The following is a 55609-nucleotide window of genomic DNA, read 5'->3' as shown; positions in this document are numbered from 1 at the left end:
GCTCGACCTCGCCGACGCCGACGTGGTCACCGTGGTGCGCCCCGACGGCGAGCGGCTGCGCATCGAAGTCGCCGTCGGCCTGGGAGCCGAGGACCTGGCCGGAACGGTGCTCGAGCCCGCCGGCACGATGTCGGGGCAGGTCTTCACCACCGGGGCCCCGCTGCTGGGGTCGTGGCTCGACCGGCAGGCCCGGTCCGACGCGGCCGTCCCGCTGCGCGCCGACCTCGACGCGGTGCTGGTGGTTCCGCTGACCGGGGGCGGTGAGGTGAACGGGGTGCTCACGGCGGCCCGGAAGATCGGCAGGCCGGGGTTCACCAGCGACGACCTCGAGATGGCGGCCGGGTTCGCGAGCCAGGCGTCGGTCGCGATCGAGCTGGCCGACGCCCGCGCCGAACAGCAGCGCAACGAGCTCTACGACGAGCGCGACCGGATCGCGGCGGAGCTGCACAGCGACGTGGTCCAGCGGCTGTACGCGATCGGCCTTTCGCTGCAGACGACGGCGGGAGCGGCCCGCTCGGAGGTGGTCGCCCGCCGGGTGCGCACGGCGATCGCGGACCTCGACGCGGTGATCACCCGGATCCGCGACACGGTCTTCGAGCTGGACGACGTGCTGCCCCGCGGCACGGCCAGCGTCCACGACCGGGTGCTGGAGGTGCTGTCGGAGGCGGGCGCGGAATACGGCCTCACGGCGTCGACGGAGTTCTCCGGCAAGCTGGACGCGATCGCCTCGGAGGGCTTGGCCGACGAGCTGGTCACGGCGTTGCGGGAGGGGCTGGCGCTGGTGGCCCGCCACGCGGGCGCGGGATCGGTCCGGGTGGCGGTCCGCTCCGGCGAGGAGCGGCTGAGCGTGGTCCTGGTCCACGACGGCACCCCGCTCGGCGCGACACCGGAGGAGGAGCTGGCCCACCTCGCCGCCTTGGCCCGCCGGCGCGGCGGGGTGTCGGAGGTGCGCGAGCGCGAGCTGTCCTGGTGGGTGCCGATTTCGTAGGGCTGGTCTCGTGGCCGCCGGTCTCGTCGCGCGCCTGGCCCGCGCCGGCCTCCCTTTCGGCGCCCGCCCGGGCACCGATCCACCGCCCCCCCGCGCGGCGGCTCCGCCGGCCCACGGTGCTGGACCGGCGGAGCCTCGGTCCCCGCCTCCTGCGCGCCGAAGGCGGAACCTGAAGAACCGGCTACCCACGTTCGCGGACTTTCACGCCATCCGGCGGCCGCCGATCCGCCGGACGGCGCAATGGGGCCGGTGGTGGCGCGCGCATCCCGGCGGCCGGACCGGGCCACCCGACCCGGGACCGGCGGGCGCCGGTGCCTGGGCTTCGCTTGGGCGCGCCGGTGCTTGTGGTTCGCGCCTGCCCAGCCGGAGGGGTCTCGGCGCACCGGCGCCCGGGGTTCGCGGGCCCGCCCGACCGGAGGGGGCTCGGCCGGTGCCGGCGACCGGTCCGGGCCGGTGGGCTCGGCCCACCGGCGCCCGGGGGCCCACTCCGCCGGAGCGGAGGACTTCGGCCACGGCCGTGAGGACTTTCGTCCCTAAACGCGGCGACGGCGTTCACGATCCACTGTGCCCGGCTCACCCACCGGAGACAGGAGCGTTCGTGGCGGCGACCGTACCGAAGCCGATCGTCCTCAGCGAGTTCCCGGCGCGCCGCCGGCGCAAAGGCGCGTGGCTGCTGCACGTTTTCCACACCACCGACCACAAGCAGATCGGCGTGATGTACCTGGTCGCCACCTTCGGGTTCTTCCTGATCGGCGGCGCGATGGCCATGCTGATCCGCTCCGAGCTCGCCCGGCCCGGCCTGCAGTTCCTGTCCCAGGAGCAGTACAACCAGCTGTTCACCATGCACGGCACGGTCATGCTCCTGCTCTACGCCACCCCCAGCGTCTTCGGCTTCGCCAACTTCGTCCTGCCGCTGCAGATCGGCTCGCCGGACGTGGCGTTCCCGCGGCTGAACGCGTTCTCCTTCTGGCTGTTCCTCTTCGGCGGGCTGCTCATGCTGTCCGGGTTCCTCGTCCCCGGCGGCGCCGCCGACTTCGGCTGGTTCGCCTACACCCCGCTGTCGAACGCCATCCACTCACCCGGCGTCGGGGCCAACCTCTGGATCGTCGGCGTCGCCGTCGGCGGCCTGGGCACCATCCTGGGCGCGGTCAACATGGTCACGACCGTGGTCTGCCTGCGCGCGCCCGGCATGACGATGTGGCGGATGCCGATCTTCACCTGGAACATCCTGGTCACCAGCATCCTGGTGCTGATCGTCTTCCCGATCCTCACCGCGGCCGGGTTCGGCCTGCTCGCCGACCGGCTCATCGGCGCGCACGTCTTCGACCCGGCCAACGGTGGAACCGTGCTGTGGCAGCACCTGTTCTGGTTCTTCGGCCACCCCGAGGTCTACATCCTCGCCCTGCCCTTCTTCGGCGTCGTCTCCGAAATCCTGCCGGTGTTCAGCCGGAAACCCCTCTTCGGCTACCGGAGCCTGGTGTGGGCGACGCTGTCCATCGCCGCGCTGTCGGTCGCGGTGTGGGCGCACCACATGTACGCCACCGGCGCCGTGCTGCTGCCGTTCTTCTCCTTCATGACCTTCCTGGTCGCCGTGCCCACCGGGGTGAAGTTCTTCAACTGGATCGGCACGATGTGGAAAGGACAGCTGAGCTTCGAGTCCCCGATGCTGTTCTCCGCCGGGTTCCTGGTCACCTTCCTCTTCGGCGGTCTCTCCGGGGTGCTGCTGGCCGCGCCGGTGATCGACTTCCACGTGTCCGACACCTACTTCGTCGTCGCGCACTTCCACTACGTGCTCTACGGCACGATCGTGTTCGCCACCTTCGCCGGCATCTACTTCTGGTTCCCGAAGATCACCGGCCGGATGCTCGACGAACGCCTGGCCCGCTGGCACTTCTGGACCACGTTCCTCGGCTTCCACACCACGTTCCTCGTCCAGCACTGGCTGGGCAACGAGGGTATGCCGCGCCGCTACGCGGACTACCTGACCAGCGACGGCTTCACCACGCTGAACACGATCTCCACGGTCGGCGCGTACATCCTCGGCGCCTCGGTCCTGCCGTTCCTGTGGAACGTCGTGAAGAGCTACCGGTACGGCGAGATCGTCACGGTGGACGACCCGTGGGGCTATGGCAATTCCCTCGAGTGGGCGACGTCCTGCCCGCCGCCGCGGCACAACTTCACCGAGCTGCCCCGCATCCGCTCCGAGCGGCCCGCGTTCGAGCTGCACTACCCGCACATGGTCGAACGCCTGCGCGCGGAAGGCGACATCACCTTCACCGGCAAGCCGAAGCCACGTGCTGGCTCCGGCTCGCGGGAGGGGTGAACGCGCTCAGTGGATCCGGTACGGCTGGACGACCTCGGTCCGCCAAGCGCCGGGGTCCGGCTGCGCTTCCGGAGACGTCAGGTAGACCTCCCACGCCGCACCGGCGAGCTCGCCGTCGTGCTCGTGCACCCAGCACGCGAGAGCGCCGTAGGCGGGCTCGATGACGTCGTACGAGCCGGCGTGGACCGTCTCGACGACGGGGCCGCCGGGGAGCGTCGACGGGTGGACGCCGCGGGCGGGGGCGATCGCGGTGGCGACCGGGAACCCCGCTTCGACGCGGAAGCGGCCTTCGGACTCGTGGTGGTACCGCGCGAACGGCGGGCCGGCCGGCGCCGAGCCCTGGGCGGCCAGGACTTCGGCGACCGCGCCGTACTGCCGGCCGAGCCAGGGACCGATCTCCGAGACGTCCAGGGACGCCTCGGCCACCGCGGTCGGCTGCTCGTTCCGGTTCCGGAGCTGGATTTCGTAGGTCCTCATACCGGCAGCTTCCCGGCGGGCGCGAAGGGCGGTCCAGAGTCCTCCGGCCCGGCTCGGCGGGCCGATGGTCACCGGCGCGGATGCCCGCCGCCGGCGCCGGGCAGCTCGTCCACGTCGGCTACCGAGCCGTGCTGGTGTCGGTCAGGGCCAGCACCGGGAGCCCGGCGAACTCCGCCGGCCGGTGGGTGACCACCAGCGCCGACCGGCCTTCGGTCGCCGACAGGACGTCCGTGGCCAGCGCCGCCGCCGTGGGGGCGTCCAAGTGGGCCGTCGGCTCGTCCAGGAGCAGGATCGGCCGCTCCGACAACACCGCCCTGGCCACCCCGATGCGCTGGCGTTCGCCGCCCGACACCGGGGTTCCGTGGGCGCCCAGCCGCGTGTCGAGGCCGTCCGGCAGCCCGGACAGCCACGGCCCCAGCTGGGCCAGCTCCAGCGCCGCCCGCAGGCCGGCGTCGTCCGCCGACGGCCGCGCCAGGCGGAGGTTCTCCCGCAGCGTGCTGTCGAACAGGTGGGTCTCCGGGCCGCACCAGGCGATCTGCTCCCGCACCGAATCCCCGTCGTAGCCGAGGGTGTCGGTGTCGTCGAGCCGGACCCGGCCCGCCGACGGGTCCAGGTAGCGCATCAGCGCCGCGAGCACCGTGCTCTTGCCCGCCCCCGAGCGGCCCGTCAGCGCGATCCGGCGCCCGTAGCCGATGCCGAGGTCCACCTCCCGGACCGCGTCGGCCGGGGCACCCGGCCAGCGGACCGCCAGGTGCTCGGCCGCCAGTTCGGTCGCGGCGGGCGCGAGCGCGGTGGCGGGGCTGTGCGGTGCGGGCAGGGCGTCCAGCTCGGCGAGCCGGCGCGCCGAACCCGACGCGCCGAGCAGCCGCTGGGCCGCCTCCGGCAGCCCGGCCACCAGCTCGGCCGTCGCCAGCGGGGTCAGCGCGAGCACGGCCAGCGCGGGACCGGGGACCGCCGCCAGGATGCCCAGCACCAGGCACGTGACCGACGTCAGCCCGACGCCCAGCGTGGCGAGCCCGCCACCCAGGCCGCGCCAGGCCGCCGACCGGCGCTGGAGGGCGGTCAGGGCGGAGTCGAGTTCGCGCAGCCCGCCGTGCCGGCGGGTGGCGGCGTCGTGGGTGATCAGGTCCGCCGACGCCTGCAGCAGCTCGACCGTCCCCGCGGTCAGGCCCGCGCGCAGCCGGGCCGTTTCGCGCTGCGCCCGGCGAGCCGCCACGGCGGCGGTGACCGGTGCCACGACGCCGGCCACGGCCAGCCCGAGCGCCGCGGCGAGACCGGCGGCGGGCAGGACGATGCCGAGGGTGACGGCGGTCGCCGACAGGACCAGGAACGTCGAAACCCCCGGGACCAGGCCGCGGACCAGGACGTCCTGCTGGCTGTCCACATCGGACACCAGCCGGTGCAGGAGGTCGCCGCGGCGCAGCCGCGCGGTACCCGCCGGGCCGATCCGGACCAGCTGCGCCCACACCCGCACCCGCAGCCCGGCCAGCGCGCGCAGGGCGGCGTCGTGGGACAGCAGCCGCTCGACGTAGCGGAAGATCCCCTTGGCCAGGCCGAACGTCCGCACCGCGACGATCGCCACCATCAGGCTCAGCACCGGCGGGTGCAGGGCCGCGCTCGCGATCAGCCACGACGACGTCGCCGTGAGGGCGACCCCGCAGCCCAGCGCGGCCGTCGCGGCCAGGCAGGCCAGCGCCAGCCGGAACCGGTGGGGCCGGACCGCCTCGCGCAGCGGCCGCCATCTCGGGACGTCCACAGTGGACCCAGTGGACACAGTGGACACAGTGGACCCGGTGGGCTCGGTGACGGCCGGCGCGACCGGCCGGGAGATCGGCCGTGGGGGCACCGTGGCGGCCGGCGTGGGACCGGCGACCGGCTCGCCCAGGGAGATCACGCGGTCGCAGCGGGCCAGCACCGCCGGGTGGTGGCTGACGATGACCGCGGTCCGTCCGGCGAGCACCTTCGGCAGCCGCTCGAGGATGGCGGCCTCGGTTTCCGCGTCGACGCCCTCGGTCGGTTCGTCCAGCAGGATCAGGGGCCGGTCCAGCAGCACCGCCCTGGCCAGCGCGACGCGGCGGCGCTGCCCGGTCGACAGCCCGGCGCCCAGCTCACCGACCACAGTGGACAGTCCGACGTCGAGGGCCGCGGTGTCGGCGGCGGCGAGCACGGCGTCGTCGGTGGCGTCGGGCAGGCCCAGCCGGATGTTCTCGGCCACGGTCCCGGCGACCAGGTGGGGCTGTTGCGGCACCCAGGCCACGTGCCGGTGCCAGGTGGCCCGGCCGATGCCGGCGAGGTCCGTGCCGCCGACGAGGATCCGGCCGCGGTCGGGCCGGCGCCAGCCGAGCAGGAGGTCGAGCAGCGTCGACTTGCCCGCCCCGCTGGGCCCGGTGACCCCGACGACCTCGCCCGGCGGCAGGCGCAGGCCGAACCCGTCGAGGACGGGCCCGGACCGGCCCTCGACCGTGACGTCTTCGCAGCGCAGCGCGGTGCGCGTCAGGTCGGGCACCACGCCGGTGCCGTGGTCGCCGGACGGCGTCTCGGCGAGCGCGATGATCTCTTCGGCGGCGGCGAGGCCTTCGGCGCTGTCGTGGAACCGGGCGCCGACCGCGCGCAGCGGCAGGTAGACCTCGGGGGCGAGGATCAGCACGACCAGCGCGGTCCGCAGGTCGAGCCCGCCGGCGAGCAGCCGCAGCCCGATCGACACCGCGACGAGCGCGACCGACAGGGTGGCCAGCAGTTCCAGTGCGAGCGCGGACAGGAACGCGACGCGCAGGGTCCGCATGGTGTGCGTGCGGTACGCGCCGGTGATCTCCCGCAGCGACCGGATCTGCGCCCGCGCGCGGCCGAACGCCGTCAGCTCGGCCAGCCCGGCGACGAGGTCGAGGAAGTGGTCGCCCAGCAGCGAAAGCGTCTTCCACTGACGCCGGACGTCGCGCTCGGTGTAGCGCCCGATGAGAATCATGAAGACCGGGATGAGCGGCACCGTCACGCCGATGGTGACCGCGGCGACCCAGTCGGCGAGCAGGATCCGCGCGCCCACGACGAGCGGGACCACCGCCGCGATCAGCAGCTGCGGCAGGTACCGCGAGAAGTAGCCCTCCAGCCGGTCGACGCCGTGGGTGGCCAGGGCGGCGACCTCGGCGGGGGACCGTTCCGCGCGGCGCGGCCCGATCCGCAGCGCGGCCGCGACGACGGTCTCCCGCAGCTGGGAAAGGGCCCGGGCGGCGGCGCGGTGCGCGGTCGTCTCCGCGAGCCAGCTCAGGCCGGCCCGGGCGAGCACGACCAGCAGGAGCATCCCCAGCGGCACCAGCAGGTTCCGGACGCCGAGACCGTCGAGGAACGCCCAGGTGATCGTCTTCGCCAGCAGTTCCGCCTGGGCGAGCACCAGCATCGCGGTGAGCACGCCCAGCGCGGCGCAGGCCAGGACGAACGGCCGGACCGCGCTCGCGTGGCGCAGCAGCCGCGGGTCGAGGGGCTTCACCGGCGGCCCGCGGGCAGGCCGCCGCCGGCGGGGATCGAGGCGCGGCTGATCCGCTTGCGGAACACCCAGTACGTCCAGGCCTGGTAGGCCAGCACGATCGGGGTGAACGCGACCGCGACCCACGTCATGATCCGCAGCGTGTACGGCGTCGACGACGCGTTCGTCGTGGTCAGGCTGAACGCGGCGTCGGTCGTCGAAGGCAGCACGTCCGGGTACAGCGACCAGAACAGCGTGACGGTGACCGCGATGATCGCGCCGGCCGTGCTCGCGAAGGCCAGGCCGTCCCGCTCGCCCGCGGCGAACAGCACGCCCGCGGCCAGCAGCAGCGCCGCGACCAGCGAGGTCGGCCAGGCCCAGCCGCCGTGCTCGATCGCGGTGTAGGCGAGGAACGCCCCGCCGAACACGATCGCGGCGCCGCCGAGCGCGCGGCTCAGCGTCCGGGCGCGGTCGCGCAGCGCGTCGGTCGTCCGCAGGGTGAGGAACACCGCGCCGTGGAAGGTGAACAGGCTGAGCGTGGCCAGCCCGCCGAGGAGCGCGTATGGGTTGAGCAGCGTGAAGAACGTGCCGGTGAAGTGGTGCTGGGCGTCGAGGGGGACGCCGTGGACGATGTTGCCGAACGCGACGCCCCACAGCAGCGCGGGCGCGGCGGAGGCGAAGACGATGATCCAGTCCCAGGTCTCGCGCCAGCGCCGGCTGTCGATCTTGCCCCGGAACTCGAACGCGACCCCGCGCAGGATCAGCGCGACGAGCACGAGCAGCAGCGCCAGGTAGAAGCCGGAGAACAGGCTCGAGTACCAGAGCGGGAACGCCGCGAAGGTGGCGCCGCCGGCGACGAGCAGCCAGACCTCGTTGCCGTCCCAGACCGGGCCGATGGTGTTGATCAGCACGCGGCGGTCGGTGTCGTCGTGGCCGAGGACGCGCAGCAGCGTGCCGACGCCGAAGTCGAAGCCTTCGAGGACGAAGTAGCCGGTCCAGAGGACCGCGATGAGCAGGAACCAGATGTCGGTGAGGGCCATGGCGGTGCTCCGGCGTCAGTAGGCGAAGGCCGCGGGGCGCGGCTCGTCGGAATCGGTGTCTTCGGAGGGCGCCTCGGGTGGCGGGGGACCGGCCTTGGCGTAGCGGACCATCAGGACACCGTCGACGACCGCGAGGACGCCGTAGAGGACGGTGAACACGATCAGCGAGGTCAGCACGTTCCCGGCCGACACCGTGGGCGACACCGAGTCGGCGGTCTTGAGGACACCGAACACCGACCAGGGCTGGCGGCCCAGCTCGGTGAAGATCCAGCCGACGCTGTTGGCCAGGAAGGGCAGGGCGATCCCGAGGGTGGCGGCGGGGAAGAACCAGGGGGCGCGTGGGGTGCGGCCGCGGCGGAACAGCCAGAGCCCGGCCAGGGAGATCAGCAGGCACAGGAAGCCGAAACCGATCATCAGGCGGAAGGTCCAGTAGGCGACCGGGATGTCGGGCCGGTACTCGCCGGGTCCGTACTGCCGTTGTTCGGCGGCCTGGAGGTCGTTGACGCCCTCGACCCGGCCGTCGAAGCTGCCGGTGGCCATGAAGGAGAGCACGCCGGGCACGCGGATGCTGAACTTCTCCTGCGAGCCGTCGAGCGAGCCGATGGTGAACAGCGAGAACGACGCGGGGGCGACGGTGTCGTAGAGCGCTTCGGCGGCGGCCATCTTCATCGGCTGCTGCTCGGTCATCAGCCGCGCCTGCAGGTCACCGGTGACGATGACGCCGAGGCTGGCGATCAGCACGGTGACCAGGGCGAGCTTCATCGACGGCCGGAAGACGTCGACCGAGCGCTGCCGCTTGATCTGCCAGGCGCTGATCCCGACGACGACCATGCCGGCGGTGAGGAAGCAGGCGGTGATGGTGTGCGCGAAGGCGCCGACGGCGGTCGAGTTGGTCAGCACGGCGCCGAAGTCCTTCAGCTCCGCGCGGCCGGTCGCGGGGTTGACCGCGGAGCCGACCGGGTGCTGCATCCAGGAGTTGGCGGCGAGGATGAAGTACGCCGAAAGCAGGGTGCCGATCGAGGCGAGCCAGATGGTGGCCAGGTGCAGCTTCTTCGGCAGCTTGTCCCAGCCGAAGATCCACAGGCCGAGGAACGTCGACTCGAGGAAGAACGCCAGCAGGCCCTCGATGGCCAGCGGCGCGCCGAAGATGTCGCCGACGAAGGTGCTGTAGTCCGACCAGTTCATCCCGAACTGGAACTCCTGCACGATGCCGGTCGCCACGCCCATGGCGAAGTTGATGAGGAACAGCTTCCCCCAGAACTTCGTCATCCGGCGGTACTTGTCGTTCCCGGTCCGCACCCACGCGGTCTGCATCCCGGCGACCAGGAAGGACAGCCCGATGGTCAGGGGGACGAAGAGGAAGTGGTAGACGGTGGTGATCCCGAACTGCCATCGGGCGAGGTCCAGGGCGTTCATCCGGTTCTCCTGCTCGCGCGGACGCTGGTGACCGGTGCAGCATCGGGTCCGGGGGCCTCCCGGCGAGAGGGTCCTTGGTCACTTCCCGGACGGTCTCGGGTCCCTGCCCCCGCGGGCCCTGTGGTCGTACCCTGATCTCCGTCGAACCGTTCCCGGGAGGTTGTCCATGCTTCGCGTGTTCCTGGTCGACGACCACGAGGTAGTGCGTCGTGGCGTCGCCGATCTGCTGGACGAAGACGAGAACCTGACGGTGGTCGGGCAGGCGGGCAGCGTGTCGCAGGCGCTGGCGCGGATCCCGGCGCTGAACCCCGACGTGGCGGTGCTGGACGTGCGGCTGCCGGACGGCAACGGCATCGAGCTGGCCCGGGAACTGCGGTCCAAGCTGCCCGAGCTGAAGTGCCTCATGCTGACCTCGTTCACCGACGAGCAGGCGATGCTGGACGCGGTGATGGCCGGGGCGAGCGGGTTCGTGATCAAGGACATCAAGGGCATGGACCTGGTCTCGGCGGTGCACGAGGTCGGCGCGGGCAAGTCCCTGCTGGACGCGCACGCGGCCGCCGCCCTGATGGCGAAGCTGCGCGACAGCCAGGTGAAGAAGGGCCCGCTGGCCGACCTGTCGGAGCAGGAGCGGAAGCTGCTGGAGCTGATCGGCGAAGGGCTGACCAACCGGCAGATCTCCGAGCGGATGTTCCTGGCCGAGAAGACGGTGAAGAACTACGTTTCGCGGTTGCTGACGAAGCTGGGGATGGAGCGGCGCACGCAGGCCGCCGTGCTCGCCACCGAGCTGCGCAACCAGGGGCAGTGAGGCCCGGCCGGGGCACGCGGCCCGGGGCTCAGGCCGTCTGCTCGGCGGGTTCCAGCATGACGTCGTCCAGCGAGCGCCGCGGGGTCCACGGCACCGGGGTTCCCTTGCCCAGCCGGAGCACGATCTGGGGCCACAGGCCGCCGCCCAGCAGCTGACGCAGCTCCGCGCGCACCGGGGCCACCTCGACCGGCTGCGAGATGAACGACGCGTCGAACCCGGCCGCGGTCGCCGTCAGCAGCACCCGCTGCATCGCCTGGCCCGAGCGGATCCGGTCGAGGGGACCGTCGTCGAACGAGCCGATGACCACGACCAGCGGCTCGGAGTGGTCGGTCCGGCCGCGCGGCCGCGAGCCGAAGTCGCGCAGGATCCAGCCGCCGTTGTTCGACGGCATCGCGCCGGCCGCGTATTCGGGGACGCCGTCGCGGCTGCCCGGGGTCCGCGCCGTCCAGTGCTGCCACTCCGCGAGGAAGGCCGGGTTGCCGAGCTGGACGTGGTGGGCCTTGTGCACCAGCTCCCGCAGCCGTTCGAGCTGGTCCGTGCCGAGCCGGGGCAGCCACGCCTGCTCGATCTCGGCGGCGTGGCGCAGGTCGGCGAGCACGGCGGCCGGGACCGCCGCCGCTTCGAACGGCGTGCGGTTGGTGTGGCGCCGGGGGATCGCGTCGGCCAGCCGGCCCACCCGCGGATCCGCACGGCGGGCCGCGAACGGGCGGACCACGGCCAGCAACGTCGGATCGTCGCGGCGGGGCAGCAGCGTCGTGGCCGGGTGGGCGCCGAGCGCCTGGATCGCCGTGCGCAGGTTGAACAGCGCGGCACCGCACGACAGGAGCAGTTCGCGCCGGTCGGCGTCGGCGACCGGCAGGGCGCGGTCCGGATCGGCGTGCAGCTCCAGGCCCGCGGACGTGCAGCGGAACCGCCAGGGCTGCGTGTTGTGCGTGGACGGAGCCAGCACCGCCGCCCCGATCACGGACTTCACCTGATCGGAGTCCAGCAGGCCGATCGACGTGATCGGTAGTGTCATGGATTCCCCTTGGTGCCGTCGGGCGGCACACTGTCGTTCCGGAAGCTTCCAGAGACGGTCTCGCGCGCCGCCGTGCCGCGGAAAGGGGACAAAGTCACCGATGATGCGGAGGTCGTGGTGAGCGGAGCGGAGCAGGAACCGCGGCGGATGGCCGGGACGCTGTCCGGGCTGCGGTTGCGCGAGCTGCTGCGGGATCTGCAGGACCGGATCGAGCTGCTGATCGGCACCCGGGACAAGATGGACGGTCTGCTCGACGCCGTGCTGGCCGTCGCGTCCGGACTGGAACTGGACACGACCCTGCGGCGGATCGTGCAGGCGGCGATGGAACTGGGCGAGGCCAGGTACGGGGCACTGGGCGTGCTGGCCGAGGACGGGACGCTCGCGGAGTTCGTCTACCTCGGCATCGACGACGAGTCCCGGCGGCTGATCGGCGACCTGCCGGAGGGCCACGGGGTGCTGGGCGTCGTCATCGACGAGGCGAAACCCCTGCGGCTGGAGGAGATCTCCGAGCATCCGGCGTCGGTGGGCTTCCCGGCGCACCACCCCCCGATGCACTCCTTCCTCGGCGTGCCGGTGCGCGTGCGCGACGAGGTGTTCGGGCGGCTGTACCTGACCGAGAAGAAGAACGGTGAGCCGTTCACCGACGACGACGAGGTCGTGGTGCAGGCGCTGGCCGCGGCGGCCGGGATCGCGATCGAGAACGCGCACTTGTACGAGCAGGCGCGGGTGCGGCAGCAGTGGCTGGCCGCCACGAGCGAGGTGACCACCGAGCTGCTGGCCGGCGAAGACCCGGCCGAGGCGCTGACGCTGATCGCCAGCCGGGCGCTGGAGCTGACCGGTTCGGAGGTCACGATGCTCGCGTTGCCGAACTCCGGGCGCCTGGACGTGGACGAGGACTGGGGCGAGGACGTCGGCGACCTGACGGTCACGGTGTGCGCGGGCGTGCGGGCGGCGGAGCTGTCGGGCACGCACGTCGACCTGGAGGAGAGCGTGCCGGGCGCGGTGTACCGGGACCGGACGCCGCGCAGCGTGCCGGAACTGGCCCTGCGGGAGCACCGGTTCGGGCCGGCGCTGGTGGTGCCGCTGCGGGCCGGGGACCGGACGACGGGGGTACTGATCGCCGCCCGGGAGTCCGGGGCCGCGGGGTTCGAGTCGGCGCAGTTGTCGGTGGTGGCGTCGTTCGCCGACCAGGCGGCGCTGGCGTTGCAGCTGGCGGCGCAGCAGCGGGCGGCGCGGGAGCTGGACGTGCTGGGCGACCGGGACCGGATCGCCCGCGATCTGCACGACCACGTGATCCAGCGGTTGTTCGCGGTCGGGTTGTCGATGCAGAGCACGCAGCGGCGGACGAAGTCCCCGGAGCTGCAGAAGCGGCTGGGGGACAGCATCGAGCAGATGCACGAGATCGTGCAGGAGATCCGCACGGCGATCTTCGACCTGCACGGCGGCGCGGCGGGCGAGACCGGGGTGCGGTTGCGGCACCGGTTGCACGACGCGATCGCGGAGCTGACCGACGACGCGCCGGTGCAGCCGACGGTGAGCATGTCGGGTCCGATCGACACGGTGCCGACGCAGCTGGCCGAACACGTCGAGGCGGTGGTGCGCGAGGCGGTCAGCAACGCCGTGCGGCACGCGCAGGCCACGTCGGTGACGGTGTCGGTCGCGGTGAAGGACGAGGCGATCCGCGTCGTGGTGGCCGACGACGGCAAGGGGCTGCCGGCGGGGGTCACGCCGAGCGGGCTGGGCAACCTCCGGGACCGGGCCGAAGCCACGGGCGGCTCGTTCACCCTCGAAAGCGGCCCCGAGGGCGGCGTCCGGCTGGAGTGGACCGCACCGGTCGGCTGACGTTCCCCGCCTCCGATCGGCGGCACGGGTGACGGTCGGATAACGTCTGTCACGCGGGCCGGTGCGCTACCTCCCCCCTCGGCTCGCCGGCCCGCACCTCTCGCCGGTCACGGGCTCCAGGCCTGCCTCGCTTCGGCTTCGAGCTCGGCGCTCGCCGCCTCCACCAGCTCCTCCGTCAGGTCGGACATCGCCCGGCCCAGCGCCAGGTAGCCGGACACGTGGTCCGGGCCGTCGGCCAGCGCCACGCCGACACCGGAGAACTCGTGCCCGTCCGGGGTCCGCAGGACGATCTGGGCCCGGGTCCGCCGCGGCCCGGGGTGCACGGCGACGTCGAGCCGCCAGCTGCCGCTTCCGTCGGTCATGGTCGCTCCCTTCCGCCCCCGGGAGGTCGAGGCTGGCACCGGCGCCGAGGGGGAGCACAGGGCCATTGGTCCCCGGCGGGAGACCGGTGACGAAGGTCCTCCCGGTTCGGGTAGTCCGGCCGCGTCGCCGGAGCCCGCGGCCGAGGTCTGCTTGTCCTGCGACGCTCCGTCGTCGCGGAGAGGAGAGAACGGATGACTGCCTTGGTGCCGGGCTCACGCCTGGCGTTGCCGAGCATCGCGGCGTGGCTGGAGAACCCCTGGCCGTTCGCCGAGCACAACCCGGTCCGGATCGAGGAGTCCACTGAGGACGGCAAGTACCTCGTGCGGGCCGAACTGCCCGGCTTCGACCCGGAGAAGCACATCTCCGTCACCACGCACAACGGGCTGCTGACCATCTCCGCCGAGCGTGAGGCGAAGGAAGTCGCCGAAGGCGGCCGTAGCGAGTTCTACTACGGCACCTTCAGCCGCACGGTCAGCCTGCCGGCCGGGGCCGACCCGGCGAAGGTCAAGGCGACGTACGCCGACGGCATCCTCGAGATCTCGATGCCGGTTTCGGAGCACCCGCGCGACAAGCACGTCAAGATCCAGGTCACGAAGGACTAGTGGCCCTTCCGCGGTGGGCGCGGTCCCTTGGTCGGCCGCGCCCATCCTTGTGCCGTAAGGAGAAGCGATGACCCGCGCCCTGCTCGCCGGTGGCGACGTGGTGCTCGTGCGCCCGCTGCACCCGGCCGACACCGACGAGGTGCTGGCCCTGCACACCCGGCTGACCCAGCAGGACACCTACTTCCGCTTCTTCGGCGCCCCCTCGGGGCTGGCCAAGCTGGCGGCGGAGATCGCCGCCGAGCCGGGCCCCGGCCACTACGCCGTGGGCTGCTACCGGCGCGGCGAGCTGCTCGGGGTCGCGAACTACGAGGTCCTGGACGGCTCGGCCGACGCCGAGGTCGCCCTCGTCGTCGACGCGGCCGTGCGCACCCAGGGCGTCGCGACCCTGCTGATGGAGCACCTCGTCTCCCACGCCCGCAAGACCGGCCTGCGCCGCTTCCTCGCCGAAGTGCTCGCCGAGAACGCCAAGGTGATCCGGGTCTTCAGCGACCTGGGCCTCAGCTTCGAGGCCAGTGTCGGCGGCCCCGAGCGCGACGTCGTGATGAACCTCGACGACGACCCCGCCTACCTGGACGCCGTCCTGAAGCGCGACTCGGTCGCCGACGCGGCCAGCCTGGCGCACCTGTTCCGGCCGTCGTCGATCGCCGTGATCGGCGCGGGACGGCGCCCGGGGTCGGTGGGCCACGCGGTGCTGGCCAATCTGGTGGGGTCCGGGTACCGCGGCCCCGTCGAGGTGGTGAACCCGCACGCGAAGGTGATCCTCGGGGTGCCGAGCGTCCCTTCCGTCTCGGAGCTGACCCGGACGCCCGAGCTGGCGGTGGTCTGCCTGCCCGCGCCCGCCGCGGCCGAAGCGGTCGAAGCGTGCGGCAAGCGCGGGGTCCGGGCGGTCGTGATCATCTCCTCCGGGCTCACCGGCACCGGGTTCGGCGACCGCGTGCGCGCGGCCGCCCGCGAGTACGGCATGCGGCTGGTCGGGCCGAACTGCCTCGGCGTCGTCTCGACCGACCCGGCGTGCCCCTTCGACCTGACCTTCCTCGCCACCCCGGTCCGCCAGGGCAACATCGGCGTCGTCACCCAGTCCGGCGGCGTCGGCATCGCCCTCGCCGAATCCCTCGGCGACCTCGGCCTCGGCGTGTCGACGCTGGTCTCCACCGGCGACAAGTACGACGTCAGCGGCAACGACCTGCTGATGTGGTGGACCGCCGACCTCCGCACCGAGCTGGCCGTGCTCTACCTCGAGTCGTTCGGCAACCCCCGCAAGTTCGGCCGCCTCGCCCGGCAGCTCGCCCGGACGCGGCCGGTGCTCGCCGTCCGGTCCGGCAGCGGCGACACCGCCCAGCGCGCGGCGGCTTCGCACACCGCGGCGGCCGCGACCCCCGCCGTCACCCGCGACGCGCTCTTCGAGCAGGCCGGGGTGATCGCCGTGGACACGGTCGCGGAGCTGGTCGACGTCATCGCCGGGCTGTCCTGGCAGCTGCTGCCGGGTGGGCCCCGCGTGGCCGTCGTCAGCAACGCCGGCGGCGCCGGCGTGCTGGCCGCCGACGCCTGCGAGCGCGAAGGCCTGGTGATGGCCGGCCTGGCGGAGGAGACCCGGGCCCGGCTCGCGAAGCTCCTCCCGGCCGAGGCCGCGGTGCGGAACCCGGTCGACACGACCGCGGCGGTCGCGCCCGAGGTGTTCGCCGACGCGCTGCGCGTGGTCCTCGACGACGACGGCGTCGACGCGGTCATCGCGGCGACCGTCCCCACCGCGGTCGGCGACCCCGGCACGTCGCTCGCCGGCGTGCTCCCGCCCGAGTACAAGACCGTCTTCGCCGTGCGGCCCGGGCAGCGCGCCCGCGTCGAGCCCCTGGTCCCCGGCCGCGGTGTCACCGCCTGCTACGACGATCCGGCCGCGGCCGCCGCCGTGCTGGCCCGGCTCGTCCGGTACGAACAGTGGCTGAACCGGCCCGAGACCGACAACCCCTTGACCGCGCTGGCGAACCCGGACGCCCTGCGTACCTTCGCCGCCGAGCGCGAAGGCTGGCTCCCGCCCGCCGACGCCGTCGAACTGCTGCGCCTGGCCGAGATCCCGATGGTGGAGACCCGTTACGTCGAAGCGGGCGACTCGATGGCCGCCGCGGCCGCCGACCTCGGCTCACCGGTCGTGCTGAAGGCCGACGCCGACGGCCTGCTGCACAAGACCGCGGGCGGCGGCGTGCTGCTGAACGTGCACGGCGCCGACCGGATCCTGGAGGCGTTCCGCACCCTGCGGTCCCGCTTCGGCCCGGCCCTGCGCGGCGTGACCGTCCAGCCGATGGCCGAACCCGGCCGCGAACTGCTGGTCGGCGTGCGCTCGGACCCGGTGTTCGGGCCGCTGGTCGTGTTCGGCCTCGGCGGCGTCGACACCGACCTCATCGCCGACCGCGCCGCCCGGCTGGCGCCGCTCACCACCGCCGACGCCGACCTGCTGCTCGACGGGCTGCGGTCGTCGAAGGCGCTCTGGGCGTCCGGACTGGACCGGGCGGCGATGCGGGAGCTGCTGCTGAAAGTCAGCAGGCTGGCCGAGCTGGTGCCGGAGCTGGCCGAACTGGACCTCAACCCGGTGCGCGTACGGGTGGACGGCTGCGTCGCGCTCGACGTCCGCGCCCGGCTGGAGCCACCCGCGGCCGCCGACCCGTTCCTGCGCGGACTGCGCGACTGAAATCCCCTGAAGGAGCGATCGTGCGTGTGCTGACCCTCAACCCCGGCTCGTCGAGTGTGAAGGTGTCGCTGGTCGACGACGGCACGGGCGTCGGCTGGGCCGCGTGGGACCTGACCGACCCCACGGCGGTGGGCCACGCGATCCGGCGGTGGTCCGATGTGGACGCGGTCGCCGTCCGGTTCGTCCACGGCGGATCGCAGAAAGCCCCGGCGCGCGTCGACGACGCGCTGCTCGCCAACCTCGAACGGCTGACCTCACTGGCGCCGAACCACCAGCCGCTCTCGCTCGAGGTCACCCGCGAAGTCCGCCGCCTGCTGCCGGACGTCCCCGTGGTCGCCTGCTTCGACACGGCGTTCCACGCCCGGATGCCCGAAGCCGCGGCCCGGTACCCGCTCCCGCGGTCGTGGACCGCGCAGAACCGGTTGCGCCGCTACGGTTTCCACGGTCTGTCGTGCCAGTACGCGCTGCACCGCACCGGTGAGCTGCTGGGCCGGGCACCGGCCGGGCTGCAGATCGTGTGCGCGCACGTCGGCGCCGGGGTGTCGGTGACCGCGATCCGCGACGGCCACGGCGTCGACACCAGCATGGGCTTCACGCCACTCGAAGGCGCCATGATGGCGACGCGGTCGGGCTCGGTCGACCCGGGCCTGCTGCTGCACGTCATGCAGACCGCGCCGATGAGCGCCGCGGAGATGGCCGACGCGCTGTTCCACCGCTCGGGCCTGGCCGGGATGACCGGCACCAACGGCGACCTGCGGCGGGTACTGGCCGCGGCCGCGCGCGGCGAGGGGGACGCGTCGGTCGCCCTCGACGTCTACCGGCACCGCCTCCGCCGGGAGGTCGGCGCGGCCGCGACGAGCCTGTCCCGGCTGGACGCCGTGGTGTTCACCGGCGGCGTCGCCGAGCACCAGCCGGAGCTGATCACGTCCGTCGTCGACGGGCTGGGCGTGCTCGGCCTGCGCGCCGGGAAGGTGCCCCACACCGACGTCGACCGGGTCGTGACCCGTGCGGATTCCCCGGTGCCCGCGCTGATCGTCCTGCCCCGCGAAGACCTGGAACTGGCCCGCGGCGCCGAGGAGGCGCTCGCCCGAGAGTCCGTGAGGTGACCCCGTGCACGTCCTGCTGACCGAAGCGTCCTTCGGCGACGCCGACTTCCTCGTCCAGCCCCTGCGGGACGCCGGCTGCCTGGTCAGCCGCTGCCACAGCCGCGCGGGCCTGTGCCGCGCGATCGCGGTGGGCGGGCGCTGCCCGCTGGACGAGCCGTTCGCCCAGCCCGACCTGGTCGTCGACGTCCGCGGCCGGGAGGCCGAGCTGACCGCGCGGGAGTTCGGCGTCGTCTGCGCGGTCCGCGACCACGTGCCCGTCGCGCTGGTCTCCCCGGACCCGGACGTCCGCGCGGAAGTGCCGCCGGGCCTGGAGAACCGGGTCACGGTGATCGACGTCGACGGCCTGCTGGCCACCTGCCGGGCCGCCGCCAGACACCTCGGCGTGCCCGTCGCGGGCGGATGACCCGGCCCGGGTTCCGCTGGGACTCCTCGGCCCGGGCGGTCCTCGGCGACGCCCTGGAGCGGCTGGGCCCGAACCGGTGCGTCGCCGAGGTGCGGCCGGACGAGGTCGTGCTGACCGAGCCGCTGTCCCGGCGCGAACGGGCGGGCAACGCGGCCCTGCTCGAATGCGGAGCCGCGTTGTCGACCGTCTGGACCGTCGTGCGGGTGCTGGGCCGCGACCCGGTCGTCACCTTCCCGGCGGACCCGGACCGGCCCGACGTCACCGCCGTCGTCCGCGCCGGCGGCCCGCACGCCCCGACGAGCGGGGAGTGGGCGCGGTACACCGCGCTGCGCGAACTGGACGACCCGGGCCACGGGACGGTCCTCCGCCCGGTCAGCCTCGCCGTGCTCGGCGCGCTGGCCGCCGACGACTTCTGGCCGGACACCGAAGTCCGGATCGTCCGGCCCGGCTGGGTCCCGGCGCTCGAGCGGCTCGGCGCCGACCTCGCCGGCCGGTCCTCGCTGCTGGTGCTCACACCGGCGGACAGCCGCCGCCACCACGTCCTCGCCGGCGCCGCGCTCCACGCCACCCGGCTCGCCGCGGCGGTGCGCGGGCTCGCGTCCGAACACGGCCGGCTGCCCCACCCGGCGCACGCGGAACAGGCGCGCCACGCCGGGGTACTGCCCGGCATCCCGCAGGGGCTGCTGCTCGTCGGCCTCGCCACCCCGAAGCGAAGGAAGGCATGATGACCACCCACCTGAGGACGAAACCGGCCGCCGCCGAGGAGCCGCCGGTCGACGCCCGCGAGCCGGTCGCCCGGCTGCTGCGGGACCTGCGCACCGCCCGGACCGGCCTGACGGCCCGGGAAGCCGCCCGCCGGCTGCAGGTGAGCGGCCCGAACGCGCTGCCTTCGCACGGCGGTCACCGCTGGCCGCTCGCCCTGCTGCGGCAGCTGATCCACCCCCTCGCGCTGCTGCTGTGGGTCGCGGGCGGGCTGGCCTGGATCGCCGGGACGACGAACCTGGCGATCGCCATCGCCGGCGTCATCGTGCTCAACGGGCTGCTGGCGTTCGTCCAGGAACAGCAGGCCGAGAAGGCCGTCGAGGCACTGGGCAGGTACCTGCCCGACCGGGCGCCGGTGCTGCGTGACGGCCAGGTGTGGCACGTGCCGGCGACCGAGCTGGTCCCCGGCGACGTGCTCGTGCTCGAGGAAGGCAACCGGGTCCCGGCCGACGCCCGCCTGATCGACGGCACCGTCGACGTCGACGCGTCGATGCTGACGGGGGAGTCGGTGCCGGTGACGCGGATGGCCGACGCGCACGACGACGCGACGCGCGCGCTCGACTCGCCGGTGCTCGTGTTCAGCGGCACGGTGTGCGTCGCCGGCGCCGCGCACGCCGTCGTCCACGCCACCGGCCGGCACACCGAGATCGGCCGGATCGCCTCCCTTTCCTCGCGGGTCGGGCGCGAGGAAAGCCCGCTCGAACGGCAGGTGCGGCGGGTCGCGTGGCTGATCGCGCTGGTCGCCGTGGTCGTCGGGATCGGGTTCCTGCCCCTGGGCTGGCTGGCCGGGCTGTCGTGGTCGGCGGCGTTCGTGTTCGCGATCGGCCTGCTGGTGGCGAACGTCCCCGAAGGTCTCCTGCCGACGATCACGCTGGCCCTCGCGGCGGGCGTGCGGTCGATGGCGAAGGCGGGCGCGCTGGTCAAGCGCCTCTCGGCGGTCGAGACGCTGGGCTCGACGACGGTGATCTGCACCGACAAGACCGGGACGCTGACGCGCAACGAGATGCGCGTCGAGGAAGTTCTGCCGCTGGGGGAGCCGGAGCCGCTGGTCGGGGCGCTGGCCCGGTGCAGCACCGCGGACGTCGGCGGCGCGAGCGGCGACCCGACCGAGCTGGCCCTGGTGCGGTACGCGCAGGCCCACGGCGCGGATCTGTCCACCCGGGACGCGCACCGGAAGGCGTTGTACCCGTTCGACCCCCGGTTGAAGCGGATGTCCACTGTGGACCTGGTCGGGGACGGACTGCGGGTCTCGGCCAAGGGCGCCCCGGAGCAGATCCTGCCGCGCTGCGTGCTGCCCGCCGAAGAGCGGACCCGCCTCCTCGGGCTCGTCGACGAGATGGCGGGCCGGGCGCTGCGGGTGCTGGCGATCGCGGGCCGTCCGCTGGCGTCGATGCCGGCGGACCGGGCGGAAGCGGAGACCGACCTGCGCCTGCTGGGGCTGGTGGGACTGGTCGACCCGCCGCGGCCGGAGGTCGCCGCGGCGGTGGCGGACTGCCACTCGGCCGGGATCAAGGTCCACGTGGTGACCGGCGACAACGGCCTGACCGCCGCGGAGATCGCGCGCCGCGTCGGCATCGGCGCCGACCGGGTGATCAGCGGCGAGGACCTGGCCGGCCTGCCGGAACCGGCCCTCGACGAGGCGCTGACCGCCGACGGCGAAGTGGTCTTCTCCCGGGCCGCGCCCGAAGACAAGCTACGCATCGCCGACGCGCTGCGCGACTGCGGCGAGGTGGTCGCGATGACGGGCGACGGCGTCAACGACGCACCCGCGCTGCGCCGGGCCGACATCGGGGTGGCGATGGGCGTGGGCGGCACGGACGTCGCGAAGGAAGCGGCGACGGTGGTGCTGACGGACGACAACTTCGCGACGATCGTCGCCGGGGTGCGCGAGGGGCGCCGGGTCTTCGACAACGTCCGGAAGTTCGTGCTCTACATCTTCGCGCACGCGGTGCCGGAGGTCCTGCCGTTCCTGCTGTTCGCGGTGTCGGGCGGGATGATCCCGCTGCCGCTGACGGTGCTGCAGATCCTGGCCATCGACCTGGGGACGGAAACGTTGCCGGCGTTGGCACTCGGCCGCGAACCCGCCGAGCCGGGGCTGATGTCCCGGCGCCCGCGCCGCCGGTCGGAGGGCGTGGTGACGGGCCGGATGCTGCTGCGCGCGTGGGGGATCATGGGCCTGGTGTCGGGGGCGCTGGTGCTGGGAGCGTTCTTCGCGGTGCTGTCCGCGGCGGGCTGGCACCCGGGCGCGGACGTCTCGACGGGCAGTCTGCACGAGGCGTACCTGCAGGCGACGACGGCGAGCTTCGCGGCGATCGTGTTCTGCCAGGTGGGAACGGCGTTCGCGGCCCGCACGGAAAGGGTGTCGCTGCGCTCGGTGGGCTTGACGACGAACCGGCTGCTGCTCGGCGGGATCGCGTTCGAGCTGGTGTTCGCGGCGGCGTTGATCTACCTGCCGCCCCTGCAGTCGCTGTTCGGAACGGCGGCGCTGCCGGCCTGGGTGGTGGCGATGCTGCTGCCGATGCCGGTGCTGGTGTGGGGCGCGGACGAGCTGTTCCGCTGGGCCACCCGGCGGCGCTGAGCGGCCGGCCCCGGAAACCGGGCTGCCCCCTCGCCGGCGTCAGTCGCCGGAAGGGGGCAGCCGGGACCCCGGCTTTTCACGCCGGGGTGAGGCGGTGTGCGGCCTCCGGGGTGATGACCACGACGGGGCACCGCGAAAAGCGCACGCACTCCCGCCCCACGCTGCCCAGGACCAGATCCGCCATCGCGCCGCCGCGGTGGGTGCCCAGTACCAGCAGGTCCGCGTCCGCCGATGCCGTCACCAGTTCCGTCGCCGGGTCGCCGTGGACCGTCCGGGTCTCGAGCGTCGCCTCCGTGGCGATGTCCAGGCTCGCGATGTGCGACTCCAGCGAGAAGCCCACCTCGGGGACCCGGCCGTGCGGCTGGATGGTGAACGACGCTCCCGGCAGCAGCGAGTCGCGGGGGCGGACCAGCATCGCGCGGACCGTGTCGCCCGCGTGCGCGCCGATCTCCAGCGCCCAGCGCAGTGCCGCGTCGCCGCGGGGCGAACCGTCCGTTCCGACGACGATCACGCGTCCGATGCTCATGGCGTCCTTCTTTCTCTCCGGCGTTGCCCCGATCGTGCGGTCGGGCGCGGACGGCCGGTAGGGGACGAATTCCGCCGGACCGAGGGACTTTGTGCTCCGGTGCCCGCCGGGCGGCCGCGGCGACCATGACGGTCGGCGGAGCGTCCGGTCTCCGCGCGAGGGAGCGAGGAGGAGTGAGCGCGATGACCGCCGCCGCACCGGCCGCACTGACCTCCGACCAGATCGGGGTCCTCGCCCGGGCCGTGAGCCGGGCGCCGTCGGTGCACAACAGCCAGCCCTGGCAGCTGCTCGTCCGCGGCACCGAGGTCGACCTGCTGGAGCGGCGGGAGGTCCGGCTGCGCCGGCACGACCCGTTCGGCCGGGACCGGCTGCTGTCCTGCGGTGCCGCGGTGACCAACCTCGAGCTGGCCGTCCGGGCGCTCGGCCGGGACTGCCACGTCGACCTGCGCGACCGCGGTGACGTGGTGGCGACGGCGACGATCGGCCGCCCGCGCGCGGCTTCCGCCCGCGCCTACGCGCTGTACCAGGCGATCGGCCGCCGGCGCAGTCACCGGCACCGGTTCTTCCACGGCCGTGTCTCGGCCGAGGTGCGCGCCGCGGTGGCCGCCGCGGGCGAGACGGCCGGCGTGCACGTCGTCGTCCCGGGACACCTGGACAAACTGGCCGAACTCCTCGGCTTCGCCACGCGCGTGCTTCGCGCGGACCTCGGCTACCAGCGCGAACTCCGGTTGTGGATCGCCCACACGCACGGCTGGGACGCCATCGGCGACGGCATCGCGGAGGAGGCGCTCAGCGCCGAGGCCCTGCCGGTGGCCGGGCTCGTCCGCGAGGACACACCGGTCCCGGACGACGCCGTCCTCGCCGACCGGCTCGCCGCGGAGAACCTGCTGGTCTTCTGCACCGACGACGACAGCAGGCTGGACCGGCTGGCCGCCGGCGCGGCCCTGGAGCGCAGCTGGCTCACCGCGGCGTCCAAGGCGCTCGCCGGCTCGGTGCTCACGCAACCGTTGCAGCTCACCGGCTTCCGGGCGCGGCTCGTCTCGGAACTGGCGTTGCCCGGGCTGCCGCAGGCGATCTTCCGCTTCGGCTACCCGGCCGTCCCGGCGGCACCCTCACCCCGGCTGCCGCTCGGCGAGCTGTTCCCACCCCCAGGAGGACCCCGATGACCTACGTACGCGACCTGTCCGAGATCCGGCTCGCCGACGACGAGACCGTCGGCGGCAAGGGCGCCAACCTCGGCGAGCTCATCGCGGCCGGCTTCCCCGTACCGGGCGGTTTCGTCGTGTCCCGGGACGGCTACTGGGCGGCGCTGGAAAAGGCCGGCGTCCGTGCCGAGGTGGCCGACCTGCACGCCAAGGCACTGGCCAATGTGGACGACGCCGAGTTCCTGGCCGAGCAGTGCGATCGCATCCGCGACCTCGTCCGCCTCGCCGGCCTCACGGGCGAACTGCGGGAGGAGATCGCCCGTGGCTACCGCGCGCTCGGCGCGTCGACGCCGGTCGCGATCCGGTCCTCGGCCACCGGGGAGGACGGCGCCGAAGCCTCCTTCGCCGGGATGAACGCCACCTACACCAACATCTGGGGCGACCACGCGGTCGCCGAGCACGTCATCGACTGCTGGACCTCGCTGTTCAGCCCGCGCGTCGTCAGCTACCGGGCCAGCCGGGGCTTCACCGGCGAGCCGGCGATCGCCGTCGTCGTGCAGCGCATGATCCACTCCGAGCGCTCCGGGGTGATCTTCACCGCCGACCCGCGCAGCGGCGACCGGGAGCGCCTGGTCGTCGAAGCCGTGTTCGGCCAGGGGGAAGCGATCGTCAGCGGGGCGGTCGAGCCCGACACCTACGTCGTCGGCAAACGGGACCTGCTGATCCTGTCCGTCCGCATCGGCAAGCAGACGCACAAGATCATCGCGGACGAAGCCGGCGGTGACGTCACCATCAGGCTGCCGGAGCCCGCGGGCGGGCGCCGGGTGCTGAGCGACACCGCCGTGCTCGAACTGGCCCGGATGGCCGGCCGGGTGGAGGAGCACTACGGCGTCCCGCAGGACATCGAGTTCGCGATCGCCGACCACGAGATCTTCCTGGTGCAGTCACGGCCGATCACGACGCTGCCGCCGGCCGCCCCGGCGAATTCCACGGCGCTGGTGACCGGGCTCGGGGCGTCGCCGGGCGAAGGCAGCGGCGCGGTGCGCGTCCTGCACGACCCGGTCGAGGCGAGGCACCTGCGCGACGGCGAGATCCTGGTCGCGCCGATGACCAACCCCGACTGGGTGCCCGCGATCCGCCGGGCGGCCGCGGTGGTCACCGACGGCGGCGGGATGACCTGCCACGCGGCCGTCGTCGCCCGCGAACTCGGGGTGCCCGCGGTCGTCGGCACCGGCGACGCGACCCGCGTCCTGGCCGACCGCAGCCTGGTCACCGTCGACGGCACCCAGGGCGAGGTCCGCCCCGGGGCGGCCGGGCACGAGGCCGCCCGCACCGCCCCGGTCGTGGCTCCGGTGACGCCCGAAGCGATCGGCACCAGGCTGTACGTCAACCTCGCCCTGCCCGAGCACGCCGAAGAGGTCGCCGCGCAGGCGGTCGACGGTGTCGGCCTGCTGCGCGCGGAGTTCCTCCTGACCGAAGCCCTCGGCGGCCGGCACCCGCGGGACCTGCTCGCCAAGGGCGAAGAACGGTCCTTCGTGGACAAAATGGCCGAGTCGCTGCTGAAGATCACCAAGCCCTTCGGCACGCGCCCGGTCGTCTACCGGGCGACCGACCTGCGCACCAACGAGTTCCGCGGCCTGGCGGGCGGCGAAGCGTTCGAGCCGGTCGAAAACAACCCGATGATCGGCTACCGCGGCTGCTACCGGTACGTGCGGGAACGCGACTTGTTCGCCCTGGAGCTGGAAACCCTGGCGCGGGTGCGCGAGCAGTCGCCGAACCTGCACCTGATGATCCCGTTCGTGCGGACCAAGTGGGAGCTCGAGCGGTGCCTGGAGCTGGTCGACGCGAGCCCGCTGGGCCGGCAGCGCGGCCTGCACCGCTGGGTGATGGCCGAGGTGCCGTCGGTCGTGCACTGGCTGCCCGAATACGCGGGCATGGGCATCGACGGCGTCTCCATCGGCAGCAACGACCTCACCCAGCTGATGCTGGGCGTCGACCGCGACTCCGGCGAGTGCGCGGAACTGTTCGACGAGGCCGACCCGGCGGTGCTCGACGCCATCGAGCGGATCGTCCGCGTCGCGCGGCACCGCGGGATCACCTCGTCCCTGTGCGGCCAGGCGCCGTCGACCAAGCCCGGCTTCGCCGAGCACCTGGTGCGCTTCGGGATCACGTCGATCTCGGTCAACCCCGACGTCATCGGGACCGCCCGCGCGGCGATCGCTTCGGCCGAGCGCCGCATCCTGCTGGAGGCGACGCGATGAGCGCGGCGATCGAGATCCGGGGGCTGCGGAAGTCCTTCGGCCGCACCCGCGCGCTCGACGGGCTCGACCTCACCGTCGAAACCGGCGAAGTGCACGGCTTCCTCGGGCCGAACGGCGCCGGCAAGACGACCACCCTGCGGCTGCTGCTGGGGCTGCTGCGCGCCGACGCCGGCGAGATGCGGCTGCTCGGCGGCGACCCCTGGCGCGACGCCGTCGCGCTGCACCGGCGGCTCGCGTACGTGCCGGGGGAGGTCTCGCTGTGGCCGAACCTCACCGGCGGGGAGGTCATCGACCTGCTCGGCCGGCTGCGCGGCGGCCTGGATCCCGTGCGCCGCAAGCGGTACCTGGACCGCTTCGAGCTCGACCCGCGGATCAAGGGCCGCGCCTACTCGAAGGGCAACCGGCAGAAGGTCGCCGTCGTCGCGGCCCTCGCCTCGGACGTCGAGCTGCTGCTGCTCGACGAGCCGACCGCGGGCCTCGACCCGCTGATGGAGGAGGTCTTCCGCGAGTGCGTCCGGGAGGAACGCGAGCGGGGCCGCACGATCCTGCTGTCCAGCCACATCCTCTCCGAAGCCGAAGCGCTGTGCGACCGGGTCGGCATCATCCGCGGCGGCAGGCTGGTGGACTCGGGCAGCCTCGACGACCTGCGCCACCTGACCCGCACCACCATCACCGCCCGGCTCGCGGGCGCACCGGACGGCCTCGCGAAGCTGCCCGGGGTGCACGACTTCGCCCTGGACGGCGCCGACGTCCGGCTGACCGTCGACACCGCCGCGTTGTCGCCGGTGCTCGCCGCGCTCGGCAAGTGCGGCGTGCACAGCCTGGTCAGCCGGCCGCCGACCCTCGAAGAGCTCTTCCTGCGGCACTACCGCGCCGAACCGGCCACGGAGGCGGTGCCGGTATGAGCGGCGCCTTCACCGGCACCGGCGCGCTGGTCCGGCTGGCGCTGCGGCGGGACCGCGTCCGCTTGCCGGTGTGGATCGCCGTGTTCGCGGCGACGGCGGCCTCCTCCGCCGCCGCGACGATGGCGGTCTACCCGACCGACGCCGACCTGCGGGCGGCGGCCGCGAGCATCAACGGCGTGCCGTCGCTGCGGGCGCTCTACGGTCCGGTGCACGAGGCGACCCTCGGGGCGACCTCGGTGTTCAAGCTGACCGCGTTCGGAGCCGCGCTGGCCGGGCTGCTGATGATCTTCACCGCGGTCCGGCACACCCGGGCCGAGGAGGAAGCCGGGCGCCGTGAGCTGCTCGGGGCCACGGTCGTGGGCCGGTACGCCGGCCTCGCCGCCGGGCTGGCCGTGACGGCGGGGGCGAGCGTCTCGCTCGGCGTGGTCACCGCTGCGGCCCTCGCCGCGACCGGGCTGCCCGTGTCCGGCTCGCTGGCCTTCGGGCTCTGCTGGACGGCCGCGGGCCTGGTCTTCGGCGCCGCCGCGGCGGTGACCGCCCAGCTGACCAGAAGCGCCCGGTCCGCCTCGGGCCTGGCCGTGCTCGCCCTGGTCGTGGCGTACTTACTGCGCGCGGTGGGCGACTCGTCGGGACCCGGCCGGCTGACGTGGACCTCGCCGATCGGGTGGAGCGAAGAGGTCCGCCCGTACGCCGGCGACGTCTGGTGGGTGCTCGTGCTCCCGGCCGGCACGGCCGCGCTGCTCGGCGGGCTGGCGATCGCCCTCGCCCGGCTCCGCGATCTCGGCGCGGGCCTGCTGCCCGACCACCCCGGTCCGGCCGGAGCGGGGAAGTCGCTGCGCAGCCCGTGGGCGCTGGCGTGGCGGCTCAACCGCGGCACCCTCGCCGTCTGGGCGAGCGCATACGTGCTGCTCGGGATGGTGTGCGGCAGCCTGGCCGGCACCGTCGGCTCGATGCTGACGAACGCGCAGGCGCAGGCGATGATCACCGCGCTGGGCGGCGAGAAAGGCATCTCCGACGCGTTCCTCGCGGCGGAACTGGCGATGGCCGGCGTGATCACGTCCACCTACGTGATCGCCGTGCTGGCCCGGCTGCACGCCGAGGAGCGGGCCCTGCGGGTGGAACCGCTGCTGGCGGCCGCGGTGGACCGGCGCCGGCTCCTGGGCGGCTACCTCGTGTTCGCGGCGGTGGCGCCGGCGGTCCTGCTGGCCGCGCTCGGCCTGGCGGCCGGGCTGACCAACGGCGCGCACACCGGGCGGGTCGGGCCCGAGGTGGCCCGGCTGACCGGCGCGGCGCTGGGGCAGCTGCCGGCGGTCTGGGTGCTGACCGGGATCGCGACGGTCGTGGCCGGCCTGTTCGGTCGCGCGCTGACCGCGGCGTGGATCGCGCTGGTGGCGTTCCTGCTGCTCGGCGAGTTCGGCGCGCTGCTGAAGCTCGACCAGTGGGTGCTCGACCTGTCGCCGTTCACGCATTCGCCGAAGCTGCCGGGCTCGGTGCTGCACGCGGCGCCGTTGCTCTGGCTCACCGCGCTCGGGGCCGCGCTGGTCGCGGCCGGCGTGGCGGGGTTCCGCCGGCGGGACATCGCCGGCTGAGCACAGAAAGGGGACGAAGCGATGTCCGAGGGTTCCCGCGCCGCCGCGCTCAGCGCCGCCCGGCGGGCGTCCGCCCGCTACCGCACCAGCCCGTGGCCGGGCGGGCTCCACGTGACCGGTCACCACACGGCGTCCCACCCCGACCCCGTGCTGACCTTCCTGGGCGGGATCGGCTGCGCCCGCTACCTCCTCGAGACCCCGGACACGAAGCTCGTGGTCGGGTGCGGGCTGTTCGCCGGGCCGGGCGCAATGTGGCGCCGCAACTTTTCGCCGTGCCCGGACGAGCTGCACGCGGCCGACGCGGTCATCCTGCCGGGCGCCGGCCTCGGGCACGCCGGGTTCCTGCCGCAGCTGGTCGCCGAAGGCTGGCACGGCCCGGTGTTCGCGACCCCCGGGACGGCCGCGCTGCTGCCGGTGGCGCTGTCCGATGCCGCGAAGCAGTTCGCGGAGGACGAGCACCCGTTCGGCGTCACGCTGCCGCCGTTCCGGCCGGAAGACGTCACCCGGGCCGTCGCGCTCGTGCGGCCGGTCGAGTTCGGCTCGCTCCGGCGGCTCGAAGGCGCCGAATTCGAGTTCGGCCGCGCGGGCGGCCGGCTCGGGGCGGCCTGGGTGCGGATCCGCGCCGGCGGCCGGTCGGTCGTGTTCGCGGGCCCGCTCGGCGCCGCCGGCCACCCGCTGCTGCGCCCGCCGGACCCGCGGCCGCGCTCGGACGTCCTCGTGCTCGCCGCCGCGCAGCCGCCGGGGGACGGGCACCTGGCGGGCCGGTTCGCCGCGGCCGTGCACCGCGCGGTGCGCCGGGGCGGCAGCGTCGTGGTCCCGGCGTCCGCGGTCGGTGGCACCGAGGTGCTGCTGACGATGGTGCGGGACCTCCTGGACGCAGGGGAGATCCCGCGGCTGCCGGTCGTCCTGGACGGTGGCGCCGGGCTCGACGTCCACCGACGGGCGATCGCCGGGCGCTGGCACGAGCTGCGCCGTGACGGCCGGTTCGAGCTGCCCGAGCTGCTCCCGGAGGTGCCGGACCGGCCGTCGATCATCGTGGCCGGGCTGGAGACGGCGGATTCGGGCCGGGTGCTGCGGCACCTGGCGGCCCTGGTGCCGGACGCGCGCAACGGCGTCGTGCTGCTGGGGCACCCCGCGCCGGGCACGCGGGCCGCGCGGCTCGCGGAGGGCGCGCGCCAGCTGAAGATCCACGGGCGGTACGTACCGGTCCGGGCCGAGGTGACGGCGCTGGGCGGCACGGGCGAGTTCGCCGGCCCGGCCGAGGTACTGGAGTGGGCGAGGGCGACCCCGGCCCCGGAGACGGCGTTCGTCGTCGAAGGGGAGGAGCGGCCGTCGCACGCGCTGGCGAAGGCGCTGCACGCCGAGGCGGGCTGGTGCGCGGTGGTGCCCGGGGACGGCGAACGGGTCCTGTGCTGAGTCACGCGTGCTGCGCGCGCAGCACGTCCTGGAAGGTGATCATGCCGATCACCCGCCTGCCTTCGACGACCGGCGCCGAGCGGACCCCGGCGTCGGTCATCCGCCGCGCCAGCTCGCGCACGTCGGTGTCGGCCGGCACGGCCAGGCCGGAGGTGCGCATGACCGACGCCGCGGTGCGGCCGCGATTGTCGAGCATCACCCCGGTTTCCGGGTCGCCGGCGGGTTCGGGCACCCGGAGGATGTCCACTTCGGACACCAGGCCGAGCAGCCGCCCGTCGGCGTCGACCACCGGCATCGTGGTGAACCCGTGGCCGGTCATCGTCGCGGCGGCCTCGTCGAGCGTCGCCGACGGGCTCAAGGCGAACGTCGGGGAGGTCATGATGTCGCGTGCGCGCATGGTCGGAGCTCCGTTCCGGTCGGCTGGTCCGACCATCCCCGGCGCTCGCCCGGCACGCACAGGGTCCTAAGTCCCCAGGCAGGCTGCCGACGGGCTCCGGGCCGGGGTCCAAGGCCTCTTCGGACGGGCCGGGAAACCGGCGATGCTGGACGCGGAAAGGACCACCGGCACCGAAAGGGCGGATACCATGAGCACGTCGTCGAGCCCGCTCGCGCGGATGTGGCACACCGTCGCGCCCCGGCGCGGTTCGGTGGCGCGCGTGTCGGACCGGATCCAGGCCGGGATCGCGATCCTGGTGGCGCTGCTGGCTTTCGTCGCGCTGCCGGTCGCCGCCAGCTTCGGCTCGGAAACCTATGTGCGGCAACAGGAGCAGTCCACCCAGCAGCTGGGGGAGCGCACGCGGACGACCGCGACCCTGCTCGCCGACGGGCCGGCCATCACGGTCAGCTCCCGCGCCGGTGTCGTCGGCAGCGGGGAACCCACCGACGCGACCTGGACGCTTCCGGACGGCACCCGCCGCGTCGGCAAGGTCGTCGCCGACCAGGGCACGCTCAAGGGGGACACGCTGACCGTCTGGGTGGACCGGGACGGCACCGTGGTGGACCCGCCGCTCAGCGGCGCCGGGGTGGTCATCGACGCCGTCGGGGTCGGGCTGGGCCTGTGGGTCGCGACGCTCCTGCTGCTGGTGGCCTGCTACCGGGTCGTCGTGTTCTCCCTCGACCGCGTCCGCTACGCCCGCTGGCAGCAGGAGTGGTTCGCCGACCAGGACCGCAAGACCCATTCTTGAGAACGAGGAGAAGGTGAAACCGATATGACCACGGCAAACCAGGGCGACATCGTCGTCGGTGTCGACCATTCGGCGGTCAGCGTGGCCGCCCTGCGCTGGGCGGCGGCGGAAGCCGCGCAAAGCGGCCGCGAGGTCGTGGCCCTGCGGGCGTGGACGTTCGAACCGGTCTACGACCTCGGCGCGGCCGTCGCCGGGACGCCGCAGACGGTCGCGGAGCGGGAGCGGCAGCAGCTCGACGACGTCGTCGGCGAGGTGCGCGCCGAGCACCCGGGCGTGGCCATCCGGGCCGAGCTGGCCGAGCACTCGGCCACGGTGGCGCTGGAGGAGGCGTCGAAGACCGCGGCGATGCTCGTGCTCGGCAGCCACGGGCGCGGCCGGCTGCTGAAGCTGCTCGTCGGCTCGGTCGCCGAGCACTGCCTGCGCGAGGCGAGCTGCCCGGTCGTGGTCATCCCGGCGCGGACCGTCCCGGAGCCGGAGAAGAGCACGGTGCCGGACGCGGAACCCGCGGCCACGTACTACCCCGGGCCGCTGCTGTGAAGGAGATCGAGATGCCCAGTCGTCGCAAGGTGGGCTCGGTCATGACGACCGACGTCGCCACCGTCGGCCCGGACACGCCGTTCAAGGCGGTCGCCGTCCTGCTGGCCTCGTGGAACATCAGCGGCGCTCCGGTGGTGGACGACGACGGGCTCGTGCTCGGCGTCGTTTCGCAGGGCGACCTGCTCGAGCGCGAAGCTCCGCACGGGCTGCTCCAGCCCGGCGCACGGCAGGCGAAGCGGAAGGCGGGGGCGGCGTTCGTCGCCGACCTGATGACGAGCCCGGCGATCACCGTGCGGGCCGAGGACGACGTCACGGTGGCCGCGAAACTGCTGGAGCAGCACCACTTCCACCGCCTGCCGGTGGTCGACGGGGAAGGGAAGCTCGCCGGGGTGGTGTCCCGTTCGGACCTGCTGCGGGTGTTCCTGCGCACGGACCGGGAGATCCGCGACGAGGTCCGGGACGAGGTGCTGCTGCGTGACATGGCCCTGGATCCCTCGGCGCTGTACGTCGCGGTGCACAACGGGATCGTGACGCTGAACGGCACGGTCGAACGGGAGAGCATGGTCCCGGTGATCACCGCGCTGGTCCGCCGGGTCGACGGCGTCGTGGAGGTGCGGCAGAACCTGAAGGGGCACTTCGACGACCGCGGCGTGTCGCCGCTGCCGCCGGGCCCGGTCGGCGTGCTCAGCCCGCACAAACCGCACAACTGAAGCGAGCACGGCAAAACGGGTCACCGTCCACATCGGACGGTGGCCCGTTTCGGTGCGGGCTCAGCTGCGGAACAGCGCGACCTTCAACGCGTTGCTGTCCTGCGGGTGGGCGAAGACGTCGTACGCCTCGTCCATCTCGTCGAGGCCGAACCGGTGGGTGACGAACCGGCTCGTGTCCAGGCGGCCGGCCGCGAGCATCCGCAGCAGCATCGGGGTGCTGGACGTGTCGACCAGGCCCGTCGTGATCGTGACGTTCTTGATCCAGAGCTCCTCCAGGTGCAGCGTCGCCGGCGCGCCGTGCACCCCGACGTTCGCGACGTGCCCGCCCGGGCGGACCAGCTTCGTGCACAGCTCGAACGTCTCCGGGACGCCGACCGCCTCGATCGCGACGTCCGCGCCGAGCCCGCCGCTCGCCTCGGCGACCGCGGCCGCAGCCTCGCCCGGCGGCACCATCAGGTCGGCGCCGAACGACTTCGCCGCGTCGAGGCGAGCCGGTTCCTGGTCGACGACGATGATCGTGCTGGGCGCGAACAGCTGCGCGTTCGTGATGGCGGCCAGCCCGATCGGGCCGGCACCGATGATGACCACGGTGTCGCCCGGCTTGACGGCGCCGTTGCGGACGCCGACTTCGTACGACGTCGGCACGATGTCCGCGAGCATCAGCGCCGACTCGTCGCTGACCCCGGACGGCAGCACATACGTCGAGGTGTCGGCGAACGGGACCCGCGCGAACTCCGCCTGGACGCCGTCGGTCGTGTGCCCGAGGATCCAGCCCCCGCCGCCGAGGCACTGGCCGTAAGAGGCCTTGCGGCAGTATTCGCACCGGCCGCACGCGGAGATGCACGACACCAGGACCTTGTCGCCGGGCTTGACGGCGGTGACGGCGGCGCCGGTCTCGACGATCGTGCCCACCGCTTCGTGGCCGAGGATCCGGCCGCGCTCCACCTCGGGCACGTCACCCTTGAGGATGTGCAGGTCGGTGCCGCAGATGGTGACCGCCTCGACCCGCACGATCGCGTCGGTCGGCGCGGTGAGCTCGGGGTCGGCGTGGCCGGTCCAGCTGCGCCGGCCGGGGCCGTCGTACACGAGTGCCTTCATCTTTCCTTCTTCCTCGAGACAGGAAAACGGGCGCCCGCCGGCCGGCGGGCGCCCAGGGAACGGATCGGTGTCAGCGCAGCCACTTGCGGTCGCCGACCAAGGCGGCCCAGCGGTGGCCGAGTCCCCACGTGTTCCCGGCCGACGCGGCGGCCAGCGCGATGAGGACCAGCGCGTAGATGATGTGGTAGTCGACGATCGGGTTCGTCGAGTGCGTCGCCTCGCCGGTGCTCATGCTCTGCGCGAGCGGCCATTCGGCGGCCCACATCATGAGCATCATCAGCGAGCCCGCGGCGGCGCTCAGCCGCAGCCCGACGCCCGCGATCACGGCGATGCCGATGCCGCCGAGGCCGAGCATGAACAGCCAGTCGGCCCACCAGGTGCCGGCCCAGGAGTGGAACATCGACTCGAACGGGCCGACGTGGACGCTGCTGAGGAAGCCCTTGGTCGGCGAGCCACCGTTGATCCAGGCGCCCTTGGCCGGGGTCGCGTAGCCGAGGCCGAACAGCTTGTCCAGGAACGCCCACAGGAAGATGAACCCCGTGGCGACCCGCAGGACGGCCAGGGACTTCCCGGCGACGGTGGGTCCGGCGACGAAGTCGGGGACCGGCGCCGGTTCGGTGGCCCGGTGGTTCGGAACCTGGGCCGAGGTGGTCTTCTTTTCGTCCGGTCGGATGGACATAGGGAAACCTCCGTTCGTTTCGGTGCTGCGATCAGTCTCGGCCGCGGCAAGGGCCGTAGCTGGGGCCGAAGGTCACCGGGCGGGAGGCCCTTGGGCGCCGCTTCACCGGGAGTGCGCGGAATGGACCGAAGTCCTCGCGAAAGGGGGGCCGAAGCCTCGCGCCTCCGGCGGCTTCCGCCGGTTGACTCCCGGTGTCGAAAGGGGAAATCCGATGAGTGGCTCGGAACTCGTGGTCGGCGTCGACGGCTCGGCCAGTGCGCTCACGGCGGTCCGGTGGGCCGCGGGCGTCGCACGGGAACGGAATCTCGGGGTACGGCTGGTCCGCGCGCTGCCGGGACTGCCCGCGCCCTACCCGAGGGCCGATCCGATGTACGAGCAGCTGCTGGACGCGGCTTCGGCGCAGAGCCGGGTCATCCTGGACGAGGCTCGCGACGCCGTCACGGACGTCCGCGTCCGGACGGTGCTGCGCCCCGAACAGCCGGCGGATGCCCTGGTCGCCGAATCCGGTGACGCCGCGATGCTCGTGCTGGGCACGCCGGGACTGCGCCCGCTCGGCCGGATCCTGCTCGGGTCGGTCACGGTGGCGCTCGCGGCGCACGCGCACTGCCCGGTGGCTCTGGTCCGCCCGCACCCCGGCGAAGACGAGCCCCCGGCCGAAGGACCGGTGGTGGTGGGCGTCGACGGCAGCCCGGCGAGCGAGGAGGCCATCGCGATCGCCTTCGAAGAAGCGTCCTGGCGGAAGGCGCGGTTGCTGGCGGTGCACTGCTACCACGACGGCTGGTGGGGCGAAGGCGAGCCCTACGCGCGCGAACTGCTGGCCCAGCGGCTCGCCGGCTGGCAGGAGAAGTACCCGGACGTCGTCGTCGACCGCGAGGTGGTCGCCGGGCGGCCCGCCGAGCGGCTGCTCGACTTCGCCGACCGCGCGCAGCTCCTGGTGGCCGGCAGCCGCGGCCGGGGCGGGCTCGGCGGCCTGGCCCTCGGTTCGGCGAGCCAGGCACTGATGTCCTACGCGCTGTGCCCGGTCGTCGTGGCGCGTCCGCGCGCGAAGTAGAGCACCGGACCGACGAAGTTCACCGCGATCGCCAGGGCCCACACCCACTTCGGGCCGCGAACCTGCGTGGCGGGCCGGTGAGCCAGGTCCCACCACGCCGCCGCGGCGAGCATCAGCTGGACGCTCGCCGCGAAGCGGATCCGGCCGCGCTGCCGGGGGCTCAGGTCGCGCCACCGCTTGTGGTCTGTCATCTCGCGCCTCCTTCGGTCCGGCTTTCCAGGCAAGTGCGGCCGCGGGCGGGCGCAAAGGGGCCAAAGGCCCCCGGACCGGGGACCGTCGCCCACTTCGGGGGGTGCGGCCCGTTCCTACCGTGGGGTCAAAGCCTGTGACGGAGGTGTGCCATGCGCGGTCCGCTGGTGTCCGACCTGATGACCCGGCCGGTGGTGTCCGCCGGCCCCGGGACGCCGTTCAAGGAGCTGGTCTCCCTGCTGGCCGAGAACGGCATCGCGACGCTGCCGGTGGTCGACCAGCACCACCGCCCGATCGGCGTGGTCGACGAGGCGGATCTGCTGGCCCGCCACCGCCACGAGGCGGGCCGGCCGGAGCCGGTGCTGTGGAAGCGCCGGGTGTGGACCAAGGCCCAGGGGCTGACCGCGCGCGAGCTGATGACCCGCCGCGTGCCCACGATCGCCAAGGACGAGCCGGTGACCGGCGCGGCCCGGCGGCTGGTCGAGGCGAACCTGCGGTGCCTGTACGTGGTCGACGGCTCGGGGCGGCTGGTCGGCGTCCTCGCCCGGCGCGACGTCCTGCGCGCCTTCCTGCGCCCGGACGAGGAGATCAAGGAAACCGTCGAGCGGGACGTGCTCCGGCGGTCGATCTGGGCGGACCCCGCGACGGTCACCGTGCAGGTCGACGACGGCATCGTGACGTTGAACGGCGTGATCGACCGGCGCAGCGAGGTCGAGCGCGCCGAATGGCTGACCGGATCGGTGCCCGGCGTCGTCGCGGTGCGCAACCGCCTGAAGTACGCCCAGGACGACGGCACGGCCGCCGGACTGCGCTGATCGGAGCGAAGTGATGAAACGCATCGTCATCCTGGGCGGGGGAACCGGTGGGACCCTCGCGGCGAACCGCCTGCGCCGCGACTACGGCGACGGCGCGGAGATCACCGTCGTCGACCGCGACGACCACCACGTGTACCAGCCGGGGCTGCTGTTCGTGCCGTTCGGCATGGCCGACGCCGAGGAGCTCGTCCGCTCGCGCCCGCGGCAGCTGGCGGCCGGGATCGGCTACCACCGCGGCGAAGTCGAGCGGGTCGACGTCGAGGCCGACCGCGTGCACCTGGCCGACGGGACCGTCCTCGGCTACGACGCCCTGGTGATCGCCAGCGGCGCCCGGCTGCTGCCCGAGGAGACCGAAGGCCTCACCGGACCGGGCTGGCGTTCGCACGTCGACACCTTCTACGACCTCGACGGCGCGGCCGGGCTCGCTTCGGCACTCGCGGGGTTCGACGGTGGCAGGCTGGTGGTGAACGTGGTCGACCTGCCGGTCAAGTGCCCGGTGGCGCCGCTGGAGTTCTGCTTCCTCGCCGACTGGTTCTTCACCGAACGCGGCATCCGCGACCGGGTCGAGCTGGTCTACGCGACGCCGCTCGACGCCGCGTTCACCAAGCCGGTGGCCGCGCGGGCTCTCGCCGGGATCCTCGAGGCCAAGGGCATCAAGCTGGTGACCGAGTTCACCACCGGCGAGGTCGACGGGGCCGCCGGCAAGCTCGTCTCCTTCGACGGCCGGGAGATCGGCTTCGACCAGGCGGTCGTCGTCCCGCTGCACGGCGGAGCGTCCTATGTGGACCGATCGCCGGGCCTGGGCGACGAGCTCGGGTTCGTCCGCGCCGACGAGCACACGTTGCGCGCCAAGGTCAAGGACAACGTCTTCGTCCTCGGCGACGCGGCCTCCGTGCCGGCGTCGAAGGCCGGCTCGGTGACGCACTTCGAGGGCGAGGTGCTGGCCCGCAACGTCGGGCAGTTCCTGGACGGCAGGCCGCTCGACGCGAGCTTCGACGGGCACACGAACTGCTTCATCGAGAGCGGGTTCGGCAAGGCCCTGCTCATCGACTTCAACTACGACACCGAACCGCTGCCCGGCCACTACCCGGCCGAAGCCGGTCTGCCGCTGCTCAAGGAGTCGCGGCTCAACCACCTCGGGAAGCTGATGTTCTCGTGGTTCTACTGGCACAGCCTGCTCCCCGGCCGGGACCTGCCCGGCGTGTCGAGCGCGATGCCCCGCGCGGGCAAGCGCTTCCCGGTTCCCGTCGAACGATAGGAGCGACCATGGCCACGAAGGTCTACGCGGGCACCGAAGTGCCTGTGAACGACGAAGGCTTCTTCACCGAACCCGCGCTGTGGCGCGAGGAGATGGCGCCGGAGATCGCGGCCGACGCCGGCGTCGGCGAGCTGGGCGAACGGCACTGGCAGGTGCTGAAGTTCGTCCGGGCCGAGTTCGCGGAGAAGGGCACCGGCCCGACGGTCCGCGTCCTGGGCAAGACGTCCGGCGTGGCGGTCAAGGAGCTGTACCAGCTGTTCCCGAAGGGGCCCGCCAAGCTGGCGGCCCGCATCGCCGGGATCCCGAAGCCGCGTGGCTGCATCTGAGTCCGGAGGGACGTCATGACCGAAAAGATCGAAAAGATCTCCATCATCGTGTCGAAAGGCTCCCTGGAAGGGATCTACCCGGCGCTGATCATGGCCAACGGCGCCCGCGCCGAAGGCATCGAGGCGAACCTGTTCTTCACGTTCTTCGGACTGGACGCGATCCACCAGGCCCGCCACGAGCACATCAAGCTCGCCACGGTCGGCAACCCCGGCCTGCACCTGGCGACGTGGGCGGGCGGCCTGCCCGGCCTGTCGTCGGTGCTGACGCACTACCTGGCGCGCAAGATGGAGGCGCTGGACATCCCGTCGATCCCGGAGTTCGTCGAGATGATCGCCGACACCGGCGCGGGGCTCTACGCCTGCCAGGCGTCGGTGGACCTGTTCGGCATGGAGAAGTCCGACTTTGTCGACCAGGTCGCGGGCATCATCACCGTGGGCGAGTTCTACGACCTCGCGGCGGGTGGCCAGATCATCTTCACGTGACCGGGGGGCAAGGGGAGGACCGGTCATGGCCGGGTGGTCTCGCGACGACCGGTGCCGACGTCGGCCGGCTCGCGCCGGGCGGCCGGCGCCGGACCTCGCCCCTCCGAGGACACGATCACCCGCGGTGAGAATCAGCTAACCCGCGGGTGATCGTGTTCTTACGCCGAGGAAACCCCGGAACGCTTCCCTGGTCGTCACCACCACGATCGGGAGGCGGAATGACGAACGTCTACGAGCAGATCGGCGGCCGGGAAGCCTTGGCCGCCGTGGTCGACGACTTCTACGAACGCGTCCTGGCCGACGCGGAACTGGCGGTCTTCTTCACCGGGACGAACTTGTCCCGGCTCAAGGGGATGCAGGTCGAGTTCTTCACGGCCGCGCTCGGCGGCCCCGACGAGTACCGCGGCCGGTCGATGGCGGACGTCCACCGCGGGCGGGGCATCGCGCAGCACCACTTCGACCTCGTGGCGAAGTACCTCACGGATTCGCTGCTCGCCGCCGGCGTACCCGAGGCGACGGCGGAAACGATCATCGGGGCCATCGCGCCCTTGTCCGCGGACATCGTTTCGCCGGGCTGAAGGACGGGTGCCCGCCGGGCCGCACCACCGGCGGGCACCCGGGGCCCTACGCCAGCGAACGCCCGATCAGCTCCACCAGCTCGACCGTGCGGGTCGCGTAGCCCCACTCGTTGTCGTACCAGCCGAACACCTTCGCCAGGTGCGAGTCGGTCTTCGTCAGCTCCGCGTCGAACACGCACGACGCCGGGTCGCCGATGATGTCGCGGGACACCACCGGTGCCTCGGTGTAGCGCAGGATGCCCTTGAGGTCGCCGTCGGCGGCCTCGGCGAACGCGTGGTTGACCTGCTCCGCCGTCACCGGGCGGTCGAGCTCCACGGTCAGGTCCGTCAGCGAACCGTCCTCGACCGGCACCCGGACCGCCACGCCGTCGAGCCGGCCGGCCAGTTCCGGGAGCACCAGCCCGATCGCCTTCGCGGCGCCGGTGCTGGTGGGCACCACGTTGACCGCGGCCGACCGGGCGCGGCGCGGGTCCTTGTGCGGCCGGTCCAGCAGGGCCTGGTCGCCGGTGTAGCTGTGGATCGTGGTGAGCAGGCCGCGGCGGATGCCGAACGTCGAGTGCAGCACCTTCACCATCGGTGCCACGCAGTTGGTCGTGCAGGAGGCGTTCGAGATGACGTGGTGGTTCGCCGGGTCGTAGTCGTCCTGGTTGACCCCGAGCACGATCGTCGCGTCGACGTCCTTGCCCGGCGCGGAGATCACGACCTTCTTGGCGCCCGCGGCCAAGTGGACGCCGGCGGCCTCGCGGGTGCGGAACTTGCCGGTCGACTCGACGACGACGTCGACGCCGTACTCGCCCCACGGCAGCCCGGCGGGGTCCGCGGAAGCGGTCACCTGGATCAGGTGGTCGCCGACGCGCAGGGCCTCGCCGTCGACGACCTCGACGGGGATGCGCAGCCGCCCGTAGGTCGAGTCGTGCGCGAGCAGGTGCGCCAGCATCTCCGGCGACGTGATGTCGTTGACCGCGACCACTTCGATCGGGCTGTCCGGCGTTTCCAGCACGCACCGGAGGATGTCCCGCCCGATCCTGCCGAAGCCGTTGATCCCGAGCCGTACCGTCATGGGTCTCTCCCTGTCGTCTTCGCTTTGCCCCGATCGTCGGCGACCGGTCGACCCGCTCGTAGAGCACAAGTTCCCCGGGTCGGGAGCCGAACTTCCCCGGTCGGTGACCTTCGGCCCTAGGACCCCGCGCCGGGACCCGCTTCCCTGGAACCCGGCGAAAGGGGAGCCGATGACCTCCGGCGTCCGCGTGCTCGACCGGTCCGGGCTCGACCGGCTGATCGAAACGCTGCAGAGCGAGGGCTACCGGGTCGTCGGCCCGGTGGCCCGCGACGACGCGATCGTGCTCGCCGAGCTCGGCTCGGGCGCCGAGCTGCCCGCGGGCTGGGGTGTGGAGACCGCGCCGGGCCGCTACCGGCTGCGCCGCCGGGCGGACGCCGCGGTCTTCGGCCATTCGGCGGGACCCCAGTCGTGGAAACGCTTTCTGCACCCGCCGCACCGGCCGCTGTGGCAGACCGGTCCCGGCGGGGAGTACGTCGCAGCGGTGGAAGAGGTGCCGCGGTACGCCTTCCTGGGCGTGCGCGCCTGCGATCTGGCCGCGATCTCCGTGCTCGGCTCGGTGCTCGCGGCGAGCGGGTCGTTCGCGCGGCGCCGGCAGGGATTGTTCACCATCGCGGCGAACTGCACCGAGCCCGGCGAGGTGTGCTTCTGCGCCTCGATGGGCACCGGTCCCGGCGCGACCGCCGGTTACGACCTCGCGTTGACCGAACGGCTGGACGACGACGGCCACCGGTTCGTCGTCGACGTCGGATCGGCCGAAGGAGAACGGATCCTCGCGCTGGTCGCCACCCGGGAAGCGAGGGACGAAGACGTCGCCGCCGCCCGCGCGGACGTCGAGGCCGCCACCGCGAAGATGGGTCGCGCGATGCCGCCGGGCGACCTGCGGACGCTGCTGCGGGAGTCACGCGAGTCGCCGGTCTGGCCGGAGATCGCGAGCCGGTGCCTCACCTGCGGCAACTGCACCATGGTCTGCCCGACCTGCTTCTGCACGACGACCGAAGACGTGACGGACGTGACCGGCGAGCACGCCGGGCGGGCCGAGCGCTGGGCGTCCTGCTTCGAGCTCGACTTCTCCTACGTGCACGGCGGCAGCGTGCGCGAGTCCGGGGACAGCCGGTACCGGCAGTGGATGAGCCACAAGCTGAGCACCTGGCACGACCAGTTCGGCACTTCGGGGTGCGTCGGCTGCGGGCGCTGCATCGCCTGGTGCCCGGCCGGGATCGACATCACGGCCGAAGCCGCGCGGCTCGCCGGGGAAGGAGCCGGCCGTGTCGGCGGTTGACCGGTTCACCGCGTTGCCCCCGTTCTCGCGCCTGACGCCCGCGGAGACCGCCCAGCTGACCCGTGCCACCCGCGAAGTCGCGTTCGCCGCGGGCGAGCGGCTGTGCGAGGAAGGCCGCCCGGCCGACCGGCTCTGGGTGCTCGAGAGCGGCCGCGTCGAGGTCGGCACCGCGGTGCCCGGGCGCGGCGAGGTCGTCGTGCAGACGCTCGGGGCGGGCGAACTGCTCGGCTGGTCCTGGCTCGTCCCGCCGTACCGCTGGGACTTCGGGGCCCGCGCGGTCACCACGGTGACGGCGGCCGAGCTGGACGGGCGCCTCCTGCGCGAGCTCGCCGACGAAGACCCGGCGTTCGGCTACGCACTCACCAGCGCGATGGCCGAGGTGCTCGCGCACCGGCTGCGCGGCACCCGGGCCCGCCTGCTCGACCTCTACCGGAGTGGTCGTGACTGAGCCGATGCTGCCGGTGCCGTACCGGGTCGAGCGGCGCACGCCGCAGACCCGGGACACCGCGACACTGCGGCTGGTGCCCGTCGCCGCGGCGCTGCCGGCGTTCCGGCCCGGGCAGTTCACGATGCTCTACGCGCGTGGCGTCGGCGAGGTCGCCATCTCGATCAGCGGCGATCCGTCCACAAGGGACGGTGTGCTCGAACAGACGGTGCGGGACGTCGGCGCGGTCAGCCACGCGCTCTACGCGGCGGAACCGGGCACGGTCCTCGGCGTGCGCGGGCCGTACGGCCGCGGCTGGGACGTCGAGCCCGCCCGGGGCGGCGACGTCGTGATCGTCGCCGGGGGAGTGGGGCTGGCGCCGCTGCGGCCGGTGGTCCGCGCGGTGCTCGCCGACCGGGCCGCCTACGGCCGGGTGGTCCTGGTCGCCGGCGCGCGCACGCCCGGTGACTTCCTCTACCGCGACGAGTTCGCCGGCTGGGAGACCTCGATCGAGGTCCGCCGCACCGTCGACCGGCCCGCCGCCGGCTGGACCGGCGAAGTCGGCTTCGTCACCGAACCCCTGGCGCGGGTCAGGCCGGTGCCCGGCCGGACCACGGCGTTCCTCTGCGGCCCGGAGCCGATGATGCGCTTCAGCGCCCAGGTCCTGCTGCGGGACGGCATCGCGCCCGAAGACATCCGCGTCTCCCTCGAGCGGAACATGCAGTGCGGGACGGCCCTGTGCGGGCACTGCCAGCTCGGCCCGCTGCTGCTGTGCCGCGACGGCCCGGTCGTGTCCTACGCCGAAGCCGAGCCCCTCCTCCTGGTCCGGGAGCTGTGACATGAGCCTGCCCACCCTCGCCGTCTGGAAGTTCGCCTCCTGCGACGGCTGCCAGCTGACCCTGCTCGACTGCGAGGACGAGCTGCTGGACCTCGCCGGCCGGGTGAAGATCGCCTCCTTCACCGAAGCGACCAGCGCGGTGCTGCCCGGCCCGTACGACGTCTCGCTCGTCGAAGGCTCGGTCACCACCCCGGCCGACGAACAGCGGATCCGCGAGGTCCGCGCGCAGTCGCGGGTGCTCGTGACGATCGGCGCCTGCGCGACCAGCGGCGGCATCCAGGCGCTGCGCGACTTCGGGGACGTCGCCGAGTTCGCCGCGTCGGTCTACGCGAGCCCGGAGTACCTGTCCACTCTGGACACCTCGACGCCGATCAGCGCCCACGTGCCGGTGGACTTCGAGCTGCGCGGCTGTCCCATCGACCGCGGCCAGCTGCTGGAGACGCTCACCGCGGTCCTGGCCGGGCGCAAGCCCGACCTGCCGGACACCAGCGTGTGCACCGAATGCAAGCGCCGCGGCCTCACCTGCGTGACGGTCGCCGACGGCACGCCCTGCCTCGGCCCGGTCACCCACGCCGGGTGCGGCGCGCTCTGCCCGGCGCACCGCCGCGGCTGCTTCGGGTGCTTCGGCCCGATGGCGCGCCCGAACACCGCCGCCCTGCTGCCGGTCCTGCGGACCTGCGGCATGGGCGAGGACGCGATCGGCCGCGTCTTCTCGACCTTCAACGCGGCCGCCCCCGACTTCGCCGCCGTGTCCCGGGAGCGGCGGCCGTGACCGCGCGGCGGCTGGCGGTCAACGCGATCGCCCGCGTCGAAGGCGAAGGCGCGCTGCGGCTCGTCGTCGAGGACGGCCGGGTGCGCACCGCCGAGCTGAACATCTACGAACCACCCCGGTTCTTCGAGGCCCTGCTGCGCGGCCGGGCGTACACCGAGCCGCCGGACATCACGTCGCGGATCTGCGGGATCTGCCCGGTGGCCTACCAGACGAGCGCGTGCAACGCGCTGGAAGCGGCGTGCGGGGTCGAGCTGGACGGGCCGCTGGCCGACCTGCGGCGGCTCGTCTACTGCGGGGAGTGGATCTCCAGCCACGCGTTACACATCCACCTGCTGCACGCGCCGGACTTCCTCGGCTTCCCCGACGGCATCGCCATGGCGGCCGAACACCGCGGCGCGCTCGAACGCGGCCTGGCCCTCAAGAAGACCGGCAACGCGCTGATGGAACTGCTGGGCGGCCGCGCGATCCACCCGGTGAACGTCCGGGTGGGCGGGTTCTACTCCGTGCCGGCCCCGGCCGATCTCGCGCCGATGCGCGAACGGCTGCGCGGCGCGCTCGACCAGGCCCGCGAAGTCGTGCGCTGGGTGGCCGGCTTCGACTTCCCCGACTACGAGACCACGCACGACCTGCTGTCGGGGCGCGAGCCAGGGCGGTACCCGATCGACCGGGGGAGCGTGGTCACCAGCACCGGGCTCGAGTTCCCCGCGGCCGGGTTCCCCGAGCACGTCGTCGAACGGCAGGTGCCGCACTCCACGGCGCTGCACGCGAGCCTCGACGGCCGCCGCTACCTGACCGGTCCGCTCGCCCGGTACTCGCTCAACTCGGCGCTGCTCGGCCCGGCCGCACGCGCGGCGGCCGCCGACGCGGGACTGGGTGCGGAGTGCCGGAACCCGTTCAAGTCCATTGTGGTCAGAGCGGTCGAGGTGGTGTACGCGGTCGAGGAGGCGATCCGGCTGATCGACGGCTACGAGCGGCCCGGCCGCCCGTGCGTCGAGGTGACGCCGCGCGCGGGCACCGGGCACGGCGTCAGCGAGGCACCGCGCGGCCTGCTCTACCACCGCTACACCCTCGACGAAGCGGGGCTGGTCACCGCGGCGGCGATCGTCCCGCCGACGTCGCAGAACCAGGCGGCGATCGAGGACGACCTGTGCCGGCTCGCGAGCACGCGGCTCGGCCTCGGCGACGACGCGCTCGCGCTGTTCTGCGAGCGGGTGATCCGCAACCACGACCCCTGCATCTCGTGTGCCACCCACTTCCTCGACCTGACGGTCGTCCGCCGGTGACGGACGTGGTGCTCGGGCTGGGCAACCCCTTGTGCGGGGACGACGGGATCGGCCCGGCCGTCGTGGCCGCGCTGCCGGCCCTGCCCGGGGTGCGGGTGGTCCCGAGGATCACGGATCCGGCCGAGCTGGTCGACGCCTGGGCCGGGGCGGGTCTCGCCGTGGTGGTCGACGCTCTGCGCGGTCCGTTCCCGGCCGGCGAGGTCGTCCGGTGCACCGGCGAGGACGGCTGGCCCGGCGGTGCCGGGCGGACCGGGCACGCCCTGGACGTCGCGGCGGTGGTACGGCTGGGCGAGGTCCTGGACCGGCTGCCGCGGCGGCTCGTGGTGATCGGTGTCGCGGGCACGGATTTCGCGCCGGGGCACCGGGTTTCGGCTCCGGTGGCCGCGGCGGTCCCGGCGGCGGTGCGGGCGGTGCTCGCGGAAGGTCTTTGGTCCCCGCAGGTCGGGTAGAACGCCCGCGTTGCCGCGCGCCCCGGCGGGGTTGGCTGAAGGTCGAGGGGGTCTGCGACCCGAAGAGGAGCAGTGATGACCGAAGCAACCGGGAAGGGCCGGATCGTGGTCGGCGTCGACGGTTCGGACGCGGGCCTGGCCGCACTCCTGTGGGCCACCGGCCAAGCGGCGGCCGGTGGCGCCGAGCTGGAGGTCGTGACGGTGTGGACGCACGACGCCATGCTCGACGACGCCTCGGTGAACCGGACCCTCGAAGAGGCCCGGCGGGTGCACTTCCACGAACTCGAGAAGCTGGTCGCGTCGGTGACGAAGGACCGCACCGGCGTCGACGCTCGGTGCCTGGCCCCGGACGGCGATCCCGCCGCGATCCTGACCGACCGGGCGAAGGACGCGACGATGCTGGTGGTCGGCAGCCACGGCAAGGGTAAGCTGCACGCGGCGCTCACCGGCTCGGTGAGCGGTGCCTGCCTGCGGCACGCGACCTGCCCCGTGGCCGTGATCCCGCCGCCCGCTCGCACGCCGGAGAGCCCGCTGGGCCGCCGGCTGGCCGAGCTCGCGCCGGAACGGGCCTGACGCCGCCGTGACCACCGCACCGCTGCTGGGCGTCCGGGGCGTCACCAAGAAGTTCGGGCCCGTGCAGGCGCTGGCCGGGGTCGACCTCGACATCCCGGCCGGGCAGGTGACCGCGCTGGTCGGGGACAACGGCGCGGGCAAGTCCGTGCTGATCAAGTGCATCGCCGGCATCCACGTGCCGGACGCAGGCGAGTTCACCTGGCAGGGGCGGGCGGTGCGCATCCGCAGCCCGCGTGACGCCGCCGCGCTCGGGATCGAGACCGTCTACCAGGACCTCGCGCTCTGCGACAACCTCGACATCGTGCAGAACATGTTCCTGGGCCGGGAAAAGGTCCGGCACGTGTCGCTCGACGAGGACGCCATGGAGCGGGCCGCGAAGGACACCCTGCACAGCCTCGGCGTCACGACGGTGACGTCGGTCCGCCAGCCGGTGGGCTCCCTCTCCGGCGGGCAGCGCCAGGCGGTCGCGATCGCCAAAGCCGTGCTGTGGCACTCGAAACTGGTGATCATGGACGAGCCGACCGCGGCGCTCGGCGTCCAGCAGACCGAGGTCGTGCTGGAGCTGGTCGGCAGGCTGGCCGAACGCGGTCTGGGCGTGGTCGTGGTGTCGCACAACATGAACGACGTCTTCGACGTGGCCGACCGCATCGCGGTGCTGTACCTCGGCCGGCTGGCGGGCGTGCACGCCACCGGCGAGCTGACCAGGGAAACGGTCGTCGACCTGATGACCGCGGGCCGCTCCGGGCGCTGGAGCGGACGAGTGGAAGGAGTGGCGTCATGACTGTCTGGCTGATCGTCGCCGCGGTCGTCATCGTCGTGCTGGCGCTGTCGATCCGGATCGTCAAGCAGTACGAGAAGGGGGTGCTGTTCCGGCTGGGCCGGGTCGTCGGGGTGCGCGAACCGGGCCTGCGGTTCATCATCCCGGTGATCGACGTGCTGCGCCGGGTGTCCCTGCGGATCGTCACGATGCCGATCCAGTCGCAGGGCATCATCACGCGCGACAACGTGAGCGTCGACGTCTCGGCGGTTGCGTACTTCCGCGTGGTCGACGCGACGAAGTCGGTGGTGGCGATCGAGAACGTCTACGCGGCGATCGACCAGATCGCCCAGACGACGCTGCGCAAGGTCGTCGGCCAGCACACGCTCGACGAGACGCTCGCGGAGACCGACAAGATCAACTCCGACATCCGGCAGATCCTCGACGTCACCACCACCGAGTGGGGCGTCGACGTGACCCTGGTGGAGCTGAAGGACATCCAGCTGCCGGAGACGATGAAGCGGGCCATGGCCAAGCAGGCCGAGGCCGAGCGGGAGAAGCGCGCCAAGATCATCAACGCGGAGGGCGAAGCCCAGGCCGCGGCGGCGCTCGGCTCGGCGTCGGACACGATGATGGCGCACCCGCTGGCGTTGCAGCTGCGCAACCTGCAGACGCTCATGGAGATCGGCGTCGACCACAACAGCACGGTGGTGTTCCCGGCCCCGCTGATGAGCACGATCGGCGAGCTGGGCACGTTCCTGGCCCGCGAGGCGGCCGCGGCCGCACCCGCCGAGGTGGTGCCCGCCGCCGCCGAGGTGGTGTCCGACGGCGAACCGGCGGTGCTGGCGCCTCGCTGATCCGGTGACCCGTGGGGAGGCCACGGGGCCCGGTCAGAGGGTCCCGGTCAGCGCCTGCAGGCCGAGGCTCGCCGCCGCGACGGCGAGCCACAGCAGGCCGCCCAGCAGCAGGGGCCGGGGCCCGGCCCGGCGCATGTCGGCCACCCGCATCGAAAGCCCGATGCCGGCCAGCGCGGTCGTGATGAGGAACGCGCCCAGCGCCGACAGCGCCGGGTGCCACGCGGCGGGGACCACGCCGAGGCTGTTCAGCGTGGCCGCGGCGATGAACCCCAGCAGGAACAGCGGCACGATCTTCCGCCACGGCAGCGCGGGGACGCCGGAGCCCGGCCGCCCGGCTTCGCGGCGGGCCTTCAGCACCGCCAGCGTCATGACGATCGGGATCAGCGTCAGCGTGCGGGTCAGCTTGACGACGAGGCCGTACGCCCCGGCGTCGCCGCCGTAGGCGTAGGACGCCGCGACCACCGACGAGGTGTCGTTGATCGCGGTGCCCGCCCACAGGCCGAACGCGTGGGCGTCCAGCCCGAGCAGGTGCCCCAGCGGCGGGAAGAGCAGCACGGCGGCGATGTTGAAGGTGAAGATGGTGCCGATGGCGTAGGCGACCTCCGCCTGCCGCGGCTTGAGGACCGCGGTGGTCGCCGCGATCGCGGACGCGCCGCAGATCCCGGTGCCGACGCCGATGAGGGTCTGCGTGTCGCCGCGGACGCCGAGCCGCCGGCCCAGCAGCCACGCGCCGCCGAGGGCGACGGTCAGCGTGCCCAGCATGACCGGCAGCGACTCCCCGCCGACCTTCAGCACCTGCGTCAGGGACAGCCCGGTGCCGAGAACCACGATCGAGGCCTGCAGCACGGGCTTGGCCGCCACGGCGTAGCCCGGCGCCCACCGCTCGCCCCGCAGGCCGGGGACGACCGCGGCGGCGACGGCGCCGAGAGCGATGCCGAACACCGGGCCGCCGACGACCGGGACCAGTTCGCCGAGCGCGGTCGCGACCGCCGCGACCGCGACGGCGACCAGCAGGCCCGGCAGCGCCCGTGCCCCGCGGGCCGGTGGCGCCGGCGTCTCGGCGGGCGCTTCCCGGAATGTGGTCACCGGCTCCTCCAGAGGTAAATGTACGTACAATCAAAGTAGATGATGTGCGGACATTTGGCCACGGGTAGGGTCGGGCGCGACAGCCGGGAGGGAGCCATGCCGCCGCGGACGCTCAGCCGCTCGGGCACCGAGCCGCTCTGGAGCCAGCTCCGGCGCGAGCTGCTGACCAGGCTCGACGCCGGCGAGTTCGCCGACCGGTTCCCGGGCGAGCTCGCGCTGGCCGACGAGTACGGCGTGAGCAGGCACACGGTCCGGCAGGCGCTGCGGGAGCTGCGCGCGGACGGCGTGGTGGTCGCCGAGCGCGGCCGTCAGCCCCGCGTGGCCCCGCCGGCGGAGATCGCCCAGCCGATGGGCGCGCTCTACAGCCTCTTCGCGTCGGTCGAAGCCGCCGGCCTGTCCCAGCACAGCGTCGTGCGCACGTTCGACGTCCGGGCCGACGCCCTCGTCGCCGAGCGCTTGGACTTGGAAGCCTCCACCCCGCTGATCTACCTCGAACGGCTCCGCCTCGCCGGCGAGGAGCCCCTCGCCCTCGACCGCGTCTGGCTCCCGGCCGACGTCGCGAAACCGTTGCTGGGAGCCGATTTCACGCACACCGGCCTGTACGCCGAACTGGCCCGGCGCACCGGGGTCAAGCTGGACACCGGCCGCGAAGAGGTGCGCGCGGTCATCCCGACCGCGGCCGAACGAGCCCAGCTCGCCTGCGCGCACGACGTCGCGGCATTCGCGATCAACCGGCTCAGCCACGCCCGCGGGCGGCCGGTGGAGTGGCGCCACACCCTGGTCCGCGGGGATCGGTTCGCGCTCACGGCGGAGTTTTCGGCGGCGGGTTATCGGCTGGTCGGCCGGGCTTGAGCGACGTGCCGCGGGGCGGTCGGGCCGCCTCTGAGGTGGCTGGGTGGGTGAGCCGTGCGCGTGTAGCTCGATGTCGCGGCGTTCGCGGTCAACCGGTTCAGCCACGCCCGCGGTTATCGGCTGGTCGGCCGCGTCTGAGCGGCGTCCCGCGCGCCGGTCCGGCCGCCTCTAAGCTGGCCGGGTGGACGAGCCGACCCCGCCGCGCATCCTGGTGATCGAGGACGCCGAAGCGATCCGGGTGCCGGTCGAGTCCGCGCTGGCGGGCGCCGGGTTTTCGGTCCGGTCCCTGCCCGACGGCACCGGGCTGGAGGCGGAGTTCGCCCGCGCCCGCCCCGACCTGGTCGTGCTCGACGTCATGCTTCCCGGCAGGGACGGTTTCGAGCTGCTGCGGGTGATCCGGCGCGCGTCGGCCGCCGGGGTGGTGATGCTGACCGCGCGCGACGGCGTCGAGGACCGCCTGCGCGGACTGGGCGACGGCGCCGACGACTACGTCGTGAAGCCGTTCGTCCTCGCCGAACTGGTCGCACGGGTGACCGCGGTGCTGCGCCGGACCGGGCGCACCCGGCCGGCCGTGGAGGTCGGCGACCTCGTGATCGACGTCGAAGGCGGCCGCGCCCGCTACGGCGGCACCGACGTCGAGCTGACCTCCACCGAGTGGAAGGTGCTGCTGTACTTCGCCCGGCACCGCGACCGCGTGGTGTCCAAGACGCAGGTGCTCACCGCCGTCTGGGGCTACGGCGAACTGGCGCCCAACCTCGTCGAGGTCAACGTCAGCACGCTGCGCCGAAAGCTCGAGGCGCACGGCCCGCGCGTGCTGCACACCGTGCGGGGCCAGGGGTACGTGCTGCGCGGTGAGGCGTGAGCGGGCTGCGGACGGCGTCGCTGCGCCGGCGGGTCACCGTCACCGTGCTGGTGGTGCTGGCGGTGGTGCTGGTCGCCGTCGGCCTGGTCGTGGACACGGTGTTCCGGGCGCAGGCCGAGCGGGACGTCAACGCCGTGCTCACCGCCCGCGTCCAGCTGGCGCAGCAGCTGGCCAAGCAGAACACCGCCCCGCAGAACCTGCTGCGGCGCGTCGAAACGCGCGGGGTGCAGGGCACGCTGACCCTGCCCGACGGCACGGTCCTCGGCGGCCCCGGCCTGCCGGCGGACGCCCGGATCCGCCAGGTGCGCGCGACGCTGTCCGGGCCGGCGCGGATCAACGGCGCGAAGCTGACGCTCACCGCGGACGAGTCCCTGATCGCGGCGGCCGAGCAGAGCCTGCGGTGGGTGCTGCTGGCCACCGGCGTCGCCGCGCTGGCCGTGGCCGTGGTCGCGCTGCTGCTGGCCGTCCGGTTCGCGCTCGCCCCGCTGGACGCCATGACGCGGCTGGCCCGCTCGATCGTCTCCGGCGGCCGGGGTGGCCGGCTCGCCCCGGAGAGGCCCGGCACCGAACTGGGCCGCGCGGCGGCGGCGTTCGACTCCGCGCTGGACGCCCTCGAGGGCGCGGAGCGAGCGGCGCGCGAGTCGGAGGAGCGGACCCGGCGGTTCGTCGCCGACGCGGCCCACGAGCTGCGCACGCCGCTGGCCGGCGTGCAGGCGGCGGCCGAAGCGCTGCTGCAGCAGCCGCCGGACGCGCCGCAGGAGCAGCGGGAGCGGCTGCAGCTGCTGGTGGTCCGCGAGTCCCAGCGGGCCGGCCGGCTCGTCGCCGACCTGCTCGACCTGGCGCGGCTGGACGCGGGCGCCGAGCTCGACCGGACGCCGGTCGCGCTGCGGGAGCTGGCGGCCGCGCAGGCCGAGCAGCTGCGGCTGACCACCCCCGACGTCACGGTCGAGGTCACCGGGCCCGACACGGTGGTCGTGGCCGACCGGGCGCGCCTGACGCAGATCCTGGCCAACCTGACCGGCAACGCGGTCCGCGCGATGGCCGGCCGGGGCACGCTCACGGTGGAGATCACCGCCGACGGGTTCACGGTGACGGACACGGGACCGGGCGTACCGGGCCCGGAGCGCGAGCGCATCTTCGACCGCCTGGTCCGCCTGGACGCGGCGCGAGAGCAGGGTGGCTCGGGGCTGGGACTGCCGATCGCGCGGGGTTTCGCCCGCGCCCACGGCGGTGACCTGTGGTGCGAGGCCGCGCCGGGCGGGGGAGCGAGGTTCCGGGTGACCGGCCTCCCGCCGGCCTAAGCGAACAGGCCGTCGATCCGTCCACGGTGGCCTGCCAGCACCTTCCCCGCGTCGGTGCCGAGCACGTCCTCCACCAAAGTCGCATACACGTCACGGAAGTCCGTCGACAGCTTCAGGTCGCCGTCGTCCAGGTCGGTCAGGCTCGGCTCCGCGCCGTGGAAGCCGCCCTTCACGCGGGGGCCCAGGACGAACACCGGGCCCGCCGTGCCGTGGTCGGTGCCCTGGCTCGCGTTCGCCGTCACCCGCCTGCCGAACTCCGAATACACCAGCACCGTCGCCTGCTTGCCGCGGTCGGACTTCGCCAGCCGCTGGACGAACGGCGTCAGCGCGCCGTCCAGCTCGGTCAGCAGCCGCTGCTGGGTGCCGCGCTCGTCGGCGTGCGTGTCGAACCCGCCCAGCGACACCGAATACGCCCGCGTCGGCACGCCGGCTTCGATCAGCCCGGCCACCACGTCCAGCTGGGCCGCCAGTTCGCCCTTGGCCTTCTTGCCCTCCTGTGCGGACGGGTGGCCCAGGGTCTGCACGGCCCGGTGCAGATCGGTGACCGACCGCGCCGCGCGCGCCTGCCAGAACCCCTCGCCGGGCTGGGCGGCGCCGAGGTCCTCGAACGCCTTGCCCAGCGCGCCTTCCGGCAGCTTCAGGCCACCCACCGGCAGGGACGCCGCCGCGGTCCGCTCGCCGGCGAGCAGCGGCGGCAGCACCGGGTCGACCGACACCGCGCGCAGCGGGTCGTCGCCGGTCGCGTCCAGCCAGCGGCCGAGCCAGCCGGTGGGCACGGACGTCTCCGGCGACGCCGTCTGCCAGATCGCCATCGACCGGAAGTGGCTGTGGTCGGGCTTCGGGTAGCCGACGCCGCGCAGCACGGCGAGCTGCCCGCCGTCCCAGAGGCCCTTGAACCCCTTCATCCCCGGGTTCAGCCCGAGGCCCTCGCCGAGATCGAGCACCTCTCCCGGCTGGTACGCCAGTTCGGAGCGCGCGTTCTGGTAGGCCGGGTCGCCCGCCGGGACGACGGTGTTGAGGCCGTCGTTGCCGCCGTAGAGGGTGACGACGACGAGCACACCCGCGTCCGGGTCGAGCGGGTTCTCCACCGCGGCCGACATGAGGTGGCCCCAGTCGACCTGCGTGGCGCCGGCGGCCAAGGCCGCGGCGGCCGTCACGCCGGTCGCGGTGAGGAACCTGCGACGGTTCACCTGCTGCACGATCGTCACCCGCTCACTACGTATTCGGGGGCACAAGCGGCCACTGTGGACAGTTGGCGGACATTGCCGGCGACCCCGTTCAGCGCGGCTCGGGTCCGCTCCGACCACGCGTCGACGCCGAGCAGGTCGCCGATCGCCGCGGCCTTGTCCCGCGCCTTCGCCACCGCGCCGAGGTCGGCGTGCTCGGCGACCAGCTGCGCCGCGTGCAGGCGCGCCACGCCCGCCGACGTCGTCAGCCAGGCTCCGCCCGCCGCCCAGCCGCCGACGCTGGGCGGCTGGAACGGGACCTGGCCCATCCCGCGCAACGCCGCCAGCAGCTGGGTCCGGGTCTTGTCCTCGAGCCCCGACGGCCGCACCCCCAGGGCGCGCAGCAGCCCGGCCAGCCACTCGACGGGCTGCTTGACCAGCGATGTCGCGCTGTCGTGGAACGCCGCTTCGTCGGTGATGGCGCGCAGCAGCGCGCGGATGTCACGGCGGCTCCCGTAGGCGGCGACCAGGCGGTTGAGCACGTCGGCCGGCGGCGGAGCCGCCGACACCAGCCGGAACCAGACGCGGCCGGCGACGAACGGCGCCGATTCCGGCCTGCCCAGCACGAGGTCCACAAAGGACTGCGCGGCGAAGTTCCCGTCGGCGCCCAGGATGTGCTTGACGCCGTCGTCGTGTCGCTTGGCGACCAGCTGCGCGCCGGTGGCGTCGCGCTTGGCGGTCCAGCCGGTGAGCGCGCGGGCGGCTTCGCGGACGTCGTCTTCGGTGTAGTGCCCGACGCCGAGGGCGAACAGCTCCATGAACTCGCGGGAGAGGTTTTCGTTGGGTTTGCCCGCCTTGTTGCTGTTGCCGTCGAGCCACAGCAGCATCGCGGGGTCGACGACCATGGCGCGGGCGAGATCGGTGAAGCTGCCGAGCGCGTGGTCGCGCTGGGCCCGGTTCTGGGCGAGCATCAGCCGCGGGCTGCGCACCTTCTGCTCACCGGTGGCGAAGTGGCCGTGCCAGAACCAGGTCAGCCGCTCCACGGAGGCGAGGTCGGCGGCCGCCATCCGGTCCAGCCACCAGCTCACGGCCTGCGTCGCCTGGGCCTGGGTCTGCTTGCGGGCCTGCTGCTTCGCGGCCGGGTCGGCGTTCTTGCCGGGGTTGTCCGGCGGCGGACCGGGATCCGGCATCGGCGTCGCGGCCGCGCCGGCGTCCGGCCCGGCGCCCAGCAGCCGGTCACGGGTTTCGGCGAACCCGCGGTCGAGGTCGCCGGGCCGCGGCCCGAAGCCGAGGCGGTCGTGCAGCCGCCGGACGGCCGCTCGTTCGGAAAGCACCACCATGCCTCCGATGGTGGGACGCGGGAGCGCACCGCCGCGACCGCCCGGCGCGGTCCTTAAGCCGATCCACAGCTACGGCCGGTCACCGGGCGGCGCCGCGCAAGCCGAACGCCACGGTGTCCCAGGCCGTGCCGTCCAGCACCGGCCGCCCCGCGCGGAAGCGGCCGCGCACGTAGGTGCCGAACGCCTTCTTGCCCAGCCGCCAGGCCGCCGACGTGCCGACGCGGTAGGCGTCGAGCCGCGCCGGGTCGACGACCACCGGGTGCGCCGGGTCCCCGGTCACCGACAGCGGGACCTGTGCGAAGGCGGCCTTGTCGAACATCTCCAGCACGCACGTGCCGACCGGCTCGAACCCCGGGCGAGGCAGGTGCGCCCCGATGTCGGCGGCGATCCGCCCGGCCACCGCCCGCGCCTGCAGCAGCGCCAGGAACTCCTGCTTGACCGGGAAGTCCCCGGCGTCGCCGGGGGCGTGGACGTTCGGGTGCCCGAGCACCTGGCGCGTGCTCTCCTCGCAGACGAGGAACCCGCGCTCGTCGGCCGGGAGTCCCTCGAAGCGCTGGGCGGCGACGTGCGGCGGCGACGCCACGAGCAGCGTGAAGTCCTGCGCGGTGCCGTCGGTGTAGGCGATCTCGAGCTCGCCGACCTTGTCGGGCGAGAGCCCCGTGCGGCCGTCGACGCCGCGTTCGGCGAACTCCGCGGCGACGACGTCGTGCAGCCGGGGCCCGAACGCCTCCAGGTGGCCGCGCTCGGAGGTGGTGAACGCGAGCTGGACGTTGTCGCGGACGTCGCGGCCGCGCAGCCAGGTGTCGAGCATCAACGCGATCTCGTACAGCGGGCCGGCGTACCCGTTGCCCGGCGGCACGAGGAACTGGACCTGCTGCAGCCGCCCGTGGCTCGCGTTCTGCGCGACCCACCGCAGGTCTTCGCCGAGCGCGTGCAGCTGCCCGGGTGTCCCGACGGCGCGCCCGTACTCGGCCAGCCCGGCCACCTCCTCCGGCCGGGTCGCGGCGCCGGTGGCGATGACGAGGTGGTCGTAGGGGACCGGGCCGCGCGAGGTGTGCACGACGCCGCGGTCGGTGTCGACGCCTTCGGCGGCGGCGATCCGCAGGTCGATCGCCCGGCGGCGCGCCGGTTTCGCGAGCGGCACGTGCAGCGGTGCCTCGGCCGCGCCGAAGGGCAGGTAGACGCCGCCGGGCCGGAAGAGGAAGTCGTCCCGGTCGGTGACCAGGGTCAGCCGGACCTGGTCCGGGTTCGCCAGCGCGCGCAGCGTGAACGCGGTCTCCAGCCCCGCGAACCCGCTGCCCAGCACGACGACGTGGGTGGGGGACATGAGTTCCTCCGATGCTCGAGGGGTCTTGGCGGCCGGGTCCACGATGCGGCCGCCGGGGACGGGCGAGGCAGGGCCCTCGGCCGTGCGCGCGGAGGACTTCCGGCCCTTTTTCGGGTCTCCGGCGCGGACGGACAGTGGAGGCGTGCCGAACACGCGAAGACTCGCCGGGCCGCACCGCCGGATGCCCGCGCAGGACAGCCTGTGGCTGCACCTGGACCGGCCGGAAAACCTCATGGTCGTCACCTCGGTGCTGTGGACGCGGTCGCCGGTGGATCCGGCGCGGCTGCGGTCGGTCGTGTCCGACCGGCTGCTCGCGCGCTACCCGGTGTACTTCCAGCGGGCCGTGCCGCACGGCCGCGGCCTGTCCTGGGAGACCGATCCCGGCTTCGACCTCGGTGACCACGTCGTCGTCCGTGACCTCCCGGCACCGGGGGACCAGGCGGCCCTGGAGGAGTTCGTCGCCGCGCGGCGGAGCGAGCCGCTCGACCCGAGACGTCCACTGTGGACGATCGATCTGCTGCAGGGTTATCGCGGCGGCAGCGCGCTCGTGTGCCGCACGCACCACGCGATGGCGGACGGGATCCGCCTGACCCAGGTGCTGTTCAGCCTCCTGGACCCGGTCGACGGCGAGACCGCGCCGCACGCGAAGGTCGGTGGCGCGGCGCCGCACCGCGAAGACGTGGCCCAGCCGGTGGTCCGGCTCGGCGCCGCGGTGCTGCGCGCGCTCGAGGACACCGGCGCCAAGGCCCAGCGGCAGGCCGCGCGGGTGCACC

General features: G+C 73.6%; 53 protein-coding genes (2 of these 53 cut by a window edge). 37 read left to right on the top strand and 16 right to left on the bottom strand.

The genetic code is table 11. From position 1 onward, the window contains the following. Both ACWEVP_RS20670 and ctaD read left to right on the top strand, forming a co-directional pair. Positions 1-988 carry the 3' portion of a sensor histidine kinase gene (locus tag ACWEVP_RS20670; protein ID WP_452064170.1) on the top strand. It extends 704 nt beyond the left edge of the window, so the window shows 988 of its 1692 coding nt (coding positions 705-1692); its start codon lies beyond the left edge, outside the window; it ends in the stop codon at positions 986-988. A gap of 598 nt (positions 989-1586) precedes the next feature. Beyond that, positions 1587-3311: an aa3-type cytochrome oxidase subunit I gene (ctaD, locus tag ACWEVP_RS20665; protein WP_452064169.1), complete on the top strand. Its 1725-nt coding sequence runs from the start codon at positions 1587-1589 to the stop codon at positions 3309-3311. A 6-nt stretch (positions 3312-3317) separates the two neighbouring features. Here the strand turns inward: ctaD and ACWEVP_RS20660 are convergent, their stop codons facing one another. The 4 genes from ACWEVP_RS20660 to ACWEVP_RS20645 all read right to left on the bottom strand — a co-directional run bounded on the left by ACWEVP_RS20660 (position 3318) and on the right by ACWEVP_RS20645 (position 9701). Further along, positions 3318-3788, bottom strand: coding sequence for a GyrI-like domain-containing protein (locus ACWEVP_RS20660; protein ID WP_452064168.1), 471 nt, complete (start codon positions 3786-3788; stop codon positions 3318-3320). A 118-nt stretch (positions 3789-3906) separates the two neighbouring features. Next, positions 3907-7269, bottom strand: coding sequence for a thiol reductant ABC exporter subunit CydD (gene cydD / locus ACWEVP_RS20655; protein ID WP_452064167.1), 3363 nt, complete (start codon positions 7267-7269; stop codon positions 3907-3909). Then, positions 7266-8285 carry a cytochrome d ubiquinol oxidase subunit II gene (gene cydB, locus ACWEVP_RS20650; protein WP_452064166.1) on the bottom strand — a complete coding sequence of 340 codons (1020 nt, stop codon included), beginning with the start codon at positions 8283-8285 and terminating at the stop codon, positions 7266-7268. Before cydB ends, cydD begins: the two co-directional genes overlap by 4 nt. Positions 8286-8300: 15 nt before the next feature. Further along, positions 8301-9701, bottom strand: a complete 1401-nt coding sequence (locus ACWEVP_RS20645; RefSeq protein ID WP_452064165.1) for a cytochrome ubiquinol oxidase subunit I — start codon at positions 9699-9701, stop codon at positions 8301-8303. 166 nt (positions 9702-9867) lie between these two features. Here ACWEVP_RS20645 and ACWEVP_RS20640 point away from each other — a divergent pair, with 166 nt between their 5' ends. After that, positions 9868-10506, top strand: coding sequence for a response regulator transcription factor (locus ACWEVP_RS20640; protein ID WP_452064164.1), 639 nt, complete (start codon positions 9868-9870; stop codon positions 10504-10506). Positions 10507-10534: 28 nt separating this feature from the next. Here the strand turns inward: ACWEVP_RS20640 and ACWEVP_RS20635 are convergent, their stop codons facing one another. Continuing rightward, positions 10535-11524, bottom strand: coding sequence for an Acg family FMN-binding oxidoreductase (locus ACWEVP_RS20635; RefSeq protein WP_452064163.1), 990 nt, complete (start codon positions 11522-11524; stop codon positions 10535-10537). A gap of 147 nt (positions 11525-11671) precedes the next feature. On the opposite strand from ACWEVP_RS20635, the gene ACWEVP_RS20630 reads away from it, so the two are divergent. Next, the gene (locus ACWEVP_RS20630; RefSeq protein WP_452064360.1) at positions 11672-13366 is read left to right on the top strand and encodes a GAF domain-containing protein; all 1695 of its coding nucleotides are present in this window, start codon (positions 11672-11674) and stop codon (positions 13364-13366) included. 107 nt (positions 13367-13473) lie between these two features. On the opposite strand, the gene ACWEVP_RS20625 is transcribed toward ACWEVP_RS20630, so the two are convergent. Further along, complete coding sequence (locus tag ACWEVP_RS20625) at positions 13474-13728, bottom strand: dsRBD fold-containing protein (protein WP_452064162.1); 255 nt, start codon at positions 13726-13728, stop codon at positions 13474-13476. Positions 13729-13920: 192 nt separating this feature from the next. Between ACWEVP_RS20625 and ACWEVP_RS20620 the strand changes: the two genes are divergently transcribed. The 6 genes from ACWEVP_RS20620 to ACWEVP_RS20595 all read left to right on the top strand — a co-directional run bounded on the left by ACWEVP_RS20620 (position 13921) and on the right by ACWEVP_RS20595 (position 21860). Continuing rightward, on the top strand, positions 13921-14331 hold the full coding sequence (locus tag ACWEVP_RS20620; protein WP_436392116.1) for an Hsp20 family protein: 411 nt from the start codon (positions 13921-13923) through the stop codon (positions 14329-14331). A 67-nt stretch (positions 14332-14398) separates the two neighbouring features. After that, positions 14399-17011 (top strand): bifunctional acetate--CoA ligase family protein/GNAT family N-acetyltransferase, encoded by a 2613-nt coding sequence (locus ACWEVP_RS20615; RefSeq protein ID WP_452064161.1) that lies wholly within the window; start codon positions 14399-14401, stop codon positions 17009-17011. 20 nt (positions 17012-17031) lie between these two features. After that, positions 17032-18117, top strand: coding sequence for an acetate/propionate family kinase (locus ACWEVP_RS20610; RefSeq protein WP_452064160.1), 1086 nt, complete (start codon positions 17032-17034; stop codon positions 18115-18117). Between the two features lie 4 nt (positions 18118-18121). Further along, a complete protein-coding gene (locus tag ACWEVP_RS20605) occupies positions 18122-18520 on the top strand; it encodes a hypothetical protein (protein ID WP_452064159.1) in 399 nt (132 codons plus the stop codon). Continuing rightward, entirely contained in the window at positions 18517-19245 is a 729-nt protein-coding gene (locus tag ACWEVP_RS20600) for a hypothetical protein (protein ID WP_452064158.1), read from the top strand. Before ACWEVP_RS20605 ends, ACWEVP_RS20600 begins: the two co-directional genes overlap by 4 nt. Continuing rightward, on the top strand, positions 19245-21860 hold the full coding sequence (locus tag ACWEVP_RS20595) for a cation-translocating P-type ATPase (protein WP_452064157.1): 2616 nt from the start codon (positions 19245-19247) through the stop codon (positions 21858-21860). The genes ACWEVP_RS20600 and ACWEVP_RS20595 overlap by 1 nt, the downstream gene beginning before the upstream one ends. A gap of 76 nt (positions 21861-21936) precedes the next feature. On the opposite strand, the gene ACWEVP_RS20590 is transcribed toward ACWEVP_RS20595, so the two are convergent. After that, positions 21937-22386, bottom strand: a complete 450-nt coding sequence (locus tag ACWEVP_RS20590; RefSeq protein WP_452064156.1) for a universal stress protein — start codon at positions 22384-22386, stop codon at positions 21937-21939. A gap of 182 nt (positions 22387-22568) precedes the next feature. Between ACWEVP_RS20590 and ACWEVP_RS20585 the strand changes: the two genes are divergently transcribed. From ACWEVP_RS20585 to ACWEVP_RS20565, 5 genes are read left to right on the top strand one after another with little or no spacing between them, the layout of a single operon-like run. Next, on the top strand, positions 22569-23552 hold the full coding sequence (locus tag ACWEVP_RS20585) for an Acg family FMN-binding oxidoreductase (protein WP_452064155.1): 984 nt from the start codon (positions 22569-22571) through the stop codon (positions 23550-23552). Continuing rightward, positions 23549-25792, top strand: a complete 2244-nt coding sequence (gene ppsA, locus ACWEVP_RS20580; RefSeq protein ID WP_452064154.1) for a phosphoenolpyruvate synthase — start codon at positions 23549-23551, stop codon at positions 25790-25792. The genes ACWEVP_RS20585 and ppsA overlap by 4 nt, the downstream gene beginning before the upstream one ends. Next, on the top strand, positions 25789-26697 hold the full coding sequence (locus ACWEVP_RS20575; RefSeq protein WP_452064153.1) for an ABC transporter ATP-binding protein: 909 nt from the start codon (positions 25789-25791) through the stop codon (positions 26695-26697). The genes ppsA and ACWEVP_RS20575 overlap by 4 nt, the downstream gene beginning before the upstream one ends. Next, positions 26694-28286: an ABC transporter permease gene (locus tag ACWEVP_RS20570; RefSeq protein ID WP_452064152.1), complete on the top strand. Its 1593-nt coding sequence runs from the start codon at positions 26694-26696 to the stop codon at positions 28284-28286. The genes ACWEVP_RS20575 and ACWEVP_RS20570 overlap by 4 nt, the downstream gene beginning before the upstream one ends. Before the next feature lie 21 nt (positions 28287-28307). Beyond that, positions 28308-29702 (top strand): MBL fold metallo-hydrolase, encoded by a 1395-nt coding sequence (locus tag ACWEVP_RS20565; RefSeq protein ID WP_452064151.1) that lies wholly within the window; start codon positions 28308-28310, stop codon positions 29700-29702. Between the two features lies 1 nt (position 29703). On the opposite strand, the gene ACWEVP_RS20560 is transcribed toward ACWEVP_RS20565, so the two are convergent. Then, positions 29704-30099: a CBS domain-containing protein gene (locus ACWEVP_RS20560; protein ID WP_452064150.1), complete on the bottom strand. Its 396-nt coding sequence runs from the start codon at positions 30097-30099 to the stop codon at positions 29704-29706. A gap of 187 nt (positions 30100-30286) precedes the next feature. On the opposite strand from ACWEVP_RS20560, the gene ACWEVP_RS20555 reads away from it, so the two are divergent. Genes ACWEVP_RS20555 through ACWEVP_RS20545 form a run of 3 tightly spaced genes read left to right on the top strand, consistent with a single transcriptional unit; the run spans position 30287 to position 32133 of the window. Then, positions 30287-30886 (top strand): Rv1733c family protein, encoded by a 600-nt coding sequence (locus ACWEVP_RS20555; protein WP_452064149.1) that lies wholly within the window; start codon positions 30287-30289, stop codon positions 30884-30886. Between the two features lie 24 nt (positions 30887-30910). Next, entirely contained in the window at positions 30911-31423 is a 513-nt protein-coding gene (locus tag ACWEVP_RS20550; protein ID WP_452064148.1) for a universal stress protein, read from the top strand. Between the two features lie 11 nt (positions 31424-31434). Next, complete coding sequence (locus tag ACWEVP_RS20545) at positions 31435-32133, top strand: CBS domain-containing protein (RefSeq protein WP_452064147.1); 699 nt, start codon at positions 31435-31437, stop codon at positions 32131-32133. Positions 32134-32193: 60 nt separating this feature from the next. On the opposite strand, the gene ACWEVP_RS20540 is transcribed toward ACWEVP_RS20545, so the two are convergent. Then, positions 32194-33231: a zinc-dependent alcohol dehydrogenase family protein gene (locus ACWEVP_RS20540; RefSeq protein ID WP_452064146.1), complete on the bottom strand. Its 1038-nt coding sequence runs from the start codon at positions 33229-33231 to the stop codon at positions 32194-32196. 70 nt (positions 33232-33301) lie between these two features. Next, positions 33302-33910, bottom strand: a complete 609-nt coding sequence (locus ACWEVP_RS20535; RefSeq protein WP_452064145.1) for a DoxX family membrane protein — start codon at positions 33908-33910, stop codon at positions 33302-33304. Positions 33911-34121: 211 nt separating this feature from the next. Between ACWEVP_RS20535 and ACWEVP_RS20530 the strand changes: the two genes are divergently transcribed. Beyond that, positions 34122-34961 (top strand): universal stress protein, encoded by an 840-nt coding sequence (locus ACWEVP_RS20530; protein WP_452064144.1) that lies wholly within the window; start codon positions 34122-34124, stop codon positions 34959-34961. Here the strand turns inward: ACWEVP_RS20530 and ACWEVP_RS20525 are convergent. Continuing rightward, positions 34916-35152, bottom strand: coding sequence for a PLD nuclease N-terminal domain-containing protein (locus ACWEVP_RS20525; RefSeq protein ID WP_452064143.1), 237 nt, complete (start codon positions 35150-35152; stop codon positions 34916-34918). The genes ACWEVP_RS20530 and ACWEVP_RS20525 overlap by 46 nt on opposite strands. Before the next feature lie 150 nt (positions 35153-35302). Between ACWEVP_RS20525 and ACWEVP_RS20520 the strand changes: the two genes are divergently transcribed. From ACWEVP_RS20520 to ACWEVP_RS20500, 5 genes are all read left to right on the top strand, one after another. Next, the gene (locus ACWEVP_RS20520) at positions 35303-35965 is read left to right on the top strand and encodes a CBS domain-containing protein (RefSeq protein WP_452064142.1); all 663 of its coding nucleotides are present in this window, start codon (positions 35303-35305) and stop codon (positions 35963-35965) included. A gap of 13 nt (positions 35966-35978) precedes the next feature. Next, positions 35979-37223, top strand: coding sequence for a type III sulfide quinone reductase, selenoprotein subtype (gene sqr, locus ACWEVP_RS20515; protein ID WP_452064141.1), 1245 nt, complete (start codon positions 35979-35981; stop codon positions 37221-37223). A gap of 8 nt (positions 37224-37231) precedes the next feature. After that, the gene (locus tag ACWEVP_RS20510) at positions 37232-37549 is read left to right on the top strand and encodes a TusE/DsrC/DsvC family sulfur relay protein (RefSeq protein WP_452064140.1); all 318 of its coding nucleotides are present in this window, start codon (positions 37232-37234) and stop codon (positions 37547-37549) included. A gap of 15 nt (positions 37550-37564) precedes the next feature. Further along, entirely contained in the window at positions 37565-38032 is a 468-nt protein-coding gene (locus ACWEVP_RS20505; RefSeq protein ID WP_452064139.1) for a DsrE/DsrF/DrsH-like family protein, read from the top strand. A 218-nt stretch (positions 38033-38250) separates the two neighbouring features. Then, positions 38251-38610, top strand: a complete 360-nt coding sequence (locus tag ACWEVP_RS20500; protein ID WP_452064138.1) for a group I truncated hemoglobin — start codon at positions 38251-38253, stop codon at positions 38608-38610. 46 nt (positions 38611-38656) lie between these two features. Here ACWEVP_RS20500 and gap read toward each other — a convergent pair whose 3' ends face one another. Continuing rightward, complete coding sequence (gap, locus tag ACWEVP_RS20495) at positions 38657-39670, bottom strand: type I glyceraldehyde-3-phosphate dehydrogenase (protein WP_452064137.1); 1014 nt, start codon at positions 39668-39670, stop codon at positions 38657-38659. Positions 39671-39839: 169 nt separating this feature from the next. On the opposite strand from gap, the gene ACWEVP_RS20490 reads away from it, so the two are divergent. From ACWEVP_RS20490 to ACWEVP_RS20450, 9 genes are all read left to right on the top strand, one after another. Beyond that, positions 39840-40949: a 4Fe-4S dicluster domain-containing protein gene (locus tag ACWEVP_RS20490; protein ID WP_452064136.1), complete on the top strand. Its 1110-nt coding sequence runs from the start codon at positions 39840-39842 to the stop codon at positions 40947-40949. After that, positions 40936-41397, top strand: a complete 462-nt coding sequence (locus tag ACWEVP_RS20485; RefSeq protein WP_452064135.1) for a Crp/Fnr family transcriptional regulator — start codon at positions 40936-40938, stop codon at positions 41395-41397. Before ACWEVP_RS20490 ends, ACWEVP_RS20485 begins: the two co-directional genes overlap by 14 nt. Continuing rightward, positions 41390-42211 carry an FAD/NAD(P)-binding protein gene (locus ACWEVP_RS20480; RefSeq protein WP_452064134.1) on the top strand — a complete coding sequence of 274 codons (822 nt, stop codon included), beginning with the start codon at positions 41390-41392 and terminating at the stop codon, positions 42209-42211. The genes ACWEVP_RS20485 and ACWEVP_RS20480 overlap by 8 nt, the downstream gene beginning before the upstream one ends. A gap of 1 nt (position 42212) precedes the next feature. After that, a complete protein-coding gene (locus tag ACWEVP_RS20475) occupies positions 42213-42983 on the top strand; it encodes an NADH-quinone oxidoreductase subunit B family protein (protein ID WP_452064133.1) in 771 nt (256 codons plus the stop codon). Next, the gene (locus ACWEVP_RS20470) at positions 42980-44266 is read left to right on the top strand and encodes a Ni/Fe hydrogenase subunit alpha (protein WP_452064132.1); all 1287 of its coding nucleotides are present in this window, start codon (positions 42980-42982) and stop codon (positions 44264-44266) included. Before ACWEVP_RS20475 ends, ACWEVP_RS20470 begins: the two co-directional genes overlap by 4 nt. Next, the gene (locus ACWEVP_RS20465; RefSeq protein WP_452064131.1) at positions 44263-44715 is read left to right on the top strand and encodes a hydrogenase maturation protease; all 453 of its coding nucleotides are present in this window, start codon (positions 44263-44265) and stop codon (positions 44713-44715) included. The genes ACWEVP_RS20470 and ACWEVP_RS20465 overlap by 4 nt, the downstream gene beginning before the upstream one ends. Before the next feature lie 75 nt (positions 44716-44790). Continuing rightward, positions 44791-45288, top strand: coding sequence for a universal stress protein (locus ACWEVP_RS20460; RefSeq protein ID WP_452064130.1), 498 nt, complete (start codon positions 44791-44793; stop codon positions 45286-45288). 7 nt (positions 45289-45295) lie between these two features. Next, a complete protein-coding gene (locus ACWEVP_RS20455) occupies positions 45296-46069 on the top strand; it encodes an ATP-binding cassette domain-containing protein (protein WP_452064129.1) in 774 nt (257 codons plus the stop codon). Further along, complete coding sequence (locus ACWEVP_RS20450) at positions 46066-46902, top strand: slipin family protein (protein WP_452064128.1); 837 nt, start codon at positions 46066-46068, stop codon at positions 46900-46902. Before ACWEVP_RS20455 ends, ACWEVP_RS20450 begins: the two co-directional genes overlap by 4 nt. 33 nt (positions 46903-46935) lie before the next feature. Here the strand turns inward: ACWEVP_RS20450 and ACWEVP_RS20445 are convergent, their stop codons facing one another. Continuing rightward, entirely contained in the window at positions 46936-47988 is a 1053-nt protein-coding gene (locus ACWEVP_RS20445; RefSeq protein WP_452064127.1) for a YeiH family protein, read from the bottom strand. A 96-nt stretch (positions 47989-48084) separates the two neighbouring features. Between ACWEVP_RS20445 and ACWEVP_RS20440 the strand changes: the two genes are divergently transcribed. The 3 genes from ACWEVP_RS20440 (at position 48085) to ACWEVP_RS20430 (ending at position 51003) form a co-directional block, all read left to right on the top strand. After that, on the top strand, positions 48085-48840 hold the full coding sequence (locus tag ACWEVP_RS20440) for a GntR family transcriptional regulator (RefSeq protein WP_452064126.1): 756 nt from the start codon (positions 48085-48087) through the stop codon (positions 48838-48840). 181 nt (positions 48841-49021) lie between these two features. Further along, positions 49022-49702, top strand: coding sequence for a response regulator transcription factor (locus ACWEVP_RS20435; RefSeq protein ID WP_452064125.1), 681 nt, complete (start codon positions 49022-49024; stop codon positions 49700-49702). Next, a complete protein-coding gene (locus ACWEVP_RS20430) occupies positions 49699-51003 on the top strand; it encodes a sensor histidine kinase (RefSeq protein WP_452064124.1) in 1305 nt (434 codons plus the stop codon). Before ACWEVP_RS20435 ends, ACWEVP_RS20430 begins: the two co-directional genes overlap by 4 nt. On the opposite strand, the gene ACWEVP_RS20425 is transcribed toward ACWEVP_RS20430, so the two are convergent. From ACWEVP_RS20425 to ACWEVP_RS20415, 3 genes are all read right to left on the bottom strand, one after another. Further along, complete coding sequence (locus tag ACWEVP_RS20425; protein WP_452064123.1) at positions 51000-52211, bottom strand: DUF1501 domain-containing protein; 1212 nt, start codon at positions 52209-52211, stop codon at positions 51000-51002. The two genes, ACWEVP_RS20430 and ACWEVP_RS20425, sit on opposite strands and share 4 nt — an antisense overlap. Beyond that, positions 52208-53509, bottom strand: coding sequence for a DUF1800 domain-containing protein (locus ACWEVP_RS20420; RefSeq protein WP_452064122.1), 1302 nt, complete (start codon positions 53507-53509; stop codon positions 52208-52210). Before ACWEVP_RS20420 ends, ACWEVP_RS20425 begins: the two co-directional genes overlap by 4 nt. A gap of 79 nt (positions 53510-53588) precedes the next feature. Then, positions 53589-54836 (bottom strand): NAD(P)/FAD-dependent oxidoreductase, encoded by a 1248-nt coding sequence (locus ACWEVP_RS20415; protein WP_452064121.1) that lies wholly within the window; start codon positions 54834-54836, stop codon positions 53589-53591. A gap of 142 nt (positions 54837-54978) precedes the next feature. Here ACWEVP_RS20415 and ACWEVP_RS20410 point away from each other — a divergent pair, with 142 nt between their 5' ends. Beyond that, on the top strand, positions 54979-55609 hold the start of the coding sequence (locus ACWEVP_RS20410; RefSeq protein ID WP_452064120.1) for a WS/DGAT domain-containing protein. 887 nt of this gene lie beyond the right edge of the window; the window shows 631 of its 1518 coding nt (coding positions 1-631); its start codon is at positions 54979-54981; the stop codon falls past the right edge of the window.

It is taken from the genome of Amycolatopsis sp. NPDC003865, assembly GCF_053605345.1.
This window is presented reverse-complemented; position numbering and strand designations above follow the sequence as displayed.

Bases quoted from the DNA above. Each gene is read 5' to 3' on its own strand.
- ACWEVP_RS20660 (WP_452064168.1), bottom strand. From the start codon at position 3,788: ATGAGGACCTACGAAATCCAGCTCCGGAACCGGAACGAGCAGCCGACC.
- cydB (WP_452064166.1), bottom strand. From the start codon at position 8,285: ATGGCCCTCACCGACATCTGGTTCCTGCTCATCGCGGTCCTCTGGACC.
- ACWEVP_RS20645 (WP_452064165.1), bottom strand. From the start codon at position 9,701: ATGAACGCCCTGGACCTCGCCCGATGGCAGTTCGGGATCACCACCGTC.
- ACWEVP_RS20640 (WP_452064164.1), top strand. From the start codon at position 9,868: ATGCTTCGCGTGTTCCTGGTCGACGACCACGAGGTAGTGCGTCGTGGC.
- ACWEVP_RS20635 (WP_452064163.1), bottom strand. From the start codon at position 11,524: ATGACACTACCGATCACGTCGATCGGCCTGCTGGACTCCGATCAGGTG.
- ACWEVP_RS20630 (WP_452064360.1), top strand. From the start codon at position 11,672: ATGGCCGGGACGCTGTCCGGGCTGCGGTTGCGCGAGCTGCTGCGGGAT.
- ACWEVP_RS20625 (WP_452064162.1), bottom strand. From the start codon at position 13,728: ATGACCGACGGAAGCGGCAGCTGGCGGCTCGACGTCGCCGTGCACCCC.
- ACWEVP_RS20620 (WP_436392116.1), top strand. From the start codon at position 13,921: ATGACTGCCTTGGTGCCGGGCTCACGCCTGGCGTTGCCGAGCATCGCG.
- ACWEVP_RS20615 (WP_452064161.1), top strand. From the start codon at position 14,399: ATGACCCGCGCCCTGCTCGCCGGTGGCGACGTGGTGCTCGTGCGCCCG.
- ACWEVP_RS20600 (WP_452064158.1), top strand. From the start codon at position 18,517: ATGACCCGGCCCGGGTTCCGCTGGGACTCCTCGGCCCGGGCGGTCCTC.
- ACWEVP_RS20595 (WP_452064157.1), top strand. From the start codon at position 19,245: ATGACCACCCACCTGAGGACGAAACCGGCCGCCGCCGAGGAGCCGCCG.
- ACWEVP_RS20590 (WP_452064156.1), bottom strand. From the start codon at position 22,386: ATGAGCATCGGACGCGTGATCGTCGTCGGAACGGACGGTTCGCCCCGC.
- ACWEVP_RS20585 (WP_452064155.1), top strand. From the start codon at position 22,569: ATGACCGCCGCCGCACCGGCCGCACTGACCTCCGACCAGATCGGGGTC.
- ppsA (WP_452064154.1), top strand. From the start codon at position 23,549: ATGACCTACGTACGCGACCTGTCCGAGATCCGGCTCGCCGACGACGAG.
- ACWEVP_RS20575 (WP_452064153.1), top strand. From the start codon at position 25,789: ATGAGCGCGGCGATCGAGATCCGGGGGCTGCGGAAGTCCTTCGGCCGC.
- ACWEVP_RS20570 (WP_452064152.1), top strand. From the start codon at position 26,694: ATGAGCGGCGCCTTCACCGGCACCGGCGCGCTGGTCCGGCTGGCGCTG.
- ACWEVP_RS20565 (WP_452064151.1), top strand. From the start codon at position 28,308: ATGTCCGAGGGTTCCCGCGCCGCCGCGCTCAGCGCCGCCCGGCGGGCG.
- ACWEVP_RS20560 (WP_452064150.1), bottom strand. From the start codon at position 30,099: ATGCGCGCACGCGACATCATGACCTCCCCGACGTTCGCCTTGAGCCCG.
- ACWEVP_RS20555 (WP_452064149.1), top strand. From the start codon at position 30,287: ATGAGCACGTCGTCGAGCCCGCTCGCGCGGATGTGGCACACCGTCGCG.
- ACWEVP_RS20550 (WP_452064148.1), top strand. From the start codon at position 30,911: ATGACCACGGCAAACCAGGGCGACATCGTCGTCGGTGTCGACCATTCG.
- ACWEVP_RS20545 (WP_452064147.1), top strand. From the start codon at position 31,435: ATGCCCAGTCGTCGCAAGGTGGGCTCGGTCATGACGACCGACGTCGCC.
- ACWEVP_RS20540 (WP_452064146.1), bottom strand. From the start codon at position 33,231: ATGAAGGCACTCGTGTACGACGGCCCCGGCCGGCGCAGCTGGACCGGC.
- ACWEVP_RS20535 (WP_452064145.1), bottom strand. From the start codon at position 33,910: ATGTCCATCCGACCGGACGAAAAGAAGACCACCTCGGCCCAGGTTCCG.
- ACWEVP_RS20530 (WP_452064144.1), top strand. From the start codon at position 34,122: ATGAGTGGCTCGGAACTCGTGGTCGGCGTCGACGGCTCGGCCAGTGCG.
- ACWEVP_RS20525 (WP_452064143.1), bottom strand. From the start codon at position 35,152: ATGACAGACCACAAGCGGTGGCGCGACCTGAGCCCCCGGCAGCGCGGC.
- ACWEVP_RS20520 (WP_452064142.1), top strand. From the start codon at position 35,303: ATGCGCGGTCCGCTGGTGTCCGACCTGATGACCCGGCCGGTGGTGTCC.
- sqr (WP_452064141.1), top strand. From the start codon at position 35,979: ATGAAACGCATCGTCATCCTGGGCGGGGGAACCGGTGGGACCCTCGCG.
- ACWEVP_RS20510 (WP_452064140.1), top strand. From the start codon at position 37,232: ATGGCCACGAAGGTCTACGCGGGCACCGAAGTGCCTGTGAACGACGAA.
- ACWEVP_RS20505 (WP_452064139.1), top strand. From the start codon at position 37,565: ATGACCGAAAAGATCGAAAAGATCTCCATCATCGTGTCGAAAGGCTCC.
- ACWEVP_RS20500 (WP_452064138.1), top strand. From the start codon at position 38,251: ATGACGAACGTCTACGAGCAGATCGGCGGCCGGGAAGCCTTGGCCGCC.
- gap (WP_452064137.1), bottom strand. From the start codon at position 39,670: ATGACGGTACGGCTCGGGATCAACGGCTTCGGCAGGATCGGGCGGGAC.
- ACWEVP_RS20490 (WP_452064136.1), top strand. From the start codon at position 39,840: ATGACCTCCGGCGTCCGCGTGCTCGACCGGTCCGGGCTCGACCGGCTG.
- ACWEVP_RS20475 (WP_452064133.1), top strand. From the start codon at position 42,213: ATGAGCCTGCCCACCCTCGCCGTCTGGAAGTTCGCCTCCTGCGACGGC.
- ACWEVP_RS20460 (WP_452064130.1), top strand. From the start codon at position 44,791: ATGACCGAAGCAACCGGGAAGGGCCGGATCGTGGTCGGCGTCGACGGT.
- ACWEVP_RS20450 (WP_452064128.1), top strand. From the start codon at position 46,066: ATGACTGTCTGGCTGATCGTCGCCGCGGTCGTCATCGTCGTGCTGGCG.
- ACWEVP_RS20440 (WP_452064126.1), top strand. From the start codon at position 48,085: ATGCCGCCGCGGACGCTCAGCCGCTCGGGCACCGAGCCGCTCTGGAGC.
- ACWEVP_RS20420 (WP_452064122.1), bottom strand. From the start codon at position 53,509: ATGGTGGTGCTTTCCGAACGAGCGGCCGTCCGGCGGCTGCACGACCGC.
- ACWEVP_RS20415 (WP_452064121.1), bottom strand. From the start codon at position 54,836: ATGTCCCCCACCCACGTCGTCGTGCTGGGCAGCGGGTTCGCGGGGCTG.